The 55,380-nt window shown below is 68.5% G+C and carries 57 protein-coding genes (2 of these 57 cut by a window edge); 29 read left to right on the plus strand and 28 right to left on the minus strand.

Annotated elements, in window-relative coordinates; genetic code table 11:
• Positions 1-413 carry the 3' portion of a 50S ribosomal protein L16 gene (gene rplP / locus KW83_RS05465; RefSeq protein ID WP_036175739.1) on the plus strand. 1 nt of this gene lie to the left of the window's left edge, so 413 of the gene's 414 nt are visible here — the last part of the coding sequence; the start codon is cut by the window's left edge — 2 of its three bases fall inside, at positions 1-2; the stop codon is at positions 411-413.
• 166 nt (positions 414-579) lie between these two features.
• Positions 580-1,194 carry a TIGR02466 family protein gene (locus tag KW83_RS05470; RefSeq protein WP_036175741.1) on the plus strand — a complete coding sequence of 205 codons (615 nt, stop codon included), beginning with the start codon at positions 580-582 and terminating at the stop codon, positions 1,192-1,194.
• Positions 1,195-1,224: 30 nt separating this feature from the next.
• Here the strand turns inward: KW83_RS05470 and KW83_RS05475 are convergent, their stop codons facing one another.
• Positions 1,225-1,860: a ribonuclease T2 family protein gene (locus tag KW83_RS05475; RefSeq protein ID WP_036175742.1), complete on the minus strand. Its 636-nt coding sequence runs from the start codon at positions 1,858-1,860 to the stop codon at positions 1,225-1,227.
• 141 nt (positions 1,861-2,001) lie between these two features.
• Between KW83_RS05475 and KW83_RS05480 the strand changes: the two genes are divergently transcribed.
• From KW83_RS05480 to recO, 8 genes are all read left to right on the plus strand, one after another.
• Complete coding sequence (locus tag KW83_RS05480; protein WP_036175746.1) at positions 2,002-2,763, plus strand: DUF1013 domain-containing protein; 762 nt, start codon at positions 2,002-2,004, stop codon at positions 2,761-2,763.
• 236 nt (positions 2,764-2,999) lie between these two features.
• Positions 3,000-3,401, plus strand: coding sequence for a holo-ACP synthase (gene acpS, locus KW83_RS05485; protein ID WP_036175749.1), 402 nt, complete (start codon positions 3,000-3,002; stop codon positions 3,399-3,401).
• 80 nt (positions 3,402-3,481) lie between these two features.
• A complete protein-coding gene (locus KW83_RS19030) occupies positions 3,482-3,970 on the plus strand; it encodes a nucleoside deaminase (protein ID WP_161785455.1) in 489 nt (162 codons plus the stop codon).
• Positions 3,971-4,024: 54 nt separating this feature from the next.
• A complete protein-coding gene (lepB, locus tag KW83_RS05495; protein ID WP_036175752.1) occupies positions 4,025-4,810 on the plus strand; it encodes a signal peptidase I in 786 nt (261 codons plus the stop codon).
• Positions 4,807-5,499, plus strand: a complete 693-nt coding sequence (gene rnc, locus KW83_RS05500) for a ribonuclease III (RefSeq protein ID WP_036175755.1) — start codon at positions 4,807-4,809, stop codon at positions 5,497-5,499. Before lepB ends, rnc begins: the two co-directional genes overlap by 4 nt.
• A 72-nt stretch (positions 5,500-5,571) precedes the next feature.
• Entirely contained in the window at positions 5,572-6,474 is a 903-nt protein-coding gene (era, locus tag KW83_RS05505; protein ID WP_036175758.1) for a GTPase Era, read from the plus strand.
• 8 nt (positions 6,475-6,482) lie between these two features.
• Positions 6,483-6,812 carry a DUF1491 family protein gene (locus KW83_RS05510; RefSeq protein WP_036175761.1) on the plus strand — a complete coding sequence of 110 codons (330 nt, stop codon included), beginning with the start codon at positions 6,483-6,485 and terminating at the stop codon, positions 6,810-6,812.
• A gap of 13 nt (positions 6,813-6,825) precedes the next feature.
• The gene (gene recO / locus KW83_RS05515) at positions 6,826-7,551 is read left to right on the plus strand and encodes a DNA repair protein RecO (RefSeq protein WP_200879657.1); all 726 of its coding nucleotides are present in this window, start codon (positions 6,826-6,828) and stop codon (positions 7,549-7,551) included.
• Between the two features lie 245 nt (positions 7,552-7,796).
• Here the strand turns inward: recO and KW83_RS05520 are convergent, their stop codons facing one another.
• The 3 genes from KW83_RS05520 to KW83_RS05530 form a co-directional block, all read right to left on the minus strand.
• The gene (locus KW83_RS05520; protein WP_036175764.1) at positions 7,797-10,076 is read right to left on the minus strand and encodes an NADP-dependent malic enzyme; all 2,280 of its coding nucleotides are present in this window, start codon (positions 10,074-10,076) and stop codon (positions 7,797-7,799) included.
• Positions 10,077-10,132: 56 nt separating this feature from the next.
• Entirely contained in the window at positions 10,133-10,351 is a 219-nt protein-coding gene (locus KW83_RS05525; RefSeq protein WP_036175767.1) for a DUF3072 domain-containing protein, read from the minus strand.
• 63 nt (positions 10,352-10,414) lie between these two features.
• On the minus strand, positions 10,415-10,639 hold the full coding sequence (locus KW83_RS05530) for a DUF3072 domain-containing protein (protein WP_036175770.1): 225 nt from the start codon (positions 10,637-10,639) through the stop codon (positions 10,415-10,417).
• Between the two features lie 86 nt (positions 10,640-10,725).
• Between KW83_RS05530 and KW83_RS05535 the strand changes: the two genes are divergently transcribed.
• The 6 genes from KW83_RS05535 to KW83_RS05560 all read left to right on the plus strand — a co-directional run bounded on the left by KW83_RS05535 (position 10,726) and on the right by KW83_RS05560 (position 15,847).
• Positions 10,726-11,121: a cytidine deaminase gene (locus tag KW83_RS05535; protein WP_036176054.1), complete on the plus strand. Its 396-nt coding sequence runs from the start codon at positions 10,726-10,728 to the stop codon at positions 11,119-11,121.
• Entirely contained in the window at positions 11,118-12,413 is a 1,296-nt protein-coding gene (locus KW83_RS05540; protein ID WP_036175772.1) for a thymidine phosphorylase, read from the plus strand. Before KW83_RS05535 ends, KW83_RS05540 begins: the two co-directional genes overlap by 4 nt.
• On the plus strand, positions 12,410-13,591 hold the full coding sequence (locus KW83_RS05545; RefSeq protein ID WP_036175775.1) for a phosphopentomutase: 1,182 nt from the start codon (positions 12,410-12,412) through the stop codon (positions 13,589-13,591). The genes KW83_RS05540 and KW83_RS05545 overlap by 4 nt, the downstream gene beginning before the upstream one ends.
• The gene (locus tag KW83_RS05550; protein ID WP_036175778.1) at positions 13,588-14,565 is read left to right on the plus strand and encodes an adenosine deaminase; all 978 of its coding nucleotides are present in this window, start codon (positions 13,588-13,590) and stop codon (positions 14,563-14,565) included. The genes KW83_RS05545 and KW83_RS05550 overlap by 4 nt, the downstream gene beginning before the upstream one ends.
• Positions 14,562-15,194 (plus strand): uracil phosphoribosyltransferase, encoded by a 633-nt coding sequence (upp, locus tag KW83_RS05555; protein WP_036175781.1) that lies wholly within the window; start codon positions 14,562-14,564, stop codon positions 15,192-15,194. Before KW83_RS05550 ends, upp begins: the two co-directional genes overlap by 4 nt.
• 65 nt (positions 15,195-15,259) lie before the next feature.
• Positions 15,260-15,847, plus strand: a complete 588-nt coding sequence (locus KW83_RS05560; protein WP_036175784.1) for a hypothetical protein — start codon at positions 15,260-15,262, stop codon at positions 15,845-15,847.
• 15 nt (positions 15,848-15,862) lie between these two features.
• Here the strand turns inward: KW83_RS05560 and KW83_RS05565 are convergent, their stop codons facing one another.
• Positions 15,863-16,876 carry a hypothetical protein gene (locus KW83_RS05565; protein ID WP_036175787.1) on the minus strand — a complete coding sequence of 338 codons (1,014 nt, stop codon included), beginning with the start codon at positions 16,874-16,876 and terminating at the stop codon, positions 15,863-15,865.
• Between the two features lie 82 nt (positions 16,877-16,958).
• The gene (locus KW83_RS05570; RefSeq protein ID WP_036175790.1) at positions 16,959-18,578 is read right to left on the minus strand and encodes an AMP-binding protein; all 1,620 of its coding nucleotides are present in this window, start codon (positions 18,576-18,578) and stop codon (positions 16,959-16,961) included.
• A gap of 63 nt (positions 18,579-18,641) precedes the next feature.
• Here KW83_RS05570 and KW83_RS05575 point away from each other — a divergent pair, with 63 nt between their 5' ends.
• Positions 18,642-19,292 (plus strand): sulfotransferase family 2 domain-containing protein, encoded by a 651-nt coding sequence (locus KW83_RS05575; RefSeq protein WP_036175793.1) that lies wholly within the window; start codon positions 18,642-18,644, stop codon positions 19,290-19,292.
• Positions 19,293-19,324: 32 nt separating this feature from the next.
• On the opposite strand, the gene KW83_RS05580 is transcribed toward KW83_RS05575, so the two are convergent.
• The 7 genes from KW83_RS05580 to KW83_RS05610 form a co-directional block, all read right to left on the minus strand.
• Entirely contained in the window at positions 19,325-21,526 is a 2,202-nt protein-coding gene (locus tag KW83_RS05580) for a 3-hydroxyacyl-CoA dehydrogenase NAD-binding domain-containing protein (protein WP_036175796.1), read from the minus strand.
• A gap of 12 nt (positions 21,527-21,538) precedes the next feature.
• Positions 21,539-22,750 (minus strand): acetyl-CoA C-acetyltransferase, encoded by a 1,212-nt coding sequence (locus tag KW83_RS05585; RefSeq protein WP_036175799.1) that lies wholly within the window; start codon positions 22,748-22,750, stop codon positions 21,539-21,541.
• 12 nt (positions 22,751-22,762) lie between these two features.
• Positions 22,763-23,389 carry a glutathione S-transferase family protein gene (locus tag KW83_RS05590; RefSeq protein WP_036175802.1) on the minus strand — a complete coding sequence of 209 codons (627 nt, stop codon included), beginning with the start codon at positions 23,387-23,389 and terminating at the stop codon, positions 22,763-22,765.
• 137 nt (positions 23,390-23,526) lie between these two features.
• Complete coding sequence (locus KW83_RS05595) at positions 23,527-25,305, minus strand: acyl-CoA dehydrogenase C-terminal domain-containing protein (protein WP_036175804.1); 1,779 nt, start codon at positions 25,303-25,305, stop codon at positions 23,527-23,529.
• Positions 25,306-25,325: 20 nt separating this feature from the next.
• A complete protein-coding gene (locus tag KW83_RS05600; RefSeq protein ID WP_036175807.1) occupies positions 25,326-25,721 on the minus strand; it encodes a MerR family transcriptional regulator in 396 nt (131 codons plus the stop codon).
• Positions 25,722-25,852: 131 nt separating this feature from the next.
• Positions 25,853-26,233, minus strand: coding sequence for a MerR family transcriptional regulator (locus KW83_RS05605; RefSeq protein ID WP_036175810.1), 381 nt, complete (start codon positions 26,231-26,233; stop codon positions 25,853-25,855).
• Positions 26,234-26,280: 47 nt separating this feature from the next.
• The gene (locus KW83_RS05610; RefSeq protein WP_235191364.1) at positions 26,281-26,994 is read right to left on the minus strand and encodes an NAD(P)H-binding protein; all 714 of its coding nucleotides are present in this window, start codon (positions 26,992-26,994) and stop codon (positions 26,281-26,283) included.
• 76 nt (positions 26,995-27,070) lie between these two features.
• Between KW83_RS05610 and KW83_RS05615 the strand changes: the two genes are divergently transcribed.
• The 3 genes from KW83_RS05615 to KW83_RS05625 are packed head-to-tail and all read left to right on the plus strand — an operon-like array spanning position 27,071 to position 29,317.
• Positions 27,071-27,502, plus strand: coding sequence for a PaaI family thioesterase (locus tag KW83_RS05615; protein WP_036175816.1), 432 nt, complete (start codon positions 27,071-27,073; stop codon positions 27,500-27,502).
• Positions 27,499-28,011, plus strand: a complete 513-nt coding sequence (locus KW83_RS05620) for a PaaI family thioesterase (RefSeq protein WP_036175818.1) — start codon at positions 27,499-27,501, stop codon at positions 28,009-28,011. The genes KW83_RS05615 and KW83_RS05620 overlap by 4 nt, the downstream gene beginning before the upstream one ends.
• Positions 28,004-29,317 (plus strand): MATE family efflux transporter, encoded by a 1,314-nt coding sequence (locus KW83_RS05625; RefSeq protein WP_036175820.1) that lies wholly within the window; start codon positions 28,004-28,006, stop codon positions 29,315-29,317. The genes KW83_RS05620 and KW83_RS05625 overlap by 8 nt, the downstream gene beginning before the upstream one ends.
• Here the strand turns inward: KW83_RS05625 and KW83_RS05630 are convergent.
• On the minus strand, positions 29,314-30,357 hold the full coding sequence (locus tag KW83_RS05630) for a quinone-dependent dihydroorotate dehydrogenase (protein WP_036175823.1): 1,044 nt from the start codon (positions 30,355-30,357) through the stop codon (positions 29,314-29,316). The two genes, KW83_RS05625 and KW83_RS05630, sit on opposite strands and share 4 nt — an antisense overlap.
• Positions 30,354-30,689, minus strand: a complete 336-nt coding sequence (locus tag KW83_RS05635) for a DUF952 domain-containing protein (protein ID WP_036175826.1) — start codon at positions 30,687-30,689, stop codon at positions 30,354-30,356. The genes KW83_RS05630 and KW83_RS05635 overlap by 4 nt, the downstream gene beginning before the upstream one ends.
• A gap of 146 nt (positions 30,690-30,835) precedes the next feature.
• Between KW83_RS05635 and KW83_RS05640 the strand changes: the two genes are divergently transcribed.
• Positions 30,836-32,392 carry a bifunctional metallophosphatase/5'-nucleotidase gene (locus KW83_RS05640; protein WP_036175828.1) on the plus strand — a complete coding sequence of 519 codons (1,557 nt, stop codon included), beginning with the start codon at positions 30,836-30,838 and terminating at the stop codon, positions 32,390-32,392.
• Positions 32,393-33,466: 1,074 nt separating this feature from the next.
• Here KW83_RS05640 and KW83_RS05645 read toward each other — a convergent pair.
• From KW83_RS05645 to KW83_RS05675, 7 genes are all read right to left on the minus strand, one after another.
• Positions 33,467-33,934: a hypothetical protein gene (locus tag KW83_RS05645; protein WP_036175830.1), complete on the minus strand. Its 468-nt coding sequence runs from the start codon at positions 33,932-33,934 to the stop codon at positions 33,467-33,469.
• A 63-nt stretch (positions 33,935-33,997) separates the two neighbouring features.
• Positions 33,998-34,786: a hypothetical protein gene (locus tag KW83_RS05650; protein WP_036175832.1), complete on the minus strand. Its 789-nt coding sequence runs from the start codon at positions 34,784-34,786 to the stop codon at positions 33,998-34,000.
• A gap of 103 nt (positions 34,787-34,889) precedes the next feature.
• The gene (locus tag KW83_RS05655) at positions 34,890-36,128 is read right to left on the minus strand and encodes an MFS transporter (RefSeq protein WP_036175834.1); all 1,239 of its coding nucleotides are present in this window, start codon (positions 36,126-36,128) and stop codon (positions 34,890-34,892) included.
• Positions 36,129-36,394: 266 nt separating this feature from the next.
• Positions 36,395-37,081, minus strand: a complete 687-nt coding sequence (locus KW83_RS05660; RefSeq protein WP_036175836.1) for a hypothetical protein — start codon at positions 37,079-37,081, stop codon at positions 36,395-36,397.
• 77 nt (positions 37,082-37,158) lie between these two features.
• A complete protein-coding gene (locus tag KW83_RS05665) occupies positions 37,159-37,386 on the minus strand; it encodes a hypothetical protein (protein WP_036175838.1) in 228 nt (75 codons plus the stop codon).
• 114 nt (positions 37,387-37,500) lie between these two features.
• A complete protein-coding gene (parE, locus tag KW83_RS05670) occupies positions 37,501-39,450 on the minus strand; it encodes a DNA topoisomerase IV subunit B (RefSeq protein WP_036175840.1) in 1,950 nt (649 codons plus the stop codon).
• Between the two features lie 115 nt (positions 39,451-39,565).
• Positions 39,566-40,684 (minus strand): MFS transporter, encoded by a 1,119-nt coding sequence (locus KW83_RS05675; RefSeq protein ID WP_036175843.1) that lies wholly within the window; start codon positions 40,682-40,684, stop codon positions 39,566-39,568.
• A gap of 146 nt (positions 40,685-40,830) precedes the next feature.
• On the opposite strand from KW83_RS05675, the gene KW83_RS05680 reads away from it, so the two are divergent.
• Together KW83_RS05680 and KW83_RS05685 are read left to right on the plus strand one after the other, a co-directional pair.
• On the plus strand, positions 40,831-41,715 hold the full coding sequence (locus tag KW83_RS05680; RefSeq protein ID WP_036175846.1) for an NAD-dependent epimerase/dehydratase family protein: 885 nt from the start codon (positions 40,831-40,833) through the stop codon (positions 41,713-41,715).
• A gap of 51 nt (positions 41,716-41,766) precedes the next feature.
• Positions 41,767-43,113: an MATE family efflux transporter gene (locus tag KW83_RS05685; RefSeq protein WP_036175849.1), complete on the plus strand. Its 1,347-nt coding sequence runs from the start codon at positions 41,767-41,769 to the stop codon at positions 43,111-43,113.
• Here KW83_RS05685 and truA read toward each other — a convergent pair.
• Complete coding sequence (truA, locus tag KW83_RS05690) at positions 43,089-43,856, minus strand: tRNA pseudouridine(38-40) synthase TruA (RefSeq protein WP_036175852.1); 768 nt, start codon at positions 43,854-43,856, stop codon at positions 43,089-43,091. The genes KW83_RS05685 and truA overlap by 25 nt on opposite strands.
• Positions 43,857-43,960: 104 nt before the next feature.
• Here truA and KW83_RS05695 point away from each other — a divergent pair, with 104 nt between their 5' ends.
• The 4 genes from KW83_RS05695 (at position 43,961) to KW83_RS05710 (ending at position 49,493) form a co-directional block, all read left to right on the plus strand.
• Positions 43,961-45,367, plus strand: coding sequence for a YcjX family GTP-binding protein (locus KW83_RS05695; protein ID WP_036175855.1), 1,407 nt, complete (start codon positions 43,961-43,963; stop codon positions 45,365-45,367).
• A gap of 256 nt (positions 45,368-45,623) precedes the next feature.
• Positions 45,624-46,631, plus strand: coding sequence for a YcjF family protein (locus tag KW83_RS05700; RefSeq protein WP_036175858.1), 1,008 nt, complete (start codon positions 45,624-45,626; stop codon positions 46,629-46,631).
• Between the two features lies 1 nt (position 46,632).
• Positions 46,633-48,264: an FAD-dependent oxidoreductase gene (locus tag KW83_RS05705; protein ID WP_036175866.1), complete on the plus strand. Its 1,632-nt coding sequence runs from the start codon at positions 46,633-46,635 to the stop codon at positions 48,262-48,264.
• Positions 48,265-48,341: 77 nt separating this feature from the next.
• Positions 48,342-49,493 carry an AI-2E family transporter gene (locus tag KW83_RS05710; protein ID WP_036175869.1) on the plus strand — a complete coding sequence of 384 codons (1,152 nt, stop codon included), beginning with the start codon at positions 48,342-48,344 and terminating at the stop codon, positions 49,491-49,493.
• Here KW83_RS05710 and KW83_RS05715 read toward each other — a convergent pair.
• From KW83_RS05715 to rpsD, 5 genes are all read right to left on the minus strand, one after another.
• The gene (locus KW83_RS05715) at positions 49,490-50,197 is read right to left on the minus strand and encodes an extensin-like domain-containing protein (RefSeq protein WP_051928289.1); all 708 of its coding nucleotides are present in this window, start codon (positions 50,195-50,197) and stop codon (positions 49,490-49,492) included. The genes KW83_RS05710 and KW83_RS05715 overlap by 4 nt on opposite strands.
• Positions 50,194-51,282: a histidinol-phosphate transaminase gene (gene hisC / locus KW83_RS05720; RefSeq protein WP_036175872.1), complete on the minus strand. Its 1,089-nt coding sequence runs from the start codon at positions 51,280-51,282 to the stop codon at positions 50,194-50,196. Before hisC ends, KW83_RS05715 begins: the two co-directional genes overlap by 4 nt.
• A 70-nt stretch (positions 51,283-51,352) precedes the next feature.
• Positions 51,353-52,129 (minus strand): SDR family NAD(P)-dependent oxidoreductase, encoded by a 777-nt coding sequence (locus KW83_RS05725; protein ID WP_036175875.1) that lies wholly within the window; start codon positions 52,127-52,129, stop codon positions 51,353-51,355.
• A gap of 591 nt (positions 52,130-52,720) precedes the next feature.
• On the minus strand, positions 52,721-52,861 hold the full coding sequence (locus KW83_RS20895; RefSeq protein WP_161785456.1) for a hypothetical protein: 141 nt from the start codon (positions 52,859-52,861) through the stop codon (positions 52,721-52,723).
• 294 nt (positions 52,862-53,155) lie between these two features.
• Positions 53,156-53,776 carry a 30S ribosomal protein S4 gene (gene rpsD / locus KW83_RS05730; protein ID WP_036175878.1) on the minus strand — a complete coding sequence of 207 codons (621 nt, stop codon included), beginning with the start codon at positions 53,774-53,776 and terminating at the stop codon, positions 53,156-53,158.
• A gap of 200 nt (positions 53,777-53,976) precedes the next feature.
• Between rpsD and panC the strand changes: the two genes are divergently transcribed.
• Positions 53,977-54,834 (plus strand): pantoate--beta-alanine ligase, encoded by an 858-nt coding sequence (gene panC, locus KW83_RS05735; RefSeq protein WP_036175881.1) that lies wholly within the window; start codon positions 53,977-53,979, stop codon positions 54,832-54,834.
• Positions 54,831-55,380, plus strand: partial view of a 3-methyl-2-oxobutanoate hydroxymethyltransferase gene (panB, locus tag KW83_RS05740; protein ID WP_036175884.1) — the 5' portion only. 266 nt of this gene lie beyond the right edge of the window; 550 of the gene's 816 nt are visible here — the first part of the coding sequence; the start codon lies at positions 54,831-54,833; the stop codon falls past the right edge of the window. The genes panC and panB overlap by 4 nt, the downstream gene beginning before the upstream one ends.

Consider the following 55,380-nt stretch of genomic DNA (forward strand, 5'->3'; position numbering starts at 1 on the left):
TGCTGCAACCGAAGCGCACCAAATTCCGCAAGATGCACAAGGGCCGCATCCACGGCGAGGCGAAAGGCGGGTCCGACCTGAACTTCGGCTCCTGGGGGCTCAAGGCGATTGAGCCCGAGCGCATCACCGCCCGCCAGATCGAGGCGGCACGCCGCGCCATGACGCGCCAGATGAAGCGTCAGGGCCGGGTCTGGATCAGGATCTTTCCCGACGTGCCCGTGACTGCCAAGCCGATCGAGGTGCGCATGGGCAAGGGCAAGGGTTCTGTCGATCGCTGGACCGCCAAGGTCAAGCCCGGCCGGGTGATGTTCGAACTCGACGGGGTGACCGATGCGGTGGCGCGTGAGGCGCTGCGCCTTGCCGCGATGAAGCTGCCGATCAAGACGCGCGTCGTCGCCCGGGAAGACTGGTAGATCGCTGCCCGTGCGGCGAAACCCCTCTTGACTGATCGCATGAGGGCAGGGGGAAACCTCTGCCCTTTGCGCATGTCGCCGCGCTTCTATCGGGGCGTATGAGTTTTCTGCGAGAATTCCGCACGGTGCATCCGTGCTGCTTGTCGCAATGGCATAGGGCCCGGTCATGGCAGTGACATCCCTCTTCGTGACCCGCCTCTATCGGGGCCATCTTTCCGACCACGGGCAACTGGACGCGCAAGAGCTGGAACGTTCCTGTATCGCCATCGCGGAGGATGACGCGGCTGGCCAGGACTGGTGTGAGGCGAACGGCTATCCGGGCTACACCAGCTATGCGTCCCTGAGCGACCTGCCGTGGCGGTTCCCGATCTTCGCCGATCTGGTGAAGATCCTGGATGCCCATGTCACAGCCTTCGCCGCCGAACTTGCGTTCGATCTTGGGGACGGGCGGCTGGAACTGGAGGATCTGTGGATCAACATCTTGCCGGAAGGCGGCAGCCATTCCGGCCATCTGCATCCGCATTCCGTCATTTCCGGCACCACCTATGTCGCGATGCCCGAAGGCGCGTCGGCGATCCGGTTCGAGGATCCGCGCCACCCGATGATGATGGCGGCGCCGCCCCGCAAGCCCGACGCGCCCGCGGATCTCAAGCCCTTCGTCTATATCGCGCCCGCCGTGGGCGAGGTGCTTCTGTGGGAGAGTTTCGTGCGCCATGAGGTTCCGCTAAACATGTCCGAGGATGAGCGGATCAGCGTCAGTTTCAACTACAAGTGGGTCTGATCGCGATCGGACCGCGCCCCAACGGGCGGCTCACCGGACCGGGTCGAGAAGCGCGTCGGTCATCGCGCAGTCCCGCACGACATCGGGGCCGCAGCGGATCGGTGTCAGGTCGTCGCGGCTGAGGCAGATCCGTGCCTCCTGGATGCGACCCGCCTTGCAGGTAATGGTGATCGCGTCGGGGGAAAGGGCCGGATTGTCGGCAAGGAAGGCCTGTTCCACCACCCGTGCCGGTAGCCGAACCGGGTCGGGCAGGCGGCGCAGGACTTCAGGCCGGGCAACACCGTCGTAGGCGCGGCGGGCCAGGTCGAAATAGGCCCCGGCCTCCAGCCCGCTGCAGCGGCCGTGCTTCTTCCACTGGTACCAGGCGGCGCCAGACGCCCCCATGATGTCTGCCATGGCGCCGGTCTGGGCGCGGGACGGATCGCGCCCCGTGCCGGCGCAGTATTCGGGATATCCCCGGTCGTACTGCGGCCAGAGACCGTGCAGCACCCATCCCAGCGGCCGGTCGCATTGCGGCGCGTTCCGCGCCGTTCCTTCCAGCGCGCACCACGTCGGCGACCAGGAGAGGGCCAGCACGTAGTAGTCGAATGTGCCGGCGCGGTTCTGGGCCTGCGCGGGAAAGGATACCAGAACGAGGGCGGCAAGCTGGACGAAACGGCGCAACATTTGACTCTTCCCTTGCGGCGGCTGGGCGACTATATCGGCCCGGAGTTCCCCGACAATGCGAACTTGGCCCGGCTCCTCCGGGTCGGCCCGGAGCCCCGGGCCCCGGAGGCCCCATGTTCGCGAGACAAGGAGTGAGGACAGATGGCTGAGAAACCGATCATGGCCAAGGCCACCGCGGTCTGGCTGGTGGACAACACCACGCTCACCTTCAAGCAGGTGGCCGATTTCTGCGGGCTGCATGAATTGGAGGTCCAGGGCATCGCGGATGGCGATGTCGCCACGGGGGTGAAGGGATTCGATCCGATCGCCAACAACCAGCTGACCCAGGATGAGATCGACCGCGCCGAAAAGGACGCGGCCCACAAGCTGCGGCTGAAGTTCAACCCCGCCGCCGTCGGCGAGGAAAAGCGCCGCGGTCCGCGCTACACGCCGTTGTCCAAGCGCCAGGACCGCCCCGCCGCGATCCTGTGGCTGGTGAAGTTCCACCCCGAGCTGGCCGATGCGCAGATCTCCAAGCTGGTCGGCACCACGAAGCCGACCATCCAGTCGATCCGCGAGCGGACGCATTGGAACATCAACAGTCTGGAGCCCGTCGATCCGGTGGCGCTGGGCCTTTGCAAGCAGTCCGAACTGGACCTTGCCGTTCAGAAAGCCGCGGCCAAGAAGGCCAAGGACAGCCCGGTCATGTCCGACGATGAGCGGCGCAAGCTGGTCTCGACGGAGCAGAGCCTGTCCGGCGAGCCGGAGCCGAAGATGCCGTCCTCGATCTCGGGGCTGGAGACCTTTACCCTGTCCGACACCGGAGAGGAACTGGACGAAGAGGACACGCGCGACGTGAGCGACGCCGACAGCTTCTTCAACCTGCCCGACGACGACAACGACGCCGACGACGACAAGGGCTGACTGACGCCGCTGCGGATTGGCAACCTGCCCCTTCGGCGGCCAGGCTGCGTGGGTCTGCGCCCTGAGGGAGTGCACATGCGCCGCCTTCTTCCCGTTCGCTCTGCGCTCTTGGCGCGGCCGGCCAGCCTGCGCGTTTGCCGGGGCCCGGCGCGAACCCATCCGGCTGCGACGGCCGTCGGCGTTCCGCGGCGGGTCGCGGTCACCGTGAGCCGCGCAGCGCGCAGGGTGACTGCGGGATGATCCTGGGCATCGGTACCGATCTTGCCAATATCGACCGGATCGCCGCCACGCTGGAGCGGTTCGGCGACCGTTTCCGAAACCGCGTCTTCACCGATACCGAGCAGGCAAGGGCCGAACGACGCGCCGATACGCCGGGCACCTACGCCAAGCGCTGGGCCGCCAAGGAGGCGTGCTCGAAGGCGCTGGGGACCGGCCTCAGGATGGGCATCGCGTGGAAGGACATGGCGGTGCGCAACCTGCCCACAGGCCAGCCGGTGATGGAGGTGACGGGCTGGGCCGCGGACAGGCTGGCGCAGATGACCCCGCCGGGCCATGAGGCGATCATCCACGTTACCCTCACCGACGACCACCCCTGGGCGCAGGCCTTCGTCCTGATCGAGGCGCGACCGATTCGCTGACCGGGCGGGACAGGTTGCCGCGGGAACCTCCGGTCGCGACCCACGTTGGCGGCCGAATGAACGCAATCGGACGGCATCCCATGAAAGACACCGGCAACACGGAACCGACCAGCGCAGAACTGGGCGCGCTCGGACATGCCATTCGCCGCGCGCTCGAACTGGCCGAAAGCCACGACGACCGCGCGCCCATCGTCGCCGCTGTGCTGATCGGCGATGAGGTTGTTGCCTGGGGCGACAATGAGGTGCATGTGGACAAGGATCCGTCGCGCCACGCCGAGATCGTGGCCATGGCACATGCCGCCGGCGACCGTCCCGAGGGGGGCCTGAAAGGCGCCACCGTCATCACGACGCTGCAACCTTGCGAGATGTGCCTTGGCGCCATGGGTATGGCGGGCATCGAACGGGTGGTGTTCGCCGCCGGCCGCGACGCCGTGAAAGAGGGCTATTTCGCCTATCCGGGCCTGTTTCTGGCCGATTTCATGCAGGCCGCGCGGCATCCGATCGAATTCCTTGGACCGGTGATGGAGGCCGACGTGCTGCGTCTGTACGCGCCCTCAGGGCAGGATTGACACTGCCGTGCCCGCCCCGCATCTAGGCGCGGCATCAGGCGGGAGAGCGCGGCCATGGCCAAGGGCGAAGACAAGGGCGGCATCGTCGAGACCATCAAGACCGTGGTCTATGCGCTGCTGATCGCGGGTGTGTTCCGCACCCTCTTCTTCCAGCCGTTCTGGATCCCCTCGGGGTCGATGAAGGATACGTTGCTGGTCGGCGATTTCCTTTTCGTCAACAAGATGGCCTATGGCTATTCCCAGTATTCCTGTCCGTTTTCGCTTTGCACCTTCATCGACGGCCGTTGGCTGGGGTCGCAGCCCGACCGCGGCGACGTCGTGGTGTTCCGCCATCCGGTAACCGGATCGGATTTCATCAAGCGGCTGATCGGTCTGCCGGGCGACCGCATCCAGGTGCGCGGCGGCGTCCTCTACATCAACGGTGAGGAAGCCCCCCAGGAGCCGGCCGGGACCTTCGTCGAGACCTTCGAGAAACAGGGACCGGTCGGCAATCTGCCCCAATGCGAGAACGCCGGCGCGGCGCTGGGCACCGACTGCCTGAAGTCGCGCTTCATCGAGACGTTGCCGGGCGGGGTCAGCCACGACATCCTGAACGTGCGGACCTCACGTCTGGACGACACGCCGGTCTATACGGTGCCGGAAGGCAACTACTTCTTCATGGGCGACAACCGGGACAATTCCACCGACAGCCGTGTCAGCCAGAACGCCATGGGCGTCGGGTTCGTCCCGTTCGAGAACCTGATCGGGCGGGCCGACCGGGTGATATTTTCCTCTGCGGGAAAGTCGATGCTGTTCTTCTGGACTTGGCGTCCTGATCGGTTCTTCGAGAAGATCGTGTGAAGCTGACGGCCGAGCAAAGCGCCTTTGGCCGGCGGCTCGGCCATGATTTCTCACGGCCCGAACTGCTGCTCAGGGCATTGACCCATGGCTCCATCGCCTCCACCACCCGGCCGGACAACCAGCGGCTGGAATTCCTGGGCGACCGGGTGCTTGGTCTGGTCATGGCAGAGGCTCTGCTGCGGGCCGATCCCGACGCGGCGGAGGGTCAGCTCGCCCCGCGCTTCAACGCGCTGGTGCGCAAGGAAACCTGCGCGGAGGTCGCGCGCGACATCGGATTGGGTGACGTGCTCCGGCTGGGCCGGTCCGAGATGATGTCGGGCGGGCGCCGCAAGGAGGCCCTTCTGGGCGATGCCATGGAGGCGGTCATCGCCGCGGTGTACCGCGACGGCGGGTTCGAGGCGGCGCGGGACTGCATCCTGCGACTCTGGGGATCGCGGATCGCGCGGGTCGAAGCCGACGCCCGCGACCCCAAGACCGCGCTTCAGGAATGGGCGCAGGCGCGCGGGCTGGCGCCGCCGGATTACGTGGAGCTTGCCAGGCGCGGACCCGACCACGCGCCGGAATTCACCATAGAGGCGCGGCTGTCTTCGGGCCGGACCGCGACGGCCCGGGCGACGTCCAAGCGAGAGGCCCAGCAAGGTGCAGCGCGTGCGCTGCTTGAGAGCCTGGGCGGCGATGAAGATCCGTGAGGGACGCGCGCACTGGCCAGCGAAGCACCGCTCGGCTAGAACCCGGAGCCTGGCTGCCAGAGGAGTCGTTCCATGACCACACGCGCCGGTTTCGTCGCCCTGATCGGTGAGCCCAACGCAGGCAAATCCACCCTGCTGAACCGGATGGTGGGGGCCAAGGTCTCCATCGTCACCCACAAGGTGCAGACGACGCGTGCCCGGATCCGCGGGGTCGCCATGGAGGGCGACGCGCAGCTGGTGTTCGTGGATACGCCCGGCCTGTTCGCGCCGCGCCGCAGGCTGGACCGTGCCATGGTCGCGGCGGCCTGGGGCGGGGCCGCGGATGCCGACATCGTGGTGCTGCTGGTCGAGGCGCACCGCGGCCTGACCGAGGGGGTCGAGGCGATCCTCGACAGCCTGGAGGAACGCGGGGCGACCGGCGTGATCCTGGCGATCAACAAGATCGACCGGGTCGAGGCGCGGACCCTTCTGGCGCTGTCCAAGGCGCTGAACGACCGGTTCGCCTTTGCCGAGACGTTCATGATCTCGGCCGAGAAGGGACACGGGGTGGAGGATCTGCGCCGCGCTCTGGCCGGGATGCTGCCGGAGGGGCCTTGGCTCTATCCTGAGGACCAGATCGCCGATCTGCCGATGCGGATGATCGCCGCCGAGATCACCCGCGAGAAACTGACGCTGCGGCTCCATCAGGAACTGCCCTACCAGTTGACCGTGGAAACGGAGAGTTGGGAGGAACGCGACGATGGTTCCGCCCGTATAGACCAGATCGTCTACGTGATCCGGGACGGCCACAAGGGCATCCTTCTGGGCAAGAAGGGTGAGACGATCAAGGCCGTCAGCCAGGCCGCGCGCGAGGAACTGGCCGCGTTCCTGGGCCGCAAGATCCACCTGTTTTTGCAGGTCAAGGTCCGTCCCGGCTGGCTGGAGGAGGCCGAGCGCTATTCGGAGATCGGGCTGGACTTCAAGGACGGCGGCTGAGGGGCCCGATGGCGCGGTTGGCAAGCGGGATCTGGGTGGCGGCCTATCTGCGCCGGCTGCAGACGGCCGGCATCCCGGCCTATGTGATCGCACGCGGCGACGACACCGCCGGCGCCGTGGCCGTCAAGCTTGCCACGCTGGACGGGCGCGCGGTCGCATTCGCGCGGCGCTACGACTTCGAGTCCGACGCGACTGTCTGGGCGGAGTGGTCCGCGGGCGCCGAGGCGGAGGTCGATGCCGCCCTGCGCGCAGAGCGGTCGCGGGACCGGGACCTCTGGATCGTCGAGGTCGAGGACCGGCAGGGACGCACCCTCCTGGACCAGGAAGGGCTGGCATGAGAGCGGCCGCGCCGTGATCGAATGGCGCGAAGAGGGGATGGTGCTTGCCGTCCGGCGCCACGGCGAAAGCGATGCCATCGTCGAGGCCCTGACCCGCGACCACGGCCGCCACGCCGGTGTCGTGCGGGGCGGTGGCGGACGCCGGCTGGCCGCGCTGATGCAGCCCGGTGCGCAGCTTCAATTCGCGTGGCGCGCGCGGCTGGAGGACCACCTGGGCCATTATGCCGTCGATGCAGTTCGCAGCCGGGCCGGAGTGCTGGCCGATCCGCTGGCGCTGGCGGGGCTGACCTCGGTCACGTCGCTGCTGTCGTTCGTGCTGCCGGAGCGCGAGGCGCAGCCGGGACTCTATGAGGCGACGATGACGGTGGCGGATCTGATCGAGCACGGTGGCCATTGGCCGCTGGCCTATCTGCGCTGGGAAATGGGCCTCATCGACCGGCTGGGTTTCGGGCTGGATCTCAGCCGCTGTGCCGTCACCGGCAGCCGCGAGGATCTGGCCTATGTGTCGCCGCGGACCGGCCGGGCGGTGTCGCGCGCCGGTGCGGGCGGCTGGGCGGACCGGCTGCTGCCGCTGCCGCTCTGCATGCTGGGGCAGGGCCCGGCGGTCCCGGCAGAGATCGTCGCGGGCCTGCGCGTCACCGGGCATGTGCTCGGCACGCGGCTGGCACCTTCCCTGGGGGATCGGCCGATCCCCGCCGCGCGGGACCGTCTTGTGGCGCGCCTGTCCCGGCCGGCCTGAATCCGACTCGTTGCGCGTCGATTTCCGGCCAGCGCGGCGGGCTGCGCGATGCGATGATCGGGACAGGGCGGCGCATCCCGCGCGGCCCCTGGCGAAGGACCGATACCATGGGCGACAGGACGCCGAAGAAACCGAAGAAAGCCCCCAAGCCGAAGCCGAAGGCCGCCCCGGAGCCGACCCCGGCCCCCAAGGGCAAGCGCTGAGCCGGGCAGGGCGGCACCTCCCGGGCCGCCCGAACAAGCGTCTCAGCCGTAATGGGCGACGGGCGTGCCTGCGACGGCGGACATGTTCAGCAGGCCCCGCGCCGTGATCGACGACGTCACGATATGGGCGCGGTTGCCCATCCCCATGAGGATCGGGCCGACTTCCAGGCCTCCGGCCTTCATCTTGAGAATGTTGCGCACGCCCGATGCCGCGTCGGTATTGGCAAAGACCAGCACGTTCGCCGACCCGCTGAGGCGCGAATTGGGAAAGATCCGCTCGCGCACCCCCTGGTCGAGCGCGGCATCGGCGTGCATCTCGCCCTCATAGACGAAATCGCGCGGGGCGGCGTCCAGGATCTCCAGCGCCGCGCGCATCCTGACGCCCGTGTCGCAGTCGAAATTCCCGAACTGCGAATGGGAGCAGAGCGCGATCTTCGGCTCCACCCCGAAGCGGCGGACGTGGCGGGCGGCGGCGATGCAGGTCTCTGCGATCTGCTCGGGCGTTGGCTGCGGATGAACATGTGTATCGGCCACGAAGAGCGGCCCGTCTTCCAGGATCATCAACGACAGGGCGCCTATCGGGTGGCACTCCTTTGTCGAAAGCACCTGTGAGATGTAGTTGAGGTGCCAGAGATACTGACCGAACGTGCCGCAGACCATCGAATCCGCCTCCTCCCGGTACACCATCACGGCGCCGATGGCGGTGGTATTGGTGCGCATGATCGCCTTGGCGATGTCGGGGGTCACGCCCTTGCGCTGCATGATCTCATGATAGGTGTTCCAGTAGTCGCGATAGCGGGGATCGTTGTCGGGGGACACGATCTCAAAGTCGCGGTCGGGACGGATGGCAAGTCCCGCGCGTTCGGCCCTGAGCGCGATGACCTCCGGACGGCCGATCAGGATCGGCTTGTCGGTGGTCTCTTCCAGCATGGCGTTGGCGGCGCGCAGGACGCGCTCATCCTCGCCCTCGGCGAAGACGATGCGGCGCGTGGCGGTGGCCGCGGCCTCGAACACGGGGCGCATGATGAAGGACGACCGGAACACGCTGGCGTCGAGCTTGCGCTTGTAGGCGGCCAGGTCCTCGATCGGGCGCTCGGCGACGCCGGTCTCGCCGGCGGCGCGGGCGACGGCGGTGGCGACGACGCCCATCAGCCGCGGATCGAACGGCTTGGGGATCAGATAGTCCGGTCCGAAGGTCATCTGCTCGCCCTGGTAGGCGGCTGCCGCCTCGGCGGAGGTGGTGCGCCGGGCCAATTCGGCGATGCCCTCGACGCAGGCCACCTTCATCTCATCGTTGATCGTGCGGGCGCCGGCATCCAGCGCCCCGCGGAAGATGAACGGAAAGCAGAGCACGTTGTTGACCTGGTTTGGAAAGTCGGACCGTCCCGTGGCGATCAGCGCGTTCGGCGCGACCTTGCGGGCCTCCTCCGGGTCGATCTCCGGGCTGGGATTTGCAAGGGCAAAGATGATCGGCGCCGACGCCATCCGCGCCACCATCGCCGGTATCAGCACGCCCGGCCCGGAAAGGCCCAGGAACAGGTCCGCGCCGTCGATCACGTCGTCCAGCGTCCGTGCGCCGCCGGGTTGGGCATAGGCCGCCTTCTGCTCGGTCATGCCGGTCTGGCGCCCCTCGTGGACCAGGCCGTCCAGATCGCAGAGCCAGACATTCGCGCGCTGTACCCCGAGGGTGAGGAGCATGTCGAGACAGGCGATCCCGGCCGCGCCGCCGCCGGTCGACACGACCTTGATGTCGGCGAAGTCCTTCCCGGCCACCCGCAGCGCGTTCGTCGCGGCGGCACCCACCACGATGGCGGTTCCGTGCTGGTCGTCGTGGAACACCGGTATATTCATCCGCTCGCGGCAGATGCGCTCGACGACGAAGCAATCGGGGGCCTTGATGTCCTCCAGGTTGATGGCGCCGAAGGTGGGTTCCAGCGCGCAGACGATCTCTGCCAGTTTTTCGGGGTCGCTTTCCTCCAGCTCGATATCGAAACAGTCGATATTGGCGAATTTCTTGAAGAGGACCGCCTTGCCTTCCATCACGGGCTTTGACGCCAGCGCGCCGATGTCGCCCAGGCCCAGGACCGCGGTGCCGTTCGTCACGACTCCGACAAGGTTGCCGCGTGCGGTGTAATCGCGCGCGGATTGCGGATCACGCTCGATCTCCGTGCACGCGTCGGCCACCCCGGGGGAATAGGCGCGCGACAGGTCGCGCGCGTTCGCCAGCGGCTTGGTCGCGCGGATCTCCAGCTTGCCGGGCTTGGGATGGCGATGATAATTCAGCGCGGCCTCTCGCAAGGCTGCCTTCTTCTCGTCGCTCATGCCCGGTCTCCTCCCGCTGCGCCGATCCGCCACAGCCGAAGGGATACAGAAGCCGGTCAGCCGCGGCCAGTGCGCTCTTGCAGCGCGTCGATCCGGCGAGAGGCATCGGCCTTGCTGAGGTCGGGGTCGAAGGGTTCTCCGGCCTCCTCGCACAGGGTCTTGAGATAAGAGGCCTGCGCACCGGTCATGCGCTCGTCCCCGGTCACCCAGTCGTCCACGGGCTTGTCGGCGTTCGACGGGGCGTCGGTCTTGGGGTCGGTCAGATCATCGGACATTTATATGTTCCCATTTCGTTCCGATGAGCAACACCGCTGGGAAGGAAAGGGTTCCCGCGGCGATCATGCGCGCTCCAATGCCGCGATCCGGTCGTCGGCCTGCGACCTGGTGAGGTTGCCGTCGAACGCCTCATCGTGCTTTTCGCACAGATCTCTCAGCCTTGCGGCCTGGACCTCTGTCATCGGCTCGTCCCCGGCCGCGGCCTCATCGCCGCCCACGACGGCACCTCCGACCGGGAAACCGGCGGCGGGAGGGGCCTGGTTGGCGGGTTTGTCTTCGTCGGACATCACGCGTCTCCTTTCGGGGATCAATGACCGGAACGGCCCGTCGGTTCCCGCTTGCCAAGGTCCGGGTGCCGCCGCACCATGCCATGATGGATGACCTGATCGCCGCCGCCGCGGCCGTTCGGCTTAATGCCCACGCGCCCTATTCCGGCTTCAAGGTCGGGGCGGCCCTGCGCACAGCGGATGGCCGGGTTTTTGCCGGCTGCAACGTCGAGAACGTCGCCTACCCCGAGGGCACCTGCGCCGAGGCGGGCGCCATCGCGGCGATGGTGGCTGCGGGCGCGCGCGACATCGCGGAAGTCGCCGTCATCGCCGATAGCCCCAGCCCGGTGCCGCCCTGCGGCGGATGCCGCCAGAAGCTGGCCGAATTCGCCGCCCCCGACGTCAGGGTAGTGCTGGCGAGCGTCTCCGGTCAGCGGTCGGAAACCTGCGTGCGCGACCTGCTGCCGGGGGCGTTCGCCGCGGGCCACATGGACGCCCGGTGAGAACGGTCGACCTGCTTGCGGACCTGCGCGCGGGCCGCACTCCGGCGCCGGAGGCGCTGGGCGCCTTCGCGGCCGGTCTGGCCTCCGGCGCGGTCAGCGACGCGCAGGCGGGCGCCTTCGCCATGGCGGTCTGCTGCGGAAACGGTCTGGGAGAGGCCGGTCGGGTGGCCCTGACCCTTGCAATGGCCGGCAGCGGGACGCAGCTCGGCTGGGATCTGGACGGGCCGGTGGTGGACAAGCATTCCACCGGCGGCGTGGGCGATCCGGTGTCATTGGTGCTGGCGCCGATGCTGGCGGCCTGCGGGACCTATGTGCCGATGATCTCCGGCCGGGGGCTGGGGCATACCGGCGGCACGCTCGACAAGCTGGAGGCAATCCCCGGCGTCTGCTGTGAGGTGCCGGCGGCCGCATTCCGCGCCATGGTCGGGCGCCAGGGGCTGGCCATCGTCGCGGCCGGCGACGGGATCGCGCCGGCGGACCGGAGGCTCTACGCCGTGCGCGATGTGACCGCGACCGTGGACCAGATCGACCTCATCACCGCGTCGATTCTGTCCAAGAAGCTGGCGGCCGGGCTGGACGCGCTGGTGCTGGACGTCAAGGCCGGACGCGGGGCGTTCATGGCCGACCGCGCGGCGGCGGCCGCGCTGGCCCGCGCGCTGGTCGGCACGGCGCGCGGCGCGGGCTGCCCGACGACGGCGCTGGTCACCGCGATGGACGCGCCGCTGGCACCCGCCTGCGGCAACGCGCTGGAAATCGCGGCGGTGATGGAGGCGCTGCGCGGAGAAGGCGGCGGGCCGCTCACCGACGTGGCGCTGGCGCTGGGGGTGGAACTGCTGGGTCTGGTCGGCATCGACGGTGCGCAGGACCGTCTTGAGCGCGCTCTGGCCTCCGGCGCGGCGCTGGAGCGGTTCGCCGCAATGGTGGCGGCGCTGGGCGGGCCGTCGGATTTCGCCGAGCGTTCCGCGGACCACCTGCCCGCGGCGCCGGTCGTGCGGATGGTGGCGGCGAAAGCGCCGTGCCACGTGACGGGCATCGACGGCGCGGCGCTGGGGCGCTGCGTTGCGGAACTGGGTGGCGGTCGGCGGCGGGAGGGCGACCGGATCGACCCGGCCGTGGGTCTGGACGCCATCGCGCGGATCGGCGCCGCGCTGGCGGCAGGCGATCCGCTCTGCCGCATCCACGCGGCCAGCCAGGCCGATGCCGACCGCGCCGAGGCGCTTGTCCGGTCCGCCATGCAGACCGGCACCGATGCGCCCCCGCCGCAAGATCTGATTCTGGAGCGGATCGCATGACCGGACGCGCGTTTCTCGTGGTCCTGGATTCCGTCGGCATCGGCGGCGCGCCCGATGCTGCGGCATTCGACGACGCCGGGGCGAACACCGTGGGTCATATCGCCCGGGCGCTGGCCGGCACCGACCGGCCGCTTGCGCTGCCCAACCTCGACCGGCTGGGGCTGGGGCGGGCGGTGACGCTCGCCTCCGGTCTCGACGCGCCGGGGCTGGGCGCGGAGCCGCACGGTCTCTGGGGCGCCGCGACAGAGGTCTCCCTGGGCAAGGACACGCCGTCGGGGCACTGGGAGCTGGCCGGGCTGCCAGTGCCGTGGGAGTGGACGTTCTTCCCGCGCCAGACTCCGTGCTTCTCGGATCGGCTTGTCGCCCGGGTCTGCGAACTGGCGGGCAGCGACGGGATCCTCGGTAACCGTCACGCCAGCGGCACCAATATCATAGAAGAGGAGGGCGCCGCGCATATCCGGACCGGTCGGCCGATCTGCTACACCTCCACCGACAGCGTGTTCCAGATCGCCGCCCATGAGGAGGCGTTCGGCCTCGACCGGCTGCTGGACCTGTGCGCCGCCCTCGCGCCGGAACTGCACGCCAGACGGGTCGGCCGGGTGATCGCGCGGCCGTTCCTGGGATCGGAACGGGCGGGCTGGACAAGGACGTCCAACCGGCGGGACTTTGCCATCGCGCCGCCCGCGCCGACCCTGTGCGACTGGGCCAGAGCGTCCGGGCGGCCGGTCCATTCGGTGGGCAAGATTGGCGATATCTTCTCGATGCGGGGGATCGATACCAGGGTAAAGGGCACCGACGCGGAGCTGGTCGAGGCGCTGGCCGCCAGGATCGACAGCGCCGAGCCGGGGTCGCTGACCTTTGCCAATCTGGTGGAGTTCGACAGCCTCTATGGCCACCGCCGCGATCCGGTGGGATACGGGCGGCATCTTGAGTGGTTCGACGGCCAGATGCCACGTCTGATCGCCGGGCTGCGGGAGGGGGATATGATGCTCATCACCGCCGACCACGGCAACGATCCCACCTTCCGCGGCACGGATCACACCCGCGAACGGGTGCCGGTGCTTGTCGCCGGGCGCGGCGCCGGTCCGCTGGGCCAGGTGGCGTTCGTGGACGTGGCGGCCAGCGTCGCGGCGCACCTGGGCCTGACGGAACGCGGCCCCGGACGGAGTTTCCTGTGAGCGACCTTCCAAAGATCGAGCTGCACCTGCATCTGGAAGGCGCGGCGCCGCCCGATCTGGTGCGCGCCCTGGCCCGCGAGAAGTCCGTGGACCTGTCTGGTCTGTTCGACGCGGACGGCGGCGGCTACCGCTACGACGGGTTTCTCGACTTCCTGCGCGTCTATGAGGGTGCGACAAGCGTGTTGCGGAGCCCTGAGGACTACGCCCGGCTGACGCGTGTCGTGCTGGAACGCTCGGCAGAGACCGGCGTGATCTATACCGAGGCGTTTCTAAGCCCGGATTTCTGCGGCGGGCGGGACCCGTCCGCCTGGCGCGACTACCTGGCCGCGATCCGGGAGGCCGCCGGGACGGCGCGGCGCGACTTCGGAATCGACATGCGCGCCATCGTCACCTGCATCCGCCATTTCGGCCCCGACAAGGCCCGCGAAACCGCGCTCTGCGCCGCGGAGACCGCCGGCGACTTCGTCACCGGTTTCGGCATGGGCGGCGACGAGGGCCGCGGGCGGCAGGGCGATTTCGCCTATGCCTTCGACATGGCGCGGGAGGCGGGCCTGCGGCTGACCACCCATGCCGGGGAGTGGGCCGGGCCCGACAGCGTGCGTCAGGCGCTGGACGATCTGCGGGTCGAACGGATCGGCCATGGCGTGCGCGCCGTCGAGGATGCGGCGCTGGTGGACCGGCTTGCCGGCGACGGAATCGTGCTGGAGGTCTGCCCCGGGTCGAACGTGGCGCTGGGTCTCTATCGCTGGGCGACGCATCCGATAGAGACGCTGCGCGCGGCGGGGGTGAAGGTCACCGTGTCCACCGACGACCCGCCGTTCTTCCACACCGACATGGGCCACGAATACGACCGCCTGGCGGAAACATTCGGCTGGGACGACGATGCCTTCCGCGAGATCGCGCGGGTTGCCGCCCGCGCGGCGTTCTGCGACGACAGGACCCGTCAGGAATTGCTGGAAAGGATCGACCGATGACCGAGCATCTCCAGGTCGTCACCCACCCGCTGGTGCAGCACAAGCTGACGATCATGCGCGACAAGCGCACCCCCACCGCCGTATTCCGCCAGCTCCTGCGCGAGATCAGCCAGCTTCTGGCCTATGAGATCACCCGCGACCTGCCGGTGACCACCACGACGATCGAGACCCCCCTGACCGAGATGGAGGCCCCAACGCTCGCCGGTCGAAAGCTGGCGCTGGTGTCGATCCTGCGGGCCGGGAACGGACTTCTGGACGGGATGCTGGACCTCATCCCCTCGGCGCGGGTCGGGTTCGTCGGACTCTACCGGGATGAGGAGACGCTGAAGCCGGTGGAGTATTATTTCAAGGTTCCGGCTGAACTGGACAGACGTGTGGTCATCGCGGTGGACCCGATGCTTGCCACCGGCAATTCGTCTGTCGCGGCGATCTCCCGGCTGAAGGAGGCCGGGGCGACGGACATCCGCTTTCTCTGCCTTCTGGCCTCACCCGAAGGGGTGCAGAGGATGAAGGAGGCACATCCCGACGTGCCGATCGTCACAGCGGCGTTGGATGAGCGTCTGAACGGTCAGGGCTACATCGTTCCGGGTCTGGGCGATGCCGGGGACCGGATGTTCGGCACCAAGTGACGGCGCTTGTTCCGGGCGGCGGTCTGGGCCAAGCTGGGAGTCGGTCCACGTCCGGGGGGAATGGGATGTTCACGTCGGTCAAGTCGTTCAGGCTGCTGTCTGCGCTGCTGCTCTCCGTCCTTGCCACGCCGGGACTGGCGCAGATCAACACGCCCCCGGCCGGCTATTCGGGGACGCGGTTCGTCGATGCCGACGGCTGCGTCTATGTCCGCGCGGGCGCGGCGTCCTGGACCCTGTCGCGCGATGCGGAGGGCCGGGCGCAGTGCGGCGGCACGCCGACCCGGTTCGTGGCAAGCAACCCGCAGACCTTCCGCACGACCGTGACACCGCGGCGGGTGCCCCAGTCACGTCGCATGGTTCCGGCGGATACCGTCCCGCGGGGCTACAAGCGCGCCTGGACGGACGGGCGTCTTAACCCCTACGCGGGGCGGCAGCTTCTGTCGGGGGCGCTGCAGACGTCTCTGGTCTGGACCCAGACCGTGCCGCGGCGGCTCAAGACCCAGGACGGGCGCGATGCGACGCATGAGTACAATTATCTGATCTTTCCGTACACCGACTACGCGGCGCAGCGGGCGGCTCTCGCCTCCGGGCGCTACGTGACCGTCCGGACCCGCGCGGGCCAGCAGATCGTTCCGCGGGTCCCGCCGCAATAGGGCGACGGCGGCCGGTCACGCGCCGCAGACGCTCTGAAGCGCGACCCATTGCCCGTCCGACAGGATCGGCGGATCGGTCTGCGCCGCGGGGCCGGACCTGGCCGGACCCGGCACGCCGGTGCCGGTGAGATCGCGCGCCCGGGCATAGGGCGTCAGAGACACGCCGGCGCGCGCGAACCTGGCGGCAAGCGCGGTAGCATCTGCCTCTGGTTGCGGAGTCGAAAAGATCCGTTCGGCATAGGCGGACAGCTTTTCGGCCGGAACTTCGCCTCGGGTGAGCAGACCGACCGCCGTGCGTGGCCCGGTCAGGCGGATGAGGCGGCCCATCGGATCGTCGGTATCGGCGCGGGCCAGGGCGGCAAGCACGTAGCCGGCCACCTCTTCGGGGCCATCGTAATCCTCGATCAGCGCGCGGTCCACGACGACCGTCCGGCCCGGCAGCAGCGCGGCGCCGGCCATCCCGCCGGGCAGCACGACGATCCGGCCGCCGCCGGCCCCGAGCAGCCGGCGCGCGAGCGCGTCGAGCGGCGCCCGGGCGGATTCGTTTCGGCAGGGCGCACCGGCAAGCCCGGTCAGCTGCTCCAGAAGGCGGGCGCCGGTGTCGGCGCGGATTGCCGGCGGCACCGCCTGGGCGGCGTGGCGCATCAGTGCCTCGGGCAGCCAGACCGCCCCCGCGACGACAAGCCCGGCCATCGCCAGGGACAGGACGGCAACGCGTACCCGACCCCGGCGCGGGCTGCGGCGCGCGACCGACATGCGGACCCGCTCGATCGCGCCGATCATCGTGGCGTCGTCGATTTCCAGCGTTTCCCTGGCCTCGGATCCCGGCGCGTAGATGGCCGGAACCGCTCCGGGATTGCGCCGCTCGATAGCCGAAAGGGACCAGTGCGCAAGGGGCCGCTCGTCCGGCGCCACGATGGCAAGGGTAGCGTCCCCGACCGACACGATGACTTCGCGCCGCTTCTGATAGGACGAGGGCCGCCAGAGCGCCGGTGCCTCCAGCCGCTCGAAATCCGTCAGTGCGGTCATTGCCGATGCCGCGGCACGGGGCCGCCTCGCTCTTGCCTCTGATCGGCAAGTTTATGCCGGCGCCGCCGCTCCGGCAACACGGCTAACCGAACCGCTTGCGCAGCTCGTATTTCTGGACCTTGCCGGTCGATGTCTTGGGAAGCTCCTCGAAGATCACCTCCTTGGGAGTCTTGAACCCGGCCAGCCGCTCCCGCACGTAGGAGATGATCTCTTCGGCGGTCGCATCCTTGCCGTCCTTCAGTTCCACGAAGGCGCAGGGCACCTCGCCCCATTTATCGTCCGGCTTGGCCACCACCGCGCAGAGCGACACCGCCGGATGCCCCGCGACGCAGCCTTCGACCTCGATGGAGGAGATGTTCTCGCCGCCGGAGATGATGATGTCCTTGGCCCGGTCCGCGATCTTGATGTACCCGTCCGGGTGCTGCACGGCCAGATCTCCGGTCATGTACCAGCCGTTGCGGAACGCCTTCGCGGTCTCGTCCGGGCTGCGGTAATAGCCCTTCATCAGGCCGTTGCCGCGCATCCCGATCTCGCCTTGGGTCGTTCCGTCCCAGGGCACCGGGGTGCCGTCCTCTGCCAGCACCATGATCTCTTCGTTCATCGGCATGGGCACGCCCTGGCGGCTCTTCCTGTCGGTGCGCCCGTCGCGATCCAGCCCGTCCCAGTCCGGGTTCCAGGTACATTCGGTGGCCGGACCGTAGCTTTCGGTCAGACCGTAGACATGGGTGACGTTGAAGCCGATCTCCTCGATGGCGCGGAGCGTGGAGGGGGGCGGCGGGGCGGCGGCGACGAAGACCTCCACCGTGCCGGGCAGATCGCGCCGCTCATCGTCCTTTGCGTTGATGAGCGAGTTCAGGATGATCGGCGCACCGCCGAAATGCGTGGCGCCCTTGTCCGCGATGGCATCGTAGATGTTCCTGGCGGTGATGTCGCGGCAGCAGATCACCGGACCGCCCAGGGCCGGCATCATCCAGGTGTGGGTCCAGCAGTTGCAGTGAAACAGCGGCACGATGGTCAGCAGCCGCGAATACATGGTCATCCGCCATGAGATCGGCGTGGCCAGCGTGCAGAGATAGGCGCCGCGGTGATGGTAGACGACGCCCTTGGGCCGGCCCGTGGTCCCGGACGTGTAGTTGAGCGCGATGCTCTCCCACTCGTCCTGCGGCATGACCCAGTCGGCCTGGGGGTCGCCCCCGTCCAGAAGGTCCTCCCAGGTCGTGTGACGCCCCGAGGGCCGGTGACCCGGATTGGGGTCCGCGACCTCGATGATGCGGGGGGCCTTTCCCTGCATGGTCGCGCAGGCCTTTTCGGCAAGGTCCAGGAACACGCTGTCGGCGATCAGAACTTTGGCCTGCCCGTGGTCGAGGATGTAGGCGACCGTGCCCGCGTCGAGCCTGATGTTGATCGTGTTGATGACGGCCCCCGCCGCGGGGACGCCGAAGGTGGCGATGGCATGGGCCGCGATATTGGGCATCAGCGTGGCCACGACATCGCCCGGATCCACCCCCAGATCGGTCAGCCCCGACGCCAGCCGCGTGCAATCGGCGTGAAATTCCCTATAGGTCCAGTGCCGTTCCCGGTCGATCAGCGCATCGCGGTCTGCAAAGACGGTGCGGGCGCGCCGCAGATGCGACAGCGGCGTAAGGGGCAGATGGTTGGCTTCGGTCTTGTCCAGTCCGGTTTCGTCGTCCATCCAGCCCATCGCACGATCCTCCCCTGTCGGTACGGGATGAAAGATAGCTCTGGAACATGCGATGACAGGCCCATGATCATCTCAACGGGACGGCGATACATCTTCGTGCATATTCCCAAGACCGGCGGCACGTCCCTGGCCGCGGCCCTGGAGTCGCGGGCGATGCGCGACGACATCCTGATCGGGGACACGCCGAAGGCGCTGCGCCGCCGCGCACGCGTGCGGCGCCTGGAGGCGCGCGGGCGGCTCTGGAAACACGCGCGGCTGGCCGATGTCGACGGGGTCCTGTCGCCCGACCAGATCGCCGCGATGCGCGTGGTGACCCTGGTGCGCAACCCGTGGGACAGGATGGTCAGCTACTATCACTGGCTCAGGGCGCAACGCTTCGATCATCCCGCCGTGGGACGGGCGGGGGCGCTTGGGTTCAGCGCCTTCGTGCTGCATCCCGACACGCAGGCGGAGATGGAAAACGACACCGTGGACCGCTACCTGACCATGGCCGACGGACGGGTGGCCCGGGCCGACGCGATCCGCATAGAGCATCTGGAGGCCGACATGGCGGGGTTTCGCGCGCATCTGGGGTTCGACCCGGCGCCGGGGCGGCTGAACGTGTCGGACCGGCCCCGGGGCTATGCAGACGCCTACGACGCCGAGGCCCGGAAGAGCGTCGGACGGCTGTTCGCAGAGGATATCGCGCGGTTCGGCTACCGGTTCGAGGGGTGATCCGGCCGGGTGGGGGACCCGGCCGGACCCAGTCAGGCGGCTTCGGCCGCCGCGCCGTCGCCGTAGCGCGCGTAGAAGGTCTGCCCCGCCTCGGCCATCTCGCGCAGGAGGGCGGGTGTTTCGAACCGCGGACCTTCCTCCGCGGTCAGCGCGTCGCAGATCTCCACCGCGCGGTCTGCGCCGACGACGTCGAGCCATGAGAACGGACCGCCGGACCAGGGCGCGAAGCCCCAGCCGAGGATCGCGCCCACGTCGCCTTCGCGGATGTCCTCCAGCACGCCGTCCTCAAAGGCGCGGACGGCCTCCAGAACCTGCGCCATCATCAGCCGGTGCTGCACGCGGGTCAGCTCGGGCTGCGCGTCGGCAGCCGGATATTTCTCCGACAGACCGTCCCAGAGGCCCTGGCGCTTGCCCTTGTCGTCGTAGCTGTAGAAGCCCGCGTTGGACTTGCGTCCCAGCCGGTCCCGGTCGGCCATCCAGAACAGAACCTCGTCCACGGCCTCATCGGGGTAGGCTTCGCCCATGGCTGCCCGCGTCGCCTTGGCGATCTTCACGCCGAGGTCGATGGACGTCTCGTCGATCAGCTGCAGCGGTCCCAGCGGAAAGCCCAGGAGCTTGGCGGCGTTCTCGATCAGGGCAGGCTCCACGCCCTCCTTCACCATCCGCACGCCTTCGTTGATGTAGGGGATGATGCAACGGTTGGCGTAGAAGAACCGCGCGTCGTTCACCACGATGGGCGTCTTGCGGATCTGACGCACGTAGTCCAGCGCCTTGGCCACGGCGCGCGGGCCGGTCTTTTCGCCCTTGATGATCTCGACCAGGTTCATCTTGTCCACCGGGCTGAAGAAGTGGATGCCGATGAATTGCTCGGGCCGCTGGCTGGCCTGTGCCAGATCGCCGATCGGCAGGGTCGAGGTGTTGGTGGCGAAGATGCAGTCCGCGTCCACGACCGCCTCGACCGCCTTCGTGACCTCGGCCTTGATGCCGGTATCCTCGAACACGGCCTCCACGATCAGGTCGCAGCCCCTGAGCGCATCGTAATCGGTGGTGGCGGTTATACGGCCCAGAACCTCGGCCTTTTTCTCATCGGTCACCTTCTTGCGGCTGATGCCTGTGTCCAGGATGCCCTCGGCATGGCTCCTGCCCTTGTCCGCGGCCTCCTGCTTCTGGTCGATCAGCACAACCTCGATTCCAGCAAGGGCGGAGACATAGGCGATGCCCGCACCCATCATCCCCGCGCCCATCACGCCGACCTTCCGGACCCGCTGGTCGGGTGCGTCGGGGCGGTTGGCGCCTTTTTCCAGAGCCTGCTTGTTGAGGAACAGCGACCGGATCATGGCCGAGGACGACGGGTTCATCAGGACGGACACGAACCACCGCGCTTCGATCCGCAGGGCCGTGTCGAAGGGCACCAGCGCGCCCTCGTACACGACCGAAAGGAGCGCCTTGGCGGCAGGGTAGACGCCCTTGGTCTTGCCGTTGACCATGGCCGAGGCGCCGACGAAGGTCATGAAGCCAGAGGGGTGATACGGCTCTCCGCCCGGCATCTTCCAACCCTTCTGGTCCCAGGGTTTCACGATGTCGGCGTCGGATGCGCCCAGAACCCAGGCGCGGGCGCGGTCCAGCAGCTCGTCGGCGGGCACGACCTCATCCACCAGGGACGCGCCCTTGGCTTTCTTCGGGTCCAGCATCTTGCCTTCCAGCAGCACCGGGGACGCGGCCATGGCGCCCACCATGCGGCTGTAGCGGGTGGTCCCGCCGGCGCCGGGGAAGAGGCCGACCATGATTTCGGGCAGGCCGATCTTCGCCTTGGTGTCGGCCATGAAGCGGCGGTGGCAGGCCAGCGCGATCTCTGTGCCGATACCGGCGGAGGTGCCGGGGAGCGCGCAGGCGATCGGCTTGCCGCCCTTGTTCTTGTCGTCCATGCCGGCGCGCTCGATCTTGCGCAGAATGCGATGGCCCTCCATCGTGAAGTCGAAGAGCGCGCGGGCCGGGTCGTCGCCGGCCTCTTCGCGGATCTTCGCAAGCACGTTCAGATCCATCCCCCCGGCGAAGTCCTTCTTGCCGGAGGTGATCACCAGCCCCTTGACCGCATCGTCCGAGAGCACGTCGTCGATCATGCCGTCGACCTGCTCGAACGCCTCGCGGGTCATGACGTTCATCGACTTGCCAGCCGCGTCCCACGTCAGGACCGCCACGCCGTCATCGTGCTTTTCGAGCTTGAAATCAGCCATCCGTTCTCTCCCTTACACGCGCTCGATGATGGTGGCGGCACCCATGCCGGAGGCGATGCAAAGCGTGGCAAGCCCCGTCTCACGGTCGGACCGCTCCATCTCGTCGAGAAGGATCCCCAGGATCATCGCGCCCGTCGCGCCCAGCGGGTGGCCCATGGCGATGGCGCCGCCGTTCACGTTGACCCGGTCGTGATCCACATCGAAGGCCTGCATGAAGCGCAGCACGACGGAGGCGAAGGCCTCGTTCACCTCGAAAAGGTCGATGTCGCCGATGGCCATGCCGTTGTCGGCCAGGATCTTCCGGGTCACCGGAACCGGGCCGGTCAGCATGATCGTCGGGTCGGTGCCGATCTTGGCGGTGGCGCGGATCCGGGCGCGGGGCTTGAGGCCCAGCTTCTCGCCCAGTTCCCTGGAGCCGACCAGCAGACCCGCCGCCCCGTCCACGATCCCTGACGAGTTGCCGGCGTGGTGGATGTGGTTGATCCGCTCAAGATGCGGATATTTCATCAGCGCGATCTGATCGAAGCCGGGCATGGTCTCGCCCATGTCCTTGAAGGACGCGTTGAGCCCGCCCAGGGACTGCATATCGGTTCCGGGACGCATGTACTCGTCGCGGTCCAGGATGGTCAGGCCATTGCGGTCCTTGACCTCTATGACGGTCCCGTCGAAGCGGCGCTCTTTCCAGGCAGCGGCGGCGCGCTTCTGGCTTTCGACCGCCATGGCGTCTGCATCGTCGCGGGAGAATCCGTACTCCGTCGCGATGATGTCGGCGGAAATTCCCTGGGGCACGAAATAGCTGTTCATGGCGACCGACGGATCCACGGCGATCGCCGCCCCGTCAGAACCCATGGGCACGCGGCCCATCATCTCGACCCCGCCGGCGATATAGCCCATCCCGGCACCGCCGCGGATCTGGTTGGCGGCCATGTTCACGGCCTCCAAGCCGGACGCACAGAAGCGGTTGATCGCCACCCCGGGGATCGACTGGTCGAGATCGGAGGCGAGCACGGCGGTCCGTGCCAGGCAGCCGCCCTGTTCCTTGACCTGGGTGACATTGCCCCAGATCACATCCTCTACCGCGTGACCGTCCAGGTTGTTGCGCTCCTTCAGGGCGTTCAGCACCAAGGCCGACAGGCGCACGCTCGTGACCTCGTGCAGGCTGCCGTCCTTGCGTCCCTTGCCGCGCGGCGTGCGTACCGCGTCGTAGATATAAGCGTCCGTCATGGATCCTCCTCGTCAGCCCTCTCGGGGCATCAGGTCGTAGGGATGCGCCCAGCCCGGAAGGGACTGGATGTTGCTCAGCCAGCGGTCGATCTCGGGCCAGTCGGCGCGGTCGAAACCGAAGGGTTCGGGGTAATGCAGATAGGCGCAGCAGGACAGGTCGGCGATGGTGACGTCCCGTCCCACGATCCAGTCGCGGTCCTGAAGGTGGCGGTTCAGCACGTCGTAGGCCGCCCTGAGGCGCCCCTGCGTAAAGGCGATGACCTCCTGGGGACGCTTGTCCTCGGGCAGGAAGTTCATCAGGAACCGGGTCATTCCGGCCGGGCTCGACAGCTTGTGATTGTCCCAGAAGAGCCAGCGGAGCACTTCGCGCGCCTCGTCCTCATCGCGCCCGCCGAGCTTGCCGGACCGTTCCACCACATAGGCCATGATGACGCCTGACTGGGTCAGGGTGAGGTCGCCGTCGGTCATCACGGGCGCCTCGCCCATGATGTTGACGTCCCGGCGAAAGGCGTCGCTGCGGGTCTCTCCGTTGAAGAAATCGACGAACACGGGCGTCCAGTCGAGCCCGGCGAGTTCCAGGGCCAGCGCCGCCTTGTAGGCGTTGCCGCTTTCTCCGAAGCAATGCAGCCGGATCGTCATGGTAGTCCTCCCGGTATTGGATTGGCCGGGCGGGTGCGGACCTCCCGGGGCTTGCGTCTTTTGGCAGGATGGGGCGCAGGGCCGCCCGCGTCGAGTCCGCGCGCTTGCCGTTGGCGGACGCGAACCGGCCCGCCAGGTCAGAAGTTCGCCGCGTCCAGGGCCATGACCGGTTCCGCGCCGGATTCGATCCGCGCGCGGTGCATCCGCGTCGCGGGAAGCTGGCGCGCCATATAGTAGCGCCCCGTGGCCAGTTTCGCCTCGTGGAAGTCCGGGTTCGACGTGTCCGCGTCGAGCGCGGCCAACGACGCCCGGGCGATCCGGGACCACATCAGCCCCAGGCAGACATGGCCGAAGAGGTGCATGAAGTCGTAAGAGCCCGACAGCGCCTCATGCGGATTCTTCATGCCGTTCTGCATGAAATACGTCGCCGCCCCCTGGAGGTCCTTGGAGGCCGCCTTGAGCGGATCCAGGAAGTCGGACTTGAGGCGGAGGTCGGATTCGTTCTCCTTTATGAAGGTCTTGACCAGATCGAAGAAGCCCATGACCGTGCGGCCGCCGTTCAGCCCCAGCTTGCGACCGACGAGGTCGAGCGACTGGATGCCGTTGGTCCCCTCATAGATCATGGTGATGCGGGCGTCGCGGACGAACTGCTCCAGTCCCCACTCACGGGTAAAGCCCGACCCGCCCAGGGTCTGCTGCGCCAGCACCGTGGTCTCGAACCCCTTGTCGGTCAGGAATCCCTTCAGCACCGGGGTCAGCAGCGATACCAGCGCCTCTGCCTCCGCATCGCCGTTGCGCTGGGAGCGGTCGATCAGCTGCGCGCCCCAGAGCGCGAAGGCGCGCGCGCCCTCGACAAAGCTCTTCTGGTCCATGAGGTTCCGGCGCACGTCGGGGTGGACGATGATCGGATCGGCGGGGCCATTCGGGTTGGCGGGCCCGGTCACGTCGCGTCCCTGGAGGCGGTCGCGGGCAAAGCCCAGGGCGTTCTGGTAGGCCACGGCGCCTTGGGCGTAGCCCTGTACGCCGACGCCCAGGCGGGCCTCGTTCATCATGGTGAACATGGCGCGCATGCCCTTGTGCATCTCGCCGATGAGATAGCCCGTGGCGCCGTCGTAGTTCATCACGCAGGTGGCGTTGCCGTGGATGCCCATCTTGGATTCGAGCCCGCCGCAGGTCACCGCGTTGCGGTCGCCGAGCGATCCGTCCTCGTTCACCATGAACTTCGGCACGATGAAGAGCGAGATGCCCTTCACCCCCTCCGGCCCGCCGGGGATCTTGGCCAGCACGAGGTGCACGATATTGTCGGCCATGTCATGCTCGCCGGCGGAAATCCAGATCTTCTGGCCGGAGATGCGGTAGCTGCCGTCGTCCTGCGGTTCCGCCTTGGTGCGGATCAGCCCCAGGTCCGTGCCGCAATGCGGCTCGGTCAGGTTCATCGTGCCGGTCCACGACCCTTCCACCATCTTCGGCAGATAGGTCTGCTTTTGCTGGGCGGTGCCGTGGGTATGGATCGCGTTGTAGGCGCCGTGGCTCAGCCCCTGGTACATGTTGAACGCCATGTTGGCAGACACGAAGATCTCGCCCACGGCGGAGTTCAGCATATGCGGCATCCCCTGGCCGCCGTAGTCCGGGTCGCAATCGAGCCCGATCCAGCCGCCGTCGCACATCTGGCGATAGGCATCCCTGAACCCCTCGGGCGTGCGCACGACGCCGTTCTCCAGCCGGCAGCCCTGCGCATCGCCCACGGCGTTCAGCGGGTGGAGCACGCCCGTGGCCAGCTTGCCGGCCTCTTCCAGAACCGCCTTGGTGAAGTCGGGCTCCAGTTCCTCGTATCCGGGAATGTCGGACCCGGAGACTTCGAAAACCTCGTGGAAGAGGAACTGCATGTCATCGACGGGGGCGGTATAGCTGGTCATCGGGTCCTCCGGGGGTCAGGTCAGGCGGCGGGGTTGCGCTGCAACTCTTCCAGGGTCTTGGCGCCCCAGCGCAGTTGCGTTTCCAGTTCGGCGATCGCCTCGTCGAGTTCGACGCGCCGGGACTTGAGATCGTCGAGCCGCGCGCGCGCGATCTCGTAGGTCTTTCTGAGCTGGGTGATCTGCTGTTCACCCTCGCCATAGAGATCGAGAAGCTGGCGGATCTCCTCCAGGCTGAAGCCGAACCGCTTGCCGCGCAGGATCAGCTTCAGCCGGGCACGGTCGCGCCGGGTGAACAGTCTCTTCTGGCCTTCGCGAACCGGTGCCAGCAACTCTTTCGATTCGTAGAACCGCAGGGTGCGCGGCGTGACCTCGAACGCGTCACACATCTCACGAATCGTCATAAGGGTATCGGTCATTGTCTTCGCTCTCGACTGGTTACAGGCTGACGAAGGGTCAGATGCACCGCCAAGCGCATCTATACAAGGCTGCTTGACGTTAACGTAACTCGAACGTCACGTCAGCTGATCGCCCGTGACGTCGCGTTCCATCAGGAGTCGTCCAGGCGGCCGGCGACCGCATCGCGCGTCTGGCGGAGGCTGACGATCGCCTCCTTCAACTGCTCGACCTCACGTTCGAGCGCCACGATCTGCCCGTCGGCAAGGTCGACCCAAGCCTGCATCTGGGCGACGCTGCCCTTTTCGTCATAGATCAGAAGCCATTGGCGGATCTCTTCCAGACTGAACCCCCATCGGCGCCCGCGCAGGATCAGCGTCATTCTGGCGATGTCGCGCGGCCCGTATGTTCGCGCCCGCCCGTCGCGATCCGGGGATAGCAGTTCAATGTATTCGTAGTACCGCAGGGTCCGGGGCGTCACCTCGAACCGCGCACACATTTCCTTGAAGGACAGTGAGTTTTCCCTGTCGGTCATGTGGCCCTCCCGTTGCCGGGGATACTAGGCAGCGAAGGCGGCGATGCCTAGAGGGCGATCTCGCGCAGCAGGCGGGCCGCCGACTCTGCCTCCTCCGCCTCCTTGCGCCCGATGGCAGGGGTACGGTGGATCCAGTCGCCGGCCTCCACGCAATCGAGCATGAAGGCGGCCAGGTCGCCGTGCCGGGTCCGGATCAGGTCCGGTGCGATCACCTCAGGGGTCACCGTCGCGTCGCCCGTTGCGTCGCCTTCCATGAGCCATCCGGGCCGCACCGCGGTCCAATCCACGGCCGACGCGCGCAGCAGGCGCTCCATCTCGCCCATTTGGGTAAAGATCGGCTCCAGCGCCACGGTGGCGGCAGCGCGGAACGCCATCGGGCCGCGGTCGCGGGTCACCACGAAGCTGGCGGAGATCACGACGATGCGCGAGACGCCGCACCGCTCCATGGCATCTAGGTATCTCTTCGTGCTTTCGGTGTAGAGGGGCGGCGGCGACAGGGCGGTGCCGGCCGTCAGCGGCAGGCCGATGCAGGAAATTACCGCATCGCATCCGTCGATCGCGGGGGCGAGGTCGTCCTCGATCACATTGGCGGTGCGGCGGTCCACACGCTCGGGCAGGTCGTCGGTGTCCGGCCACGACTTTTCCACGGCCCGCACCGTATGTCCGCGGGACACGGCCTGACGCACGGCCTGCTTGCCGGTCTTTCCGGCGGCTCCGAAGATCGCAAGGGTCAAGGTGTCTACCATGGTTCCGGAACGCATGCGGCGCCCCCACGTTCCCCTTGTCCCCCCCGCGACCTACCGTCACAACCGACGCGACAGACGGAAGGCACCGCCCATGGCCCACGACCCCCAGGATATCGCACGGCATTTCATGGAGGCGATCCCCCACGCCCGCGACCTGAACATGGCGATCCTGGAGATCGGAGAGGGCCGCTGCACCATCGAGATGCCCTATGACGAGAAGCTGATCGGCGATCCGCGCTCGGGCGTGGTGCATGGCGGGGCGGTGTCGGCGCTGATGGACACGTGTTCCGGTGCCGCCGTGATGTGCCACCCGGACAACCCGGCCGGGACGGCGACGCTGGATCTCAGGATCGACTACATGCGGCCCGCCACGCCGGGGCAGACGATCCGGGCCGAGGCGGAATGCTATCACGTGACCCGCTCGGTCGCCTTCGTGCGGGCGCGGGCTCTCGACGACGACCGCGACAGGCCGGTGGCGACCGCGACCGGCGCCTTCATCGTGGAACAGGGAAAACGTCCATGAGCCGGCCGTCTCCCGAACCCGTTCAAATCATCAAGAAGCGCCGCGATTCGGCGCTGGAGGCGCTGGTCGGCGGCATCCCCTACGTCAGCTACCTGGGCATCCGGTTCGAACGGCGCGGCGATGAGCTGACCGGCATATTGCCGTTCGACGACAAGCTGATCGGCAACCCGATGCTCCCGGCGCTCCATGGCGGCGTGACAGCGGCATTCCTGGAAACCACAGCCTCGATCGCGCTGGCCTGGTCGCGGCTCTGGCAGGAGGTCGAGAGCGGTGAGGTGGATCCCGATTCGCTGGACCCGACGTCCTTGCCACGGATGCCGAAGACCATCGACTTCACGGTGGATTACCTGCGCTCGGGCCTGCCGCGGGATGCCTATGCGCGCGCCCGCATCGTGCGCTCCGGGCGGCGCTACGCGAGCGTTCAGGTCGACGGCTGGCAGGACAACCGCGACCGGCTCTACGCCTCCGCCTCCGGTCATTTCGTGATGCCCCAGGGGCGCGATGACTGACGCCCGCGCGGTCACGCACCGCAGGGTGCTGGCCGTCGCCCTGCCGATCGTGCTGTCGAATGCCACCGTGCCGATCCTGGGCGCGGTGGATACCGGCGTGGTCGGCCAACTTGGAGAGGCCGCGCCCATCGGAGCGGTCGGCATCGGCGCGATTGTGCTGGCCGCGCTTTACTGGATTTTCGGGTTCCTGCGGATGGGAACCACGGGCTTTGCGGCCCAGGCGCTGGGCCGCGGCGACATGGAAGAGGGCGCGGCGATCCTGACCCGCGGGCTGGTCATCGGCATGGCCGGTGGGCTGGCCATCGTCATGGCTCAGGTGCCGCTTTTCTGGGGGGCCTTCCGCGTGTCGCCGGCAAGCGCGGAGGTCGAGGCCCTGGCGCGGTCCTATATGGGCATCCGGGTCTGGTCCGCGCCGGCGCTGATCTCTCTTTACGCGATCACCGGCTGGCTGATCGCGGCCGAGCGGACGCGCGGCGTCTTTGCCATCCAGATCCTGATGAACGGGCTCAATGTCGCGCTAGACCTGTGGTTCGTGCTGGGACTGGGCTGGGGGGTGCCGGGCGTTGCGGCGGCGACTTTCATCGCCGAGTGGTCGGGCCTGGCCTTCGGTCTGTGGCTCTGCCGCGACGCCTTCGCCACGCCTGCCTGGCGCGACCGGGCACGGATCCTGGACCCCGCGCGCCTGCGCCGCTTCGCGCAGGTGAACGGCGACATCCTGCTGCGGTCACTCATGCTGCAGGCGATCTTCGTCAGTTTCCTGCTGACCGGGGCGCGGTTCGGGGATGTGACCCTGGCGGCGAACCAGATCCTGCTGCAATTTCTGGAGATCACCGCCTACGCCATGGACGGGTTCGCCTTCGCGGCGGAGGCGATCGTCGGCGGCGCGCTCGGCCGGGGAAGGCGCGACCTGTTCCGGCGCGGGGCGGTGGTGTCGTCGGTTTGGGGGGCGTTGACCGGCGGTGCGCTCGCGGTCCTCTTCCTGCTGGCGGGGGGGTGGGTGATCGACGTGATGACCACAGCGCCTCCGGTCAGGTCCGAGGCGCGCGGCTTCCTGCCCTACATGGTCGCCGCGCCGATCCTGGGCTGCGCCGCGTGGATGCTGGACGGGATCTTCATCGGTGCGACCCGCACCGCAGACATGCGCAACATGATGGCGCTGTCCTTCGCCGTCTATGTCGCCGCCGCGCTGGCCCTGGTGCCGACGCTGGGCAATCACGGGCTGTGGCTGGCCTTTCTGACCAGCTTCGTGGCCCGGGGGGTTACCCTGGGGTGGCGCTATCCGGCGCTGGAACGCTCCGTCGGCTAGAGCCACCGGTCCCGGTCGGTGCCGACCGCCTCCGCCACCGACGCGATGCCGTCCCGCGCCAGCAGCGCGTCCAGCCCGGTGGCGATGCGCGCGGCCAGCGACAGCCCGCCATAGACCAGCGCGGTATAGAGCTGCACCGCAGAGGCGCCCGCGCGGATCTTGGCATACGCGTCCTCGGCCGACGCGATGCCGCCGACGCCGATCAGCGGCAGGTCGGTAAGGGTGGAGAGCCGCGCCAGGACGCGGGTGCTGGGTGCGAACAGCGGCAGGCCAGAAAGCCCCCCCGCCTGGTCGCGGTGCTTCGAACGCAGCCCGTCGCGCGCAAGGGTCGTGTTCGTGGCCACGATGGCGGCGACGCCGCTGGCTGCCGCGACGCGGGCGATGTCCTCCAGTTCGCGGCCGGCCAGATCCGGCGCGATCTTGAGGAAGATCGGGATCCGGAGCGGGTTCGCCGCCATCACCCCGTCCAGCAGCCCGCGCAGGGCATCGGCGCCCTGCAGGTCGCGCAGCCGCTCTGTATTGGGCGAAGAGACGTTGACGGTGGCGAAATCCACTTCGGGGCCGGCCCGGCGCAGCACGTCCGCGAAATCGGCGGCGCGGTCGTCGCTGTCCTTGTTGGCGCCTAGGTTCAGGCCCCGGGGAACGGCCGTCGGCGTGGCGCCAAGGCGCGCGGCGATGGCCTCTACGCCGTCGTTGTTGAACCCGAACCGGTTGATCGCGGCCCGGTCCTCGGCCAGCCGAAAGAGCCTTGGTCGGGGGTTGCCGTCCTGCGGCCTGGGCGTCGCCGCGCCGACCTCCAGGAACCCGAAGCCTGCCCGGGACAGCGGACCCAGCGCCGTCGCGTTCTTGTCGAACCCTGCCGCAAGGCCCACAGGGTTGGGCAGGTCCAGGCCGGCCACCCGGCCACGGAGCCGGTCGCCTGTCACCGCCCCCGGTCCCGGCGCCAGTCCGGCGCGCAGGCCGCGCAGCGCCAGCCCGTGCGCCGTTTCCGGGTCGAGCCGGCGCAGCGCGGCCAGTCCGATCCGTTCGGCCAGCGTCACTCTTCGCCGAGCGTCAGCTGGTCGATTCCGTCACGCGGGATTTCCCTGTGCCAGAGCACGTCGTCGCGGGTCAGCTTGCGGTAGAGATGCGGGAACTCGGCCCCGTCCCGCGCCTCTTCCCATTTCAGGTGATCGCCCATGTCGTCGGTTTCGCAGGCGACCAGGATCAAATTGTGCTCAGCCTTGTAGTGGCGCGCCAGGGTCTCTCCCAGCGCGTCCTTGGGCGAGAAATGCACGTACCCGTCCCTCTGGTCGTCGGGAGAGCCGGCAGTCTCTCCGGTCCGCTCCAGCTCGTTCCATTCCGCAGCCCGGAACACCTTGTAGATCCGCATCATGCCACTCCTTGCGTCGGTTCGCCGTTGACCTAGGCCGCGCTGTCCCAAGGGGAAGCCGCGTCGCCGGGCCGGTGCGCGGGCGGGCTTTGACAGCCGCGCCGCTGCGGCGCAGTCTTCGGTCAGACCGAACCAGGGAGTCCCCAATGAGAGTGCATCTCTTCACCGCCGCCGCGGCGTCGGCCCTTGTCGCCGGCGCGGCGCAGGCCGAGTTTTCCATTACGATCCTGCACACCAACGATTTCCATTCCCGCTTCGAGCCGATCAACCAGTACGATTCGACCTGCAGCCCGGAGGACAACGAGGCCGGCGAATGCCTCGGCGGCTGGGCGCGGCTGGTCACCGCGATCGGGGACGCCACGTCGCGCAACGACACCACGCTGCTGGTGGATGGCGGCGACCAGTTCCAGGGCACGCTGTTCTACACCTACTACAAGGGCAAGCTGGCCGCGGAGATGATGAATTCGCTTGGCTACGATGCGATGACCGTCGGCAACCATGAGTTCGACGACGGGCCGGAGGTGTTGCAGTCCTTCGCTCAGGCCATCGATTTCCCGATCCTGATGTCCAACGCGGACCTGTCGTCGGAGCCGCTTCTGAAGGACGTGATCCGGAAATCCACCGTGATCGAGAAGAACGGCGAGAAGATCGGCCTGATCGGTCTCACGCCCGTGGATACAGACGAGCTTGCGTCGCCCGGCCCCAACGTCGTGTTCACCGACCCGTCGGAGGCCGTGCAGGGTGAGGTCGACCGCCTGACCGCAGAGGGCGTGACCAAGATCGTCGTGCTGTCGCATTCCTCCTATGCGGTCGACCGGATGGTGGCCGAGAACACCACCGGCGTCGACGTCATCGTTGGCGGCCATTCGAACACCCTTTTGGGCGAGATGGAGGGGGCCAAGGGTCCGTATCCGACCATGGTGGGCGACACCGCCATCGTGCAGGCCTATGCCTATGGCAAGTACCTCGGCGAGCTCAACGTGACCTTCGACGACGAGGGGACCGTGACGGAAGCCAGCGGCGCGCCGATCCTGCTGGATGCCGCCGTGACGGAGGATCAGGCGACGCGGCAGCGGGTCGAGGACGCCGCGCAGCCGCTGAACGAAATCCGCCAGAAGGTCGTGGCGGAGGCGGCGGAACCCATCGACGGGGACCGCGACAGTTGCCGTGCGCGGGAATGCCAGATGGGAAATCTCGTGGCCGACGCCATGCTCGACCGGGTCGCCGACCAGGGTATCCAGGTCGCCATCGCCAACGGAGGTGGCCTGCGCGCGTCCATCGACGCCGGACAGATCACCATGGGCGAGGTGCTGACCGTCCTGCCGTTCCAGAACACCCTGTCCACGTTCCAGGTGACCGGCGCGACGTTGAAGGAGGCGCTGGAGAACGGCGTCAGCCAGATCGACGAAGGCGGCGGGCGCTTTCCGCAGGTGGCGGGGATGACGTTCTCTGTCGATCCGTCGGCCGAGACGGGCGCGCGCGTCTCCGACGTCATGATTGGCGATGCGCCGCTCGACCCGGAGGCACGCTATGGCGTGGTCTCGAACAACTACGTCCGCAACGGCGGCGACGGCTACGCGATGTTCGAGGATGCCGAGAACGCCTATGACTACGGGCCCGATCTTGCAGAGGTCACGGCCGAATATCTGGCACGGAACACGCCGTACACGCCCTACACCGACGGACGCATCGCTATGGAATAGCCCGGAAACGATCGGGCGGGCCGTGTCTATGCCTTCTGAGCGGCAAGGCGGGCGTTCCGGTGTGCGGCTTGCAAAAGCGGTGGTGTGTCCGGCCCGTATGCGGGGTTTATCCGACCGCTGGCCTTGATGGTGTTCACGAGCCGTGTTCCCAACGGCTCTACGGGTTACGACAGTCTTGCCGTTCGGGGGCGTGGCCTGTTCGTTGCGACCGTTGCGTTGGCGTCGCCGGTTCGAACGCGTCTTTCTCTGGCAGCAGGTCGGGCGGAGGGGCGATCTTGCCAAAGCGTGGGCCAGGCGATTCTGGCACCCGCAGTCGTATTCGGTCCGGCGCCCGCGATAGCGATCGCCAAGGCGGTGGTCGGTCCGAGGTTGGAATTGCGTGGCGTACCGGTCCCAAGCGTTCGGACGGACCTCGATTTTCGGTCGGGCCTCGTACGGGCCAATCCGGTTGCCTGAGGGCGTCATGTGCCGGCACATGACCCTTACGACGGCTGGGGCGATCTTCCCGATCTCCTGTCGCGCGCTTTCGGTGATGCCCATGGGTTATCCGAGCGTCCTGTCCGGACCGCCGGCGCCGACCATACCGCGCTCGGTCCGGACCCCACGGAGAATGTCGGTCAACGGGGGCCTGGGGCGGGGCGGCGTTGGCATTACAGACCGGGCAGCGCCTGTCGATCTTCGGTCTTGTTCTCAAGCCACCCAATCGGCTGCCTTTCAGATCGTCTCGGCGTCGACGGCGTTGGAAATGCCCGACGGGCGCAGGACTACACGACATTCGTCGAACGGGCGGGATCGTGACCGAGCCACGACGGTTCCCGCGCCCGGAATACCCCAAGGCGCGCCTCGGTCTCGACATGGCTGGCTTGCGGCCTTGCAAGGCCACCGTGACTGTCTTGCGATGGAGGGGTCCATGCCATCGACCAGGCCGACCGGAAGCGGCGGTTGTTCAGGGTCCGCAACGATCGAGCGTGGGATCATGGACCGATTCGCGCCGAGCCGGTTCGTATCGTTGCACGTCACCGCCCGTCTGCACCTGCCAACTCGGGTCTCTTGCCACGCTCGGTCCGCGTCGCCTCAGCAGCGCCTCAGCGCGACGTTGAAGCGGGAGATTTCGCCCGCGACCTCTCCGGTCACCCCGAGCCGGTTGCGGCCGGCGGGCGTGAGAGTAAGCAGCGCCGGCGATCGGTCCCAGGTCCTGAGCGCGGTCAACGTCATCCGCTCCGGCGATCCGGCGACCGCCAATACCTCATATTCGATCCCGTCCGCGAAAATCCGGCGGGGGGTCAGATGCCAGGCGCCGTTGATGCCGCGACAGGTCCCGTTCGCTTCGGATCTCCACAGATCGGCCATCCGACGCTCATAGAATTGCCGCGCCTCTGGGCTGGGCTCAATCACACCGGTCCCGAACCCGCCGACCGGCGGAACCAGAACGGGCGACTCAGGTCTGACCGCACCCAGACCGCAGGAGGCGTCCGGTCCGCAGTATCCACCGGCCAGGACGGGCCCGGCAATCAGCAGCAGGATCGGCAAGAGGCGAAGCATGGCGGCATCTCCGGGTGGCGCACCGTCACACTGCAGGCGAGAGGTTTAGACTTGGTTACCGCCTCAGCAACGGGTCAGCCGGGTGTCGATCGCTTTCGAGACGCTGCCCGATCCCTCGCTGACGGCGCCATGGACCGTCGTCGCGCCGTCCCCGGCCGCGCTGAGGGTGAAGGTCGCCGGCTGGCCATCGCCCTCGCGCAGGACGTTCACGCCGATCCGCGCGCCGGTGCCTACCAGGTTCGTCACCGAATACCGGGTGCCGGACAGCACCAGCGCATCGCTTCCGATGCTCCAGTCGCATTGGCCGTCCGGACCGCGCCACGCCCCGGCCAGGGTCCGGTAGCCCGTCTCGGCCGGGTCCTCTCCGGTCGCGGCCGGAGTACTGCCCCCGTTGCCGCCCAGCGCATCCGCAAGCTCGGACGTGCTCGGCAGATCTGCGGTGCCATCCAGCGGCCGGGTCGTCACCGCACCGCCGAAATCGGGCGCCTCGACGGCCGCAAGACGATCGCAGCGCACCAGACTGGCGGAGTAGCCGGCTCCGTCGACCTGCAGACGTCCGGCCGCGATCCGCACGGACATGGCGCTGCGCTGACCCGTGGCGCGGTTCAGCAGATCCAGGCGCAAGACACCCGCACCCCCGCCCAGCCCCTGAAGGTCGAACCCGGTCCGCCCCGCGACGATCCGCGTGCTGCCGATCCGCCAGGTCTGGTCGGGCGTGTCGCAGTTCCCCCCGGCCGACGACCACTCTCCGCTGATGTCGTCCAGGGCCGACCATGCGGGAGAGGTCTGGGCGCCGGCCGGTGCGGCGAGCGCAAGACATGCAAGGCTGACAGACAGGATACGGGCGGACATTCGTGCACTCCTTGGGTCGGGGGTTCGGCGCGCGATCATAGCGTCACCGCCGCTTGTATCGCGATAACGTCCACGCGATAGGGGGGATGCCGTAACCCTATCCTCATGCGCCGGTCTGAAGCTCTTCGGATAGGGTGGCCGTCTGGGGCGTGGTCATTCGCGCGCTGCCGGTGGGCACGAAGCTGCCCTTGTCGGCCACGGGCGGACTGCTGGTGCGGATCCGGAGCAGCGCAAAGGCGACGATCAGCATATGCGACACCGACGTGACGGCAAAGAGCGACCGGTTGCCGAACGCCGTCATCCCGTAGCCCGCCGCCAGCGGCCCGACGATCGAACCCAGGCCGAAGACCAGCAGCAGGCCGCCCGACACCCGGATCGCGGCGCCTTCCCCGGCGTGGTCGTTGGCGTGGGCGACGATGACCGGATACATGGCGAAGATCGACCCGCCCAGCGCCGCGGCCAGCCACAGGTTCGCCGTGGCGCTTTCGGGCCGCCAGAAAAGAAAGGCCGCATCCGCGAGCAGGGCGGTGATCGCCACCCCGATCAGCACCCAGCGCCGGTCCATCCGGTCCGACAGCACCCCAACCGGAAGTTGTGCCACGGCGCCGGCAAGGACCGGGATCGACGCGAACACGGCAATGGTTCCGAGCGTCAGGCCGATGCGCTCTGCAAAGACCGGGGCCAGCGCGCCGAAGGACGCGTTCGACATCCCCACGAAGAACACCGCGAAGACGGCGATCGGTGAGGTGCGCCAAAGCCCCGGCAGGTCGAGCCGGACCTGAACCAGCGGCGTCGGGTTCGACTGGGTGGAGATCGACGTGGGCACCAGCGACATGGCGTAGAAGATGCCGGCCGCCGCGAAGAGGGCGAAACCGGAGGGGTCTCCCACCGTCAGCATCAGCTGGCCGGCGGTCGACGCTATCAGGTTGACCATGGTGTAGATGCCGAACACCCGTCCCCGGGTTTCCGGACGGGACCGGTCGGCAAGCCAGCTTTCGACGATCATGGCGGCACCAGCAAAGCAGAATCCGCAGATTCCGCGCAGGATGATCCAGGCCCAGGGGTCGATGATGAGCGCGGTGGTGAGGATGGTGATTCCCGCCAGCGACGCCAGCGCGCTGAAGGCCCTGATATGGCCGACCCGCGCCACCAGCCCCGCAGTCAGGAGGCAGCCCAGGACATAGCCGATCGCCCAGCCGGTCCCGAGAAGGCCCAGGGAAAAGGCGGTGAACCCCTCCGCGCCGCCGCGGATCGGCAGCAGGAGGCCGTTGATCCCTCCGGCGAAAAGCAGGCAGGCGGATCCGGTGAGAAGCGCGCTGACGGGAATGAGCTGGCGAAGCATCGCGGTCCCCTGATGGTCGAGAGCGCGGTTAGTCCGGTCCTTGGGGTTCTGCAACGGAAAGTTGAGCTTGCGAAGGTCCGGCGGGGGGGGCCTCTCGGCGTGCGACACCTCCGCCAATGCCCCGTGGCGGGGGGGGGGAGGCGGAGGCGCATGGTCCGGACATGAAAAGGGCCACGCCAGCGGGCGTGGCCAGTCCTTCAGGGAGAAAATTCACCGGGCCACCGCGCCCGGGGAATGCATCAACGTAACGTAAGGTTAGGGCGAAGTCAGGACTCCTGACAAATGCCGCGCTGCGGCGCGTTGCGATTTGCGGGAGCGCTGTTGCTTTTCCGCACCAGTTCGCGGCGCGCAAGGGCCGGAAAGACCGGCGTCAGAAGGCGATGCAACTGCCCGGTCCGCGGCGCCTCAGGGTCCAGGGCACGACAGCAGACGAATTCCTCCACCAATCCTGCCTGCTGTTCGTAGGGATAGGACAGGAACGGGCGATTTTCGGACAGGTCGAAGACATAGGGATCGGCGTCGGAACCGTGCTCCTGCGCGACCTTGAGCGGCGTATAGCCGGTCAGATCGCGCCTTTGCCATTGCCAGACATGGGTCAACTCATGGGCCAGCAGCATCATCGCCGGAAGGTCGGCGGTCTCAGGGTAGCCGGCCAGGAAATCCGGTCGGAACACCGGTCCGGCAACGAAGATCCGGTTCAGCAGAACGGTGGCCGCGACGCGGACCTCGACGGGCGCGGTCTCCGGCGGGTAGATCCTCTCCCGGCAGGTGACATAGGGTCTCGGGGGGCGGGTCATCGGGAACGCGTAGAGCGGGTTCACACCATGGACCCGGACCCGCGAGCCGTCGATGGCGGGGCCCTGAACGCCCCGGACAAAGGCCCGCTCGCCGGGGCTCAGGGGCCGCCCGCAGGCCGAAAGCAAGATCAGAAACAGCAGGATGCGGCAGAGCATGGCTTGGCTGGCGTCTCGCGGTTCGGCCCCGTGGTCCAGCCCCGCGCCGCCTGACCGCAGCGGCCGGGGACCGAGCCCTATCGCCGGGCGTTCAGGATCCGACGGCCCTCGGCAACACAGTACCCGTCAGCGACCTTTTCCGTCATGGTCTCCGGCCAGGAAATGGCCGTATCGAAGTATACTTGGTTGATGCCGTACAACTGGCAGGTGACCTGGCCGCCGTCGGTCCGGAGAGTCACCGGCAGCGACTCATACTGGGTGCACCCTGCAAGGGCAAAGGGAGCGAGAAGAAACAGGGCGCGCATATGTGTTCTCCGATAGGTGGTACTGCACGCTTAAAGCGAATCACGGCGATCGCACAGCCCTTTTGACATCGGGCGCGCCAGGTTGGTCCTGTCCGGGGCAAGACCGCCCGCGATTCAGAGGTCCAGCTCTTCCACGAACTGCGCGTTCTGCTGGATGTACTCGAACCGCAGCTCGGGCTTCTTGCCCATCAGCCGCTCGACCAGATCGCCGGTCTCTCCCGGCTCCTCGTCCACGATGCGCACGCGGATCAGCTTGCGCGTTGCGGGGTTCATCGTGGTTTCCTTGAGGTCCTTGGCGTCCATCTCACCCAGTCCCTTGAAGCGGGATACGTCGATCTTTCCCTTGCCGCCCAGCCCGGTCTTCATCAGACGGTCCTTGCCGGCTTCGTCCAGGGCGTATTCGCGGCGCGCGCCCTGGGTCAGGCGGAAAAGCGGCGGGCAGGCCAGGTAGAGGTGTCCGGCGTCGATCATCGGGCGCATCTGCGTGTAGAAGAACGTCATCAGGAGCGATGCGATATGGGCGCCGTCCACATCGGCGTCGGTCATGATGATGACCTTGTCGTAGCGCAGGTCATCCAGGTTGAACTTGGTTCCCATGCCGACGCCCAGCGCCTGGCACAGGTCCGCGATCTCCTGGTTCTGGCCCAGCTTCGACGATGCCGCGCCCAGCACGTTCAGGATCTTGCCGCGGAGCGGCAGCAGCGCCTGCGTCTCGCGCAGGCGGGCCATCTTGGCCGATCCGCCCGCGCTGTCGCCCTCGACGATGAAGAGTTCCGTTCCGGCGCGCGCCTTCGCGGTGCAGTCCACGAGCTTGCCCGGCAGGCGCAGCTTCTTGGTGGCCGACTTGCGCTGCGTCTCCTTTTCCTGGCGGCGTCGGAGGCGCTCTTCGGACCTCAGCACCAGATAGTCCAGGATCGCGCCGGCGGCCTTGGTGTCGGCGGCAAGCCAGTTGTCGAAATGGTCGCGGACCGCGGTTTCGACCAGCCGTTGCGCGGCGTTGGTGGCCAGCCGGTCCTTTGTCTGGCCGACGAATTCGGGCTCTGCGATGAAACAGGACACCAGCGCGCACCCCCCGGCGGTCAGGTCCTCGCGGGTGATGTTGGCGGCCTTCTTCACGCCCGCCCGCTCGCCGTGGGTGCGGATGCCCTTGAGGATGGCGGCCCAGAACCCGGCCTCGTGGGTGCCGCCCTCGGGCGTCGGGACCGTGTTGCAGTAGGATTGGATGAATCCGTCGCGTGCGGGCGTCCAGTTGATCGCCCATTCGACCTTGCCGGGCGCGTCGCGGAAGTCTACCGACCCGGCGAAAGGCGTGTCGGCGTAGGTGGCGACCGTGCCCAGCGTCTCCTTCAGGTAATCCGACAGGCCGCCGGGAAAGTGAAACGTGGCCTGTGTCGGTGTCTCCGCGTCGTCGATCTCGGATGTCCAGCGGATCTCGACCCCGGAGAAGAGATACGCCTTTGAGCGGACCATTTTGTGCAGCCGCGCGGGCTTGAGCCGCAGCGCGCCGAAGATCTCCGGGTCCGGGTGGAAGGTGACCGACGTGCCCTTTCGGTTCGGCGCGGCGCCGGCGGGGGCGGCGGGGCCCTGCGGGATCCCGCGCGAAAACTCCTGCGCCACCAGCTGCCGGTCGCGCGCGACCTCGACCCGGACGCGGTCCGACAGCGCGTTCACCACGGAGATGCCGACGCCATGCAGGCCGCCGGAGGTCTGGTAGGCCTTGCCGGAGAACTTTCCGCCGGCGTGCAGGGTACACAGGATGACCTCCAGCGCGGATTTATCGGGGAATTTCGGGTGCGGGTCCGTGGGGATGCCGCGCCCGTTGTCGCGGATGGTGGCCGCGCCGTCGGCATGGAGCTCGACCTCGATCCGGTTGGCGTGACCCGCCACCGCCTCATCCATGGAGTTGTCGAGAACTTCGGCCACCAGGTGGTGCAGCGCGCGTTCGTCGGTGCCGCCGATATACATGCCGGGGCGCTTGCGTACGGGTTCCAGCCCCTCCAGCACCTCGATGGACGACGCATCGTAGGTCTGGGGGGCGGCGCCCTTGAGAAGATCGTCGGCCATGCTCGTGCCTCTCGTTCTTGTTGGCGCGATTGTGTCAGGGGTCGGAGACGGCGGCAAGCGCCGCCTCGGTCGGGGGCCGCGGCCGCAGGATCTGCGCCAGGCGGCGCCCGCGCCCTTACCTGCGCAGCGACCGCGCCAGCACCGCAATCAGCAGGGCCAGCACCGCAAGCATCGCCAGGCCGATCCGCAGGGACGTCAGCGCCGCGATCGCTCCGATCAGGGGCGGTCCGATCAGCAGCCCGCCGTATCCCAGGGTCGCGACCGACGCGATGGCCTGTCCCGTGGGCACCGTGCCTTCGGCGGCGGCACGCGAGAAGGCCAGGGGAAAGATCACCCCCAGCCCCAGACCCAGAAGCGCAAAGCCCGGCAGCGCGACCACCAGCGACGGCGCCACGGCGACCAGCGCGGCGCCCGCCGCGGCCGTGAGCCCGCTGGCCCGCGCCGCCGCGACCGCGCCCATCCGCTCGGTCAGCCTGTCACCGGCCAGTCGTACCGCCACCATCGCGACTGCGAAGACTGCGTATCCCAGCGGCGCCCGCGCCTCGGACTGGGCCAGCGCCTCGATCAGATAGACCGCGCTCCAGTCGGCGACGGCCCCCTCGGCCAATGCGCCTGCCAGCGCCATGAAGCCCACCAGCACCAGCGGGCCGCGCGGCAGCGCGAAAGCGGGTGCGTCGTCGCTGGTGCGGCTGTGCCAGGGAACGCCGGTCAGTCGCCAGCAGATCGCCGCCGCCGGCAGTCCCACCGTGGCGAAGTGCCAGAACGGACCGATCCCCGCAAGGATCAGACCGGTTGCCGCCCCAAGACCGGAGGCCAGCGACCAGGCGGCGTGGAACGACGACAGGATGGGACGGCCCCGCGCCTGCTCGACCTCTGTCGCCCAGCCGTTCATCGCCACATCCGTCGCCCCGTAGGCCGCGCCGAAGAACACCAGCGCCGGTGCCAGAAGGACCACGGATGGTGCGGCGGGCAATGCCAGCAATGCCGCGACCTGCACCGGGATCAGAAGACGCGTCACGCGCGCGGCCCCGATCCTGTCGGTCAGCCGGCCGGCCAGGGGAAACGCGACGATCGCTCCGCCCGCGATGCAGAGCAGCAGCAGGCCAAGCTGATCGTGGGTCAGTCCGAACCGGTCGACGAACGACGGGATGCGCGCGGCCCAGAGGCCGAACAGAAGGCCGTTGAGACAGAATGCTGAGGTTGCCGCGATGCGGGCTTGGCGTGTGTCGGTCATGGCTCCATGCGTCGGGTCCCGTGCCGGAATTGGCAAGTGGCGTTTTGAACCCGCCACGCCGCCCAGGGCCGAAAATACCGGCCCTGTGACTGGTCGCGCGCCCTCCGCCGATCTAGCTGCTGACGCGATCGAAAAGGAGTTCAGCCATGCGTATTTTCTTTACCGGCGGCAGCGGCAAGGCGGGTCGGCACGTGGTGCCCTATCTTCGTGACCAAGGGCATGAGGTGACGAATTTCGACCGGGTGCCGCTGGATTTGCCGGGGGTCAAGAACATCACCGGCGACGTGACCGACGCGGGCAAGGTCTGGGGCGCGCTCACCATGCCGGCCGACTTCGACGAGCTTGAGGACGGCGACGGCGTCCGCCCCTACGACGCCGTGGTGCATTTCGCGGCGATTCCGCGGATCATGATCACCACGGACGTGGAGGTGTTCCACACCAACACCATGGGCACCTACAACGTGCTCGAAGCGGCGACGGGCCTTGGGATCCGCAAGGTGGTCTTTGCCTCGTCCGAGACGACCTACGGCATCTGCTTTGCCGACGGAGAGCGCAAGCCGGAGTACATACCCGTGGATGAGGAACATCCCACCGAACCGGGCGACAGCTACGCCATGTCGAAGGTCTGCAATGAGGCGACGGCCCGCGGGTTCCAGCGCCGCTCGGGCGCGGATGTCTACGGGCTGCGGATCAACAACGTGATCGAACCGCATGAATACGCGGATCTCTTCCCGGCCTTCGTCAAGGATCCCGCGCTGCGGCGGCGCAACATCTTCGCCTATATCGACGCCCGCGACCTGGGACAGATGGTGGATCTCTGCCTGACGTCGGACGGGCTGGGCTATGAGGTGTTCAACGTCGCCAACCCCGATCCCAGCGTGGATCTGACCAGCGACCAGATCGCCGCCCGCTTCTATCAGGGCGTTCCGCACCGGCGCGAGATGGCGGAGCACGAGACGTTCTATTCCATCGCCAAGGCCGAGCGGCTGCTGGGCTTCGCGCCGAAACATCGCTGGCGCGACGAGATCTGATCCCGCGCGCGCGGTCTTGCCCGGGCTCCGGCGCGGGCGTAGGGGCGTTTCATGTCCCTCAGAGAGCATATCGCGCGCACGCTGGCGCTGGGCGTGCCGCTGACCGGCAGCCTGGTGGCGCAGATGCTGATCCAGCTCACCGACACGGTGATGCTCGGACGCTACGACATCACGGTGCTGGCGGGTCAGGTCCTCGGCTCGACCCTCTTCACCATGGCGCTGCTGTTCGGGGCGGGGTTCGGCCTTGCGGTCACGCCGCTGGTCGCGGAGGCCGACAGCCGCGGCCGGACGGCCGACATCCGGCGCGTCGCACGGATGGCGATGTGGCTGGCGGCCGGCTGGAGCGCGGTGGCGATCCCGGTCTTTCTGCTGGCGCGGCCGATCTTCCTGGCGCTGGGGCAGTCCGGTGTCGTGTCGGACATCGGCGCGGAATACCTGGCGGTGCAGGGCTGGTCGATCTTTCCGGCCATGGGTGTGATGGTGCTGCGCGGCTACCTGTCCGGACTGGGCCGCGCCCGGGCGCAGTTCTGGGCCATGGCGGCGGCGGTCGTCGTCAACGCGGCCGTCAACTACGCGCTGATCTTCGGCAACTGGGGCGCGCCGGAACTCGGCGTGGTCGGCGCGGCGGTGGGATCGCTCCTGTCCATGCTTGCCGCCTGCGCCGCGCTGGGCGTCCATGCGGCGGTGGCGACGCGGGAACACGCGCTCTTCGTTCGGATATGGCGCCCGGATCCGGACGCCATGGGCCGGGTGTTCCGGCTCGGCTGGCCGATCGGGCTGGCGATCCTGGCCGAAGCGGGGCTGTTCTCTGCGTCGTCGGTCATGGTCGGCTGGCTGGGAGAGGTGCCGCTGGCCGCGCACGGGATCGCCATCCAGATCATCTCGATCGTGTTCATGGCGCATATGGGGCTCAGTCAGGCGGCGACGATCCGGGCGGGCAACGCGCTGGGACGGAACGACCGCACCGGGCTGGCGCGCGGCGCGCAGGTGGCCATGGGCCTGTCGGCCTGTATCGTGACGGTGACGGTGACGCTGTTTCTGACATTGCCGGAGGCGCTGGTCGGACCGTTCCTGCGGGCCGACGATCCCGATCGGGCAGAGGTGCTGGCGCTGGGCGTCGCGTTCCTGGCGGCGGCGGCGCTGTTTCAGGCGGTGGACGCGGCACAGGTCATGGCCATGGGCGGTCTCAGGGGGGTGCAGGACACCCGCGGACCGATGGTGATCGCATCGGTGAGCTACTGGCTGGTGGGCATCCCGGCGGCCTGGGTTCTGGGGTTCGGGCTGGAATTCGGCGGCGTCGGGGTGTGGCTGGGCATGGCGGTGGGGCTCTTTCTTGCCGCGGTGCTGTTGCAGATGCGGTTCTGGCGGATGGTTCAGTCGAACGGGTCGGCGGGATAGCGCACGTGCATGAGGCACAGTCCCTGGGGCGGGGCCACCGGCCCGCAGGCGGCGCGGTCGCGCGCCTTCAGCGCGGTCGAGACGTCGTCGGCCGACCAGGCACCGGCGCCGACCCGTTCCAGCGTGCCGACGAAGCTGCGCACCTGGTTGTGCAGGAACGACCGGGCGGCGGCATGGATGCGGATCTCCTGCCCGACAGCGCGGGGGATCGTCTCGACCTCCAGCCGGTCGAGCGTCTTGACCGGGGACGGAGACTGGCACTGGACCGACCGGAAGGTGGTGAAATCGTGCCGCCCCACCAGCCTGTCGGCCGCGGCCTGCATCGCGGCCGGATCCAGCGGCACACGCACATGCCACACAAGGCCGCGCTCATGCACGGGGGGGGCGCGGCGCCGGACGATCCGGTAGGTATAGTGGCGGCGCGTGGCCGAGAACCGCGCGTGCCAGTCGTCCGGCACCCGTGCGCAGGCGGTGACCGCGACCGGTGCGGGCTTGAGATGATAGTTCAGCGCCTCGGACAGGCGGAACGGCTCCCAGTCGCGCGACATGTCGGCCTGCGCCACCTGGCCCGTCGCATGGACGCCCGCGTCGGTCCGGCCGGCGGCGGCGACGGCGGGCACGCCGCGCTCCAGCCGGGCCAGCGCGGCCTCCAGCGCGCCCTGCACCGTCGGCTGGCCGGCCTGCCGCTGCCACCCGGAGAACGGCGTCCCGTCGTATTCGATGCGAAAGGCATATCTGGGCATGGGCGCGGCATAGGCCGGGCGTGGCGGGCCGGCAAGCGCGGACCGCGACTGGAAGCCGGGCGCCGCGGCGCATATCTGTTGGCGATGAATGGGACGGGGCGCGCATGATCGGGGAACTGGCGGACGGGATCGGATCCCGTGTGGGGGCGATGGGACGGCAGGTCACGGGCCGGTTCTTCGACCCGACGCTGCGGCTTGGCGTGACTGGCCTCAGCCGTGCGGGCAAGACCGTGTTCATCACGTCGCTGGTCGCGAACCTGCTGGACCGGGGGCGGATGACGGGCCTGCGCGCCGCCGCGGACGGCGCCATTCAGGCCGCGTATCTGCAGCCGCAGCCCGACGACACCCTGCCGCGGTTCGACTATGAGACCCACCTGGATGCCATGACCGGACCGAACCCGCACTGGCCCGAGAGCACGCGGGCGATCTCGGAATTGCGCCTGTCGCTGCGGGTGCAGCCCACCGGGCTCATCGCCGGGCTCAGGGGGCCGAAGGTGCTGCATCTGGACATCATCGACTATCCGGGGGAGTGGCTTCTGGACCTTGCCCTGCTGGAAAAAGCCTTCGACAGCTGGTCCGAAGGGGCGCTGGAGCGCGCCGGCCGGCGTGAGGACGGGGCCGCCTATCTGGCAAGGGTGGGGGGCGTGGACCCGACCGAGGCGTTCGAGATCGGCCGGGCCAAGGCGCTGGCCGAGGCCTGGACCGGCTACCTGCGTGCGGCCAAGGACGCGGGCTATTCCGACTGCACGCCGGGGCGGTTCCTGCTGCCGGGCGAAATGGCCGGCTCTCCGGCGCTGACCTTCGCGCCGCTGCCCCGGGGCGCGGCGCCCCGCGGATCGCTGCGGCGGGAGTTCGAGCGGCGGTTCGAAGCCTACAAGCGTGAGGTCGTGCGCCCGTTCTTCCGGGCGCATTTCGCGCGGATCGACCGGCAGGTGGTGCTGGTGGACGCGCTGGGCGCGATCCATGCCGGTCCGCAGGCGGTGGAGGATCTGCGCGTCGCCATGGCCGACATCCTTGGCGCGTTCCGTCCGGGCCGCAACGCCTTCCTGACCGAGATCTTCCGCGGCAAGCGGGTCGAAAAGATCCTCTTTGCCGCCACCAAGGCCGATCATCTGCACCATGCCCAGCACGGCCGCCTGACCCGGATCATGGAGGCGCTGGTGGCCGACGCGAAATCCCGCGCCGACTACGCGGGGGCGAAGACCGCCGCCATGGCGCTGGCGTCGCTGCGCGCCACCACCGAGGACCGGATCGAGCATGGCGGAGAGCTGCAGGACGTGGTGCGCGGCGTGCTGGCCGACGGGCGGCGCGCCGCGTTCCATCCCGGAGAGCTGCCGCAGGATCCGCGCGCGCTTCTGTCCCAGGGGCGCCGCGGGGCGGAGACCTGGCTGGACGGCGACTACGCCGTGATGGACATCCGCCCCCAGGGCGGTGCGCTGGCCCCGGGCGAAGGCCCGCCCCATATCCGCCTGGATCGCGCCGTCGAGTTTCTGATCGGAGACCGGCTGTGAGCGGGAGCGGGCCGGGCGGGGCGATACGCGTTCGGGACATGGACGCCGGCCGGTCGCGGACGCAAATCCGGCGTCCGGGTCGGCAGGACGTGACGGGGCAAGCGGCATCGGATACACGCGCCTGCGCTGCGGCACGGCCGGGCCTTCCGGCGGCGCGCGCGGGGGTGTCCGTCAGGACCGGGCGCCGTGCGGCGGCGAAGGCTTGCCTGCCGGCGGGCGACGCGCGGCGCGCGCCCGGGCAACGGGGCCGGCGCGGATGGTGACGCGCCGGGGACCGATCCTGATCGAGGAAGAGGCGGACGCGGTCCGGGCCGGTCCGGCAGAGGCGCCGCCGGTGCCCGATGCGGCACCGGCGGCATCGGGTCAGGCGATGCGGACCATGGCGGCCCTCGCGGCCAGGCCGCCATCGCGGCTGGGGCGCTGGTTCCGGCGGGCGCTGGGCACGCTCTTCGTCTTCGTGCTGTCCGTGGCGACATGGTCGGCGGTGACGGCGCTTCTGGCCGCGAACCCTCTGCTGGGCTGGATCGCCACCGTGCTGGTTGGCGCCGTGCTGGTCCTGTCCGTGGCACTTGCGCTGCGCGAGCTTTCGGCGCTCGCCCGGCTCAAGCGGGTGGGCGATCTGCAGGCCGCGGCAGGCGCGGCGCTGGCGTCGGCCGACCTGGAGGCCGCGCGCGGCGTCGTGGACCGGATCGACGCGCTCTATGCCCGCCGCGCGCCGCTCGACTGGCACCGGGCGCGGCTGGCCGAGCGGCGGGGCGACCTCTTCGATGCCGACGCGCTGATGGGGCTGGCGGAGTCCGAGATGATGCGCCCCCTCGACATGGCCGCGCGGGCCGAGATCGAGGCCGCGGCGCGGCAGGTCGCGGCCGTGACGGCGATCGTGCCGCTGGCGCTGGCGGATGTGGCCGCGGCGCTGGTGTCAAACCTCCGCATGATCCGCCGCATCGCCGAGATCTACGGCGGCCGGGCCGGCACGCTGGGGGCGTGGCGCCTGACCCGCGCGGTGCTGACCCATCTGGTGGCGACGGGCGCCGTGGCCGTGGGCGACGACCTCATCGGGTCGGTCGCGGGCGGCTCGATGCTGACCAAGATCAGCCGCCGCTTCGGCGAGGGGATCGTGAACGGCGCCCTGACGGCGCGGGTCGGCGTCGCCGCGATGGAGGTCTGCCGCCCGCTGCCCTTCGTGGTAGAACCGAAGCCGCAGGTGCACCGGATCATCGGACGCGCGCTGTCGGGCGTTTTTCCGCAGAGCAGGGGGGACTGACATGGAAAGTCTGGCACGGGATCTGCGGGAGATGCAGCGCATCCCGCTGCACGACAGCCATATCGACGCGCTGCGCCGCGCCGGTGAGATCCGCGACTACCCCGCCGGTCGGATGATCGGCACGCCCGGCCAGGCGATGTCGGAGTTCCTCTATGTCGAGGCGGGTGAGATCGAGGTCGTGGATCCGGCCACCGGTGGCAGGCGCCTGCCGCACACGCTGGGACCGGGCCAGTTCGTGGGCGAGATCTCGTTCCTGACGGGCGGCAGCTATACCCTGCCGATGCGGGCCTGCGCGGACACCTGCTGCATCGCCGTGCCGCGGGTCCGGATGCTGGAGCTGATGTCGGCGATCCCGGAGATGTCGGATATCGTCATCACCGTCTTCGCCGCCCGGCGGCGCCGCCAGATCGAGGACGGCGACACCGCGCTCAAGCTGATCGGCGCCGATGTGGACCGGTCCGTGGCGCGGATTGCGCAGTTCGCGGCGCGCAACCGCATTCCGGTGCAGCTCATGGACCTGCGCTCGGACGCGGCGGAGGCGGAGCGGAGCGTTTGCGCCCTGGACGGATGCCGCCCGGCGGTGACCTACGGCGGTCAGGCGATCGATGACCCGACGCCGCAGAGCGTGGCACGGCTCCTGGGGCTGGAGATGAACCTTGCCGGGGACGAGGTGTTCGACGTGGTGATCGTCGGCGGTGGTCCGGCGGGCGTGGCCGCCGGGGTCTATGCCGGTGCAGAGGGGCTCTGCGCACTGGTGATCGAGGACACCGCCATCGGCGGGCAGGCCGGAACCTCCAGCCGGATAGAGAATTACATGGGCTTTCCCACCGGCATCTCCGGCGGCGATCTGGTCTGGCGGGGCGAGATCCAGGCGATGAAGTTCGGCACCCGCTTCGCCATGCCGCGCCGGGTGGCCGGACTGGCCCGCCGCGACGCCGGGTTCTGCCTGTCTCTCGACGATGGCGAAGAGGTCTGCGCCCGAGCCGTGGTGGTGGCGACGGGGGTGCAGTACCGCAAGCTGGGGCTTGAGGGGCTTGAGCGGTTCGAGGGCGCCGGGATCTACTACGCCGCCACCGACATGGAGGCGCGCTGGTGCCGCGACACGGAGGCGGTCGTGGTCGGCGGCGGCAACTCCGCAGGACAGGCGGCGATGTTTCTCAGCCGCACGGCCCGGCATGTCCATGTGCTGGTCCGCTCGGACAGCCTGGCGTCGTCCATGTCCGACTACCTGTCGCGGCGGTTGCTGGAGGATCCGGCGATCACCGTGCATTTCGGTCATGAGCTGTCGGCCCTGAAGGGGGACGACCGGCTGGACGGGGTCGGGATCGACGGGCCCGACGGCACCTGGCACCTGGACACCCGGGCGGTGTTCCTGATGGTTGGCGCGGCGCCGAACACGGGCTGGCTGGCCGGCCATGCCGACCTGGACCCGCGCGGCTTCGTCAGAACGGGACGGGACGCTGGCGGAGGCTCTGCTTTCGAAACCTCGACGCCGGGCGTCTTCGCCGTGGGCGACGTGCGCGCCGGGTCCGTCAAACGGGTCGCGTCCTCCGTCGGGGAAGGCTCCGTCGTCATCAGCGCGGTCTGGGACCATGTGGCGCGAATGGCGGACAAGGCTATTCTGGCCGAATAGACCGCGCGCCACCGGCGTGATACCGGAACATCCGTGCCCTCTGCGACGTTGCATCGCAATAACGACGGAAACCCGCGTTGCCAGACATCCCCGACCCCCAAGGTCCTTCCGTTCAAGGCCCATCCGGCATCGCGCCGGACCTGCGGGAGTTGCAGCGCATCCGGTCGCTGCTAACCGTCATCGCTATTCTGGGCGTCATCATCGCGTTCTTCTTCGCGCGTGGCATGCTGCTGCCGATCATCCTGGGGCTGATGCTCGCATTGACCCTCAGCCCGCTGGTGCGCGGGGCCCGGCGGGCCGGCATCCCGCCTCCGATCACGGCCGTGGCGCTGATCATGGCCCTGGGTGCAACCCTGGCGGCGGCGGGCTACGGAATGGCCGGCCCGGTTTCGACCTGGATCGACGACGCACCGGCACTGGGTGACCAGATCCGCAACAAGCTGGAAGGGCTGTTCCGGTCCGTCGAGAAGGTCAAGGAGGCGTCGGACCAGGTCGATGAAATCACGTCCCAGACCGACAAGGGCGCGGTCCAGACCGTCACGCTGGAGCAGCCGGGGCTTCTGAACTCGGCCGCCAGCTATGCGGCCTCCATCGCCACGACGATCTCCGTCGCGCTGGTCCTGGCGCTCTTCGTGCTGGCCTCCGGAGACATGTTCTACGCCAAGATCGTCGAATCCTATCCGCGTCTGTCGGACAAGAAACGGGCGCTGAAGATCGTCTACGGGGTCGAGCGCGCGATCTCGCACTACCTGTTGACGATCATGCTGATCAACGCGGGACTTGGATGCGTGATCTTCCTGGCTCTATGGTGGATCGGGCTGCCCAATGCCTTCATCTGGGGAATCGCGGCCTTCGCGATGAACTTTTTGCCCTTCATCGGCGCGGTGGCCGGAACGGTGCTGGTGGCGGGCTATGCGCTCGTCACGCTGGACCCGGTGAGTCAGGCCATGTTGGCCCCCGCGGCCTATCTTGCGGCGACATCGCTGGAGGGGCAGATCATCACGCCGGCGATCCTGGGCCGGTCGCTCAAGCTCAATACCGTGTCCGTATTCACGACGGTGGTGTTCTGGGGATGGCTCTGGGGGATCGCCGGAGCGCTGATGGCGGTGCCGTTCCTGGTGATCGTCAAGGTGATCTGCGACAATGTGGACGGGCTGAAGACGCTGGGCAATTTTCTGGGATCGGCGGACACTGCCGTGGCCGAAAAGCGCGCGCCGGAACGCGCCTAGCGGCAGTAGCTGCCGGATCTGTAGCGTGCGGTATCCAGATGCAAGTTGTCCTGGTGATAGCGATCCGCATCGGGGCCCAGTACGGTTCCAAACGGGCCGCAGGCGCCTTGATGGATTCGCCGGAGCGCCGGACCGATGCGGCTGTCCGTCCAGCCATCCAGCACCGTCACCGTGCTCCCATCGGCCATGCGGAAGCCCGAGATGTCGACGGCGCGGCCCTTTCCGTGTTCAGAGACCTTGGCCCCGGCGACGTTGTTGCGGGTCCGGCAGGTGTAATGCGCCGCGACCTCCAGGCCGGCGACCTGATCCAGTGCGGGGCGAACGGATGCGGCCACCCAGGTGTTGAGGGCCCGGGCCGTGGGGCAATCCATGGTGGCGGGCCGCGACAGGCGCACGCCTGACACCTTCGTGACACTGACCGGCCGGGCAAGGCCGCAGGCGCTGATCCGCCCCGGGATCGGCGCGATGGGCACGCCCCGGATCGCCGCGTCTCCGCAGACCGAGCCGGGCGCGGTGCTGCGGCCGCCAGTCAGCGCGTCGGCGGCGCGCCGCAGGATCGAGGGGGGGCGTGCGTCGGGCCGGGGGGAGCTGATGACCGCCGGTGCCTCGGCGCGCGGTTCGGGCCGCTGGCTCGCCGTCGGCGCGTCGGCCGCGGCCGCCGTGGCCAGCGCGCAGAGCGCCAGCGCTGCGGCCCGTACCGTCACCCGTCCTGGCCCTTGAACCGGGCGATGGCGTGGACCACGCGGCGGCACGACGGCTCATCCCCCACGGTGATGCGCAGGCAGTGCGGCAGCTTGTAGCCCGCCACCAGCCGTACCAGCAGACCGTCCGCGCGCAGATATGCCTCGCACGCCACGGCCTCATCGGCGCTGTCGAAGCGGGCAAGAACGAAGTTGGCGGTCGAGGTGTCGGACATCACGCCGATCTCGGCCAGCGCCTTGGCGAGCCAGGTCCGCAGCCGCGCGTTCTCCGCGCGGGAGCGGTCCACGAAACCGCGGTCGCGCACCGCGGCCTCCGCCGCCACCAGCTGCGGCGTGCCCAGATTGAACGGACCCCGCACCCGGTCCAGGACGTCGATCACATGGGGCGGCCCGTAGGCCCAGCCGACCCTGAGACCCCCCAGAGCGTAGATCTTGGAAAAGGTGCGGGTCATGACCACGTTCTCACGCTCTGCCACCAGCCGCGCGCCGCCGTCGTAGCCCTCCACGTATTCGGCATAGGCGCCGTCCAGCACCAGCAGCACGTTCTCGGGCAATTCGGCCGCCAGGCGCCCGATGTCGTTCGAGCCGAGCATGGTGCCGGTCGGGTTGGCGGGATTGGCCACGAACACCAGCCGGGTGCGGAAGGTCACCGCCTCCAGGATGCGGTCCACGTCCACCTTGCGCTCATGCTCGGCCACCTCCACAGGCGTGGCCCCGGCAGCCAGCGCCGACAGGCGGTACATGGCGAATCCGTGCTCGGTGTGGATGACCTCCGTCCCCGGACCGGTATAGGCGGTGCACAGCATGTGGATCAGCTCATCGGATCCGGCGCCGCAGATGATGTTCCCGGCTTTCAGACCGTGAGTCTCTGCTATCGCGCGGCGCAGGGCCGCATGGTCGGTGGAGGGGTAGCGGTGCAGCAGATGCGCGACCTTCTTCAGCGCCTCCCGGGCCGATTCCGGCGGACCCGCCGGATTCTCGTTCGACGACAGCTTCACCACCTCCGACCGGCCCGGCACATGGCTCGCCCCACCCTGATAAGGCGCGATCTGGAGGATGCCGGGCTTGGGCTCTATGGCGTGGGTCATGGGTCGCGGTCTCCTGCTCCGGGCCGTCATAGCGGCGGACGGACCGTCGGACCAGAGGGCAGGGGGCGGGCTACTTGCGCTGCGTGCGTTCGACCGTTGCCAGGACCGCGCGGCGCGGCGCCAGGGGCAGCAGCCAGTCCAGCGCCAGCCGGATCGCGGCACGGTCGTAGGCGACAAGCCGGCCGGCCATCATCGCATCGTAGCCCGCGCGGGCCGTCTGTTCGGGCGTGCGCATCCCGGACTTGGTCAGCATCGTGCCCCGCAGGTCCGCGACATCCGCGAATTCGGTCTCCACGTAGCCCGGCGCCAGCACCGTGCAGGTGACGCCCCGGGGCCGCAATTCCTGGTCCAGAGCCTGGGAGAACGAGTTCACGAAGGCCTTCGTGGCGAAATAGATCGCCTGTCCCGGCCCGGGCATCATCCCCGCCGAGGAGCCGATGTTCAGGATCCGTCCGGAGCCGCGCGCGGCCATGGCGCCGCCGATCCGGTGGCACAGCGCGACCAGCGCCTTGACGTTGACATCGATCATCGCAAGTTCGCGCTCCAGCGGGCGCTCCACGTGGCGGCCGTGCCCACCGAAGCCCGCGTTGTTCACCAGGATGTCGGGAACCAGCCCGTCCGCGTCCAGCCTGTCGCACAGCGCCTCTGCCGCGCCGGGGGCGCCCAGATCCATGCTGCGCACATGCACGGCCGTCCCGTGGGCGCTTTCGAGTTCGTTTTTCAGCGCCTCCAGCTCCGGCTCTCGCCGCGCGGTGACAATGAGATCGCCGCCCCTGGCGGCGTGGAGCCGGGCCAGCGCACGGCCGATGCCCGAAGAGGCTCCGGTCACAAGGGCAAGATTGGGCATCGCGGTTCTCCGAAACTTGGGTGTGGTCGTCAAATAGCGCCGGCGCCGCTCCCGGCCACGGGTCACTCGGCGGACGGGCAACCATCACGAAAAGGACGGATCTGAGGCCCGCGAACCGGGCGCCCAAGGTTTCCTTCGCCGACACGATGCCTTGTCCGATGGACAGGCCCGCCGCCAGCGCCAACGATACGAGCGCCGCGCAGACCAGCGCGGTGTAGCCGTCGGCAGAGTCGGTGATCGCGCGGACCGACCCGCCCTCTGCGGCGACGTAGATCCCCGCCGCCACGATCACGATCAGCTTGCCGATGGCCAGGACCGCGTTGATCGACCGCAGCGGAACGCCGTCCTTGAGGTAGAGCACTTCTCCGCCCTCTTCCTCATCGGCGGTATCGACGCTGGTGCCGTCCCGCATCGGCTAGCCCTCGTGCCAAGCACGCTGTCTGGCCTTGCGCATGGGGCCGAAATCCCGGCCAGTGGCGCCGACCATCGCATAAGCGCCGGCCGTTGCCGATCATGCCGCCCATTCATCGGTGTGAAGTCGATGATCTGTACGGTTCTTGTAGCCGCCCGGGGGACCAGGGCCTCCAGCGCTTAGATCTGGATGGTGTCGAGCAGTCCGGACCAGATGCCCGGGACCGACATGCCGCAGGTGAACCACGCGCCCAGCACGACCCCAAGGAACAGCGACGGGATCGCCTGCCGCGTCGCCGGGGAGATGCCGTCCAGAACCACCCGCGGGCCTGGAAGCGTTGGCCGGACGGGCTTTCCAACACGTCGCCGGGGGCCGGCAGGGCAAGGGCCAGGAGGCTCACAACGGCAAGAAGGAGACGCAGGGGACACAGTCGGGTACCGGTCAGGTCCGGCCGGGGCGGGGGCACCGTCCGGAAGCCACGACAAGCCGCCGCTTGTCGCAACGGCAGCGCTAAAGTGTTCCCGGGAAAGAGCGCCGTGGACGCGAAAGGGCCGCGCCCCGCGGCACGGCCCGAAAAAACAGCGGGACGGGTCCCTTGGGACCGCGTCCTGTGCTCAGTTCTGGGCGTAGTATTCGATGACCAGGTTCGGCTCCATCTGCACGGGGTAGGGCACGTCGCCCAGGCCCGGCGTCCGCGTGAAGGTCGCCACCATCTTGGAATGGTCCACGTCCAGGTAGTCGGGCACATCGCGCTCCGGCAGGCCGGCGGCCTCCATGACCATGGCAAGCTGCTTGGATTTCTGGCGCACCTCGATCACGTCGCCTTCGCGCACCTGGTAGGACGGGATGTTCACGCGCTGGCCGTTCACGGTCACGTGGCCGTGGTTCACGAACTGCCGGGCGGCGAACACGGTGGGCACGAACTTGGCGCGGTAGACCACCGCATCCAGGCGCCGTTCAAGCAGGCCGATGAGCTGCTCGCCGGTGTCGCCGCGCATCCGCTCCGCCTCGGCATAGATGCGGCGGAACTGCTTCTCGGTCAGGTCGCCGTAATAGCCCTTGAGCTTCTGCTTGGCGCGAAGCTGCAGGCCGAAGTCGGACATCTTGCCCTTGCGGCGCTGGCCGTGCTGGCCGGGGCCGTATTCGCGGCGGTTGACCGGGGATTTGGGCCGGCCCCAGATGTTCTCGCCCATCCGGCGGTCGATCTTGTACTTGGCAGACGTGCGTTTGGTCACGGCTGATCTCCTTCTGACATTTCAAAAGGGCGTTGTCCTTTGCCCGCAGGCCGACAGGCATCCCCTTGCGGGGGCCACCAACACCAACAAGCGGCGGCTTATACGCCCATGTCGACAGCTGTCAACCGGCGGCGCGATCGGCTTGGCCCCGCCCGGCGCGCGCCATATAGGGTGAGCGACGGCATCCGGGGAGGGGACCCATGCGCATCTGCCGAACCAAGGCCGAGCTGCGGGCGGCGCGGACCGATCTGGGCCTTCGCGGCGCGCGCATCGGGCTGGTGCCGACCATGGGCTACCTGCACGACGGGCACCTGTCCCTGATCCGCGCCGCCCGGGCCGAGACGGACCGGGTGATCGCCACGATCTTCGTCAACCCGACCCAGTTCGGCCCGACGGAGGATCTGGCCAGCTACCCGCGCGACACCGACCGCGACCTGGCGCTGCTGCGGGCGGAGAACGTCGATGCGGTGTTCCTGCCGGAACCCGGAGAGATGTACGCCGAGGACGCGGAGACTGTCGTCGAGACCACCGAACTGGCCGGCGTCCTGATCGGGGCGCTCAGGCCCGGCCATTTCCGGGGCGTGGCGACGGTTGTGACCAAGCTTTTCAACCTGACCCGGCCGGATCGCGCCTATTTCGGGCAGAAGGACTATCAGCAGCTTTGCGTGATCCGCCGCATGGTCCGCGATCTGGACATCGGAGTGGAGGTCCGCGGCATGCCGACCCGGCGGGAGTGCGACGGGCTTGCCCTGTCCTCGCGCAACGTGCGCCTGACCGCCGCCGCACGCGCCCAGGCGCCGGCCCTCTACCGCGCGCTTCTGGCCGGGCAGGCGGCGCTGGAGGCGGGCCGGGGCGTCGCCGCCGCGCAGGATGCGATCCGCGCCGCGCTGGCGGACGCCGACCTGGCACTGGTCCGGTCGGTCGACATTCGCGACGCGCAGAGCCTGGCGCAGGTGCCCGACAGGCCCGACGCCCCGGTGGTCATCCTGCTGGCCGTCGCGTTCGGCGACGTGCTACTCATCGACAACCTGGTCGCAACCCCGAAGAGGCCCGCATGAGCACCGAAACCAAGCCCCCCGTCCGCCGCGTGACCGTCCCCCAGATCGCCGCGCGCAAGGGCGGGGAGCCGATCGTGTCGCTCACGTCCTATCACGCACACACGGCGGCCATCGTGGACCGCTACGCCGATTTCATCCTGGTGGGCGACTCGCTGGGGATGGTGATGCACGGCATGGAGACCACCGTGGGCGTGCCGCTGGAGCTGATGATCATGCACGGGCGCGCCGTGGTGCGCGGCACGCGGCGGGCGCTGGTCGTCGTGGACATGCCGTTCGGCAGCTATGAGGAGAGCCCCGGCGTGGCGTTCCGCAATGCCGCGAAGATCCTCAAGGAAACCCAGTGCGGCGCGGTCAAGCTGGAGGGCGGCAAGCGCATGGCGGAAACGATCCGCTTCCTGACCGAGCGCGGCGTGCCGGTGATGGCGCATATCGGCCTGACACCGCAGTCGTCCCACGTCATGGGCGGGTTCAAGACGCAAGGGCGCAACGAAGACAGCTGGCCGCTCCATATCGAGGACGCGCGCGCGGTGGCCGAGGCCGGTGCCT

It is taken from the genome of Palleronia rufa, assembly GCF_000743715.1.
Lineage (GTDB): Bacteria > Pseudomonadota > Alphaproteobacteria > Rhodobacterales > Rhodobacteraceae > Palleronia > Palleronia rufa.

Bases quoted from the DNA above. Each gene is read 5' to 3' on its own strand.
- KW83_RS05470 (WP_036175741.1), top strand. From the start codon at position 580: ATGGCAGTGACATCCCTCTTCGTGACCCGCCTCTATCGGGGCCATCTT.
- KW83_RS05475 (WP_036175742.1), bottom strand. From the start codon at position 1,860: ATGTTGCGCCGTTTCGTCCAGCTTGCCGCCCTCGTTCTGGTATCCTTT.
- KW83_RS05480 (WP_036175746.1), top strand. From the start codon at position 2,002: ATGGCTGAGAAACCGATCATGGCCAAGGCCACCGCGGTCTGGCTGGTG.
- acpS (WP_036175749.1), top strand. From the start codon at position 3,000: ATGATCCTGGGCATCGGTACCGATCTTGCCAATATCGACCGGATCGCC.
- KW83_RS19030 (WP_161785455.1), top strand. From the start codon at position 3,482: ATGAAAGACACCGGCAACACGGAACCGACCAGCGCAGAACTGGGCGCG.
- lepB (WP_036175752.1), top strand. From the start codon at position 4,025: ATGGCCAAGGGCGAAGACAAGGGCGGCATCGTCGAGACCATCAAGACC.
- era (WP_036175758.1), top strand. From the start codon at position 5,572: ATGACCACACGCGCCGGTTTCGTCGCCCTGATCGGTGAGCCCAACGCA.
- KW83_RS05510 (WP_036175761.1), top strand. From the start codon at position 6,483: ATGGCGCGGTTGGCAAGCGGGATCTGGGTGGCGGCCTATCTGCGCCGG.
- KW83_RS05520 (WP_036175764.1), bottom strand. From the start codon at position 10,076: ATGAGCGACGAGAAGAAGGCAGCCTTGCGAGAGGCCGCGCTGAATTAT.
- KW83_RS05525 (WP_036175767.1), bottom strand. From the start codon at position 10,351: ATGTCCGATGATCTGACCGACCCCAAGACCGACGCCCCGTCGAACGCC.
- KW83_RS05530 (WP_036175770.1), bottom strand. From the start codon at position 10,639: ATGTCCGACGAAGACAAACCCGCCAACCAGGCCCCTCCCGCCGCCGGT.
- KW83_RS05535 (WP_036176054.1), top strand. From the start codon at position 10,726: ATGGATGACCTGATCGCCGCCGCCGCGGCCGTTCGGCTTAATGCCCAC.
- KW83_RS05545 (WP_036175775.1), top strand. From the start codon at position 12,410: ATGACCGGACGCGCGTTTCTCGTGGTCCTGGATTCCGTCGGCATCGGC.
- upp (WP_036175781.1), top strand. From the start codon at position 14,562: ATGACCGAGCATCTCCAGGTCGTCACCCACCCGCTGGTGCAGCACAAG.
- KW83_RS05560 (WP_036175784.1), top strand. From the start codon at position 15,260: ATGTTCACGTCGGTCAAGTCGTTCAGGCTGCTGTCTGCGCTGCTGCTC.
- KW83_RS05565 (WP_036175787.1), bottom strand. From the start codon at position 16,876: ATGACCGCACTGACGGATTTCGAGCGGCTGGAGGCACCGGCGCTCTGG.
- KW83_RS05570 (WP_036175790.1), bottom strand. From the start codon at position 18,578: ATGGGCTGGATGGACGACGAAACCGGACTGGACAAGACCGAAGCCAAC.
- KW83_RS05575 (WP_036175793.1), top strand. From the start codon at position 18,642: ATGATCATCTCAACGGGACGGCGATACATCTTCGTGCATATTCCCAAG.
- KW83_RS05580 (WP_036175796.1), bottom strand. From the start codon at position 21,526: ATGGCTGATTTCAAGCTCGAAAAGCACGATGACGGCGTGGCGGTCCTG.
- KW83_RS05585 (WP_036175799.1), bottom strand. From the start codon at position 22,750: ATGACGGACGCTTATATCTACGACGCGGTACGCACGCCGCGCGGCAAG.
- KW83_RS05590 (WP_036175802.1), bottom strand. From the start codon at position 23,389: ATGACGATCCGGCTGCATTGCTTCGGAGAAAGCGGCAACGCCTACAAG.
- KW83_RS05595 (WP_036175804.1), bottom strand. From the start codon at position 25,305: ATGACCAGCTATACCGCCCCCGTCGATGACATGCAGTTCCTCTTCCAC.
- KW83_RS05600 (WP_036175807.1), bottom strand. From the start codon at position 25,721: ATGACCGATACCCTTATGACGATTCGTGAGATGTGTGACGCGTTCGAG.
- KW83_RS05605 (WP_036175810.1), bottom strand. From the start codon at position 26,233: ATGACCGACAGGGAAAACTCACTGTCCTTCAAGGAAATGTGTGCGCGG.
- KW83_RS05610 (WP_235191364.1), bottom strand. From the start codon at position 26,994: ATGCGTTCCGGAACCATGGTAGACACCTTGACCCTTGCGATCTTCGGA.
- KW83_RS05615 (WP_036175816.1), top strand. From the start codon at position 27,071: ATGGCCCACGACCCCCAGGATATCGCACGGCATTTCATGGAGGCGATC.
- KW83_RS05620 (WP_036175818.1), top strand. From the start codon at position 27,499: ATGAGCCGGCCGTCTCCCGAACCCGTTCAAATCATCAAGAAGCGCCGC.
- KW83_RS05625 (WP_036175820.1), top strand. From the start codon at position 28,004: ATGACTGACGCCCGCGCGGTCACGCACCGCAGGGTGCTGGCCGTCGCC.
- KW83_RS05635 (WP_036175826.1), bottom strand. From the start codon at position 30,689: ATGCGGATCTACAAGGTGTTCCGGGCTGCGGAATGGAACGAGCTGGAG.
- KW83_RS05640 (WP_036175828.1), top strand. From the start codon at position 30,836: ATGAGAGTGCATCTCTTCACCGCCGCCGCGGCGTCGGCCCTTGTCGCC.
- KW83_RS05645 (WP_036175830.1), bottom strand. From the start codon at position 33,934: ATGCTTCGCCTCTTGCCGATCCTGCTGCTGATTGCCGGGCCCGTCCTG.
- KW83_RS05650 (WP_036175832.1), bottom strand. From the start codon at position 34,786: ATGTCCGCCCGTATCCTGTCTGTCAGCCTTGCATGTCTTGCGCTCGCC.
- KW83_RS05655 (WP_036175834.1), bottom strand. From the start codon at position 36,128: ATGCTTCGCCAGCTCATTCCCGTCAGCGCGCTTCTCACCGGATCCGCC.
- KW83_RS05660 (WP_036175836.1), bottom strand. From the start codon at position 37,081: ATGCTCTGCCGCATCCTGCTGTTTCTGATCTTGCTTTCGGCCTGCGGG.
- KW83_RS05665 (WP_036175838.1), bottom strand. From the start codon at position 37,386: ATGCGCGCCCTGTTTCTTCTCGCTCCCTTTGCCCTTGCAGGGTGCACC.
- parE (WP_036175840.1), bottom strand. From the start codon at position 39,450: ATGGCCGACGATCTTCTCAAGGGCGCCGCCCCCCAGACCTACGATGCG.
- KW83_RS05675 (WP_036175843.1), bottom strand. From the start codon at position 40,684: ATGACCGACACACGCCAAGCCCGCATCGCGGCAACCTCAGCATTCTGT.
- KW83_RS05680 (WP_036175846.1), top strand. From the start codon at position 40,831: ATGCGTATTTTCTTTACCGGCGGCAGCGGCAAGGCGGGTCGGCACGTG.
- KW83_RS05685 (WP_036175849.1), top strand. From the start codon at position 41,767: ATGTCCCTCAGAGAGCATATCGCGCGCACGCTGGCGCTGGGCGTGCCG.
- truA (WP_036175852.1), bottom strand. From the start codon at position 43,856: ATGCCCAGATATGCCTTTCGCATCGAATACGACGGGACGCCGTTCTCC.
- KW83_RS05695 (WP_036175855.1), top strand. From the start codon at position 43,961: ATGATCGGGGAACTGGCGGACGGGATCGGATCCCGTGTGGGGGCGATG.
- KW83_RS05700 (WP_036175858.1), top strand. From the start codon at position 45,624: ATGGTGACGCGCCGGGGACCGATCCTGATCGAGGAAGAGGCGGACGCG.
- KW83_RS05705 (WP_036175866.1), top strand. From the start codon at position 46,633: ATGGAAAGTCTGGCACGGGATCTGCGGGAGATGCAGCGCATCCCGCTG.
- hisC (WP_036175872.1), bottom strand. From the start codon at position 51,282: ATGACCCACGCCATAGAGCCCAAGCCCGGCATCCTCCAGATCGCGCCT.
- KW83_RS05725 (WP_036175875.1), bottom strand. From the start codon at position 52,129: ATGCCCAATCTTGCCCTTGTGACCGGAGCCTCTTCGGGCATCGGCCGT.
- panC (WP_036175881.1), top strand. From the start codon at position 53,977: ATGCGCATCTGCCGAACCAAGGCCGAGCTGCGGGCGGCGCGGACCGAT.